Source organism: Enterococcus sp. AZ035 (genome assembly GCF_050548325.1).
Lineage (GTDB): Bacteria > Bacillota > Bacilli > Lactobacillales > Enterococcaceae > Enterococcus > Enterococcus faecalis.
The window spans coordinates 57,672-115,342 of record NZ_CP172958.1; the positions used below are offsets into that span (position 1 = coordinate 57,672).

Below are 57,671 nucleotides of genomic sequence, written 5' to 3' on the forward strand. Positions count from 1 at the left end.
GATAGAATGAAAAGGAGTGACGAATTTGAAAATTCGGAGAAGTGAACGATTAATCGATATGACCCAATATCTTTTAGATCATCCCCATACATTGGTTTCTTTGACATATTTTGCTGACCGATACCAATCTGCCAAGTCTTCCATTAGTGAAGATTTAGCAATTGTTAAAAAAACATTTAAAGAACGTGGAACAGGTATTTTAGAAACGATTCCAGGCGCTGCAGGCGGTGTCCGCTTTATCCCTGAAATTCCTTATGAGGAAGCGGAGCAGTTGATTATGGATTTATGTGATCGTTTGTCAGAACAAGATCGCTTATTACCTGGGGGCTATGTTTATCTTTCAGATTTACTTGGGGAACCGAATTTATTAAGACAAGTGGGCCGGATTATTGCTTCTAAATATTTAGGCAAACAAATTGATGCGGTAATGACCGTTGCGACCAAAGGAGTGCCAATTGCGCAAGCTGTGTCTTATTACTTAAATGTTCCGTTTGTGATTGTTCGTCGCGATTCTAAGATTACTGAAGGTTCAACGGTGAGCGTGAACTATGTATCAGGGTCTTCAGAACGTATCGAAAAAATGGAACTTTCAAAACGCAGCTTAAAACGCGGCTCAAAAGTTTTAGTCGTGGATGACTTCATGAAAGGCGGCGGCACCGTCAATGGTATGAAGAGTATGATTGAAGAATTTGAAGCAGAACTTGTGGGCATTACCGTTTTTGCTGAGTCAAAATTCAATGGCCGTCGTGCAATCGATGACTACACTTCGCTATTGTACGTGGAAGATGTGGATACACAAACAAAAACGATTAGCGTAGTCCCAGGAAACTATTTCACAGAGAAATAATTTGAAAAAGAGCGTGGAAATGGTCCATTCCATTTTCAGGTTCTTTTTTTCTGTTTTATTCCTTTAAAAAAAGATGAGAAAATAAATTGGTCTACCTTTTAAATGCCTTATTTTGTTGAAAAAGACAAAAGAGTAAGATAAACTAGAAAAGGTATAATGAGGATGATTTAGAAGAAAATCAAACAATTTAGTTAATTTGAGGTGGCAAACGTGGAAAATAGATACGCAATTATTTTAGCAGCTGGTAAAGGAACACGCATGAAATCTAAACTTTATAAAGTATTGCATCCAGTTGCTGGTAAACCAATGGTCGAACATATTTTAGATCAAGTAGAACAAACAGAACCAACAGAAATCGTGACAATCGTTGGACATGGGGCGGAAATGATTAAAAGCCATTTAGGCGAACGTAGTCAATATGCCTTACAAGCTGAACAATTGGGAACTGGGCATGCAGTCATGCAAGCACAAGAGTTATTAGGTGGTAAACAAGGAACAACATTAGTTATTACAGGGGATACGCCGTTATTAACTGCAGAAACCTTGAAAAATTTATTCGATTACCATCAAGGTAAGAATGCAAGTGCGACTATTTTAACAGCGCATGCGGAAGACCCAACAGGCTATGGTCGAATTATTCGTGACCATGTGGGCATTGTTGAACGAATCGTGGAACAAAAAGATGCCAGTGAAGAAGAAGCACGTGTTCAAGAAATTAATACGGGAACCTTCTGTTTTGATAATGAATCATTGTTTGAAGCGTTAGCGAAAACAGATACAAACAACACACAAGGGGAATACTATTTAACAGATATCATTGAAATTTTGAAAAAAGAAGGCAAAGCTGTCGCTGCTTACCAAATGGCAGACTTTGACGAAGCAATGGGTGTAAATGATCGTGTCGCTTTATCCACTGCTAATAAAATTATGCATCGTCGTTTAAATGAAATGCATATGCGAAATGGTGTTACATTTATTGATCCAGACACAACGTATATTGATGAAGGCGTGGTAATTGGTTCAGACACAGTCATTGAAGCGGGAGTCACTATCAAAGGAAAAACAGTGATTGGCGAAGATTGCTTGATTGGCGCACATTCAGAAATCGTTGATAGTCACATCGGCAATCAAGTGGTTGTTAAACAGTCTGTGATTGAAGAAAGTGTGGTTCACGAGGGGGCCGATGTAGGTCCGTATGCACATTTACGTCCTAAAGCAGATGTGGGGGCAAACGTACACATTGGTAACTTCGTGGAAGTAAAAAATGCAACAATCGATGAAGGCACAAAAGTGGGCCATTTAACATACGTTGGTGATGCAACATTAGGCAAAGATATTAATGTCGGTTGCGGCGTTGTTTTTGTTAATTATGATGGCAAAAATAAACACCAAACAGTCGTGGGTGATCACGCGTTTATTGGCTCTGCAACGAACATTGTTGCGCCAGTCACGATTGGTGATCATGCGGTGACTGCTGCTGGTTCAACCATCACAGAAGATGTCCCTTCAGAAGATTTGGCGATTGCCCGGGCACGTCAAGTGAATAAAGAAGGCTATGCTAAAAAGTTACCTTATATGAAGGATTAACCTCAAATAAAAAAGAACGCTCTTTTGCTTAAGCAAAAGAGCGTTCTTTTTCCTCCTTAAAGACTAGACCAATTGCTGCTAGTATTTGTTTAGAGACATTCAAGGGCTAGACCAATGCTGTTTATTCGGTATTTTTAGTTATTTTTTTCAAAAAAATAGTTTTTGTTCCGCTTTTCCAATATAAAAAGACTTTCTTTTTTATAAAGTTCGTGTTTTGGTCAAAATGACTATTTTTTTCACAAACAAATTCGCTATATTGTCCAAAAATAAAAACAATTTACAGGAAAAACATCTTATTTTAACGGAATTTACTGTTTTTTATTTAACGGATATATTATGATAGGAAAAGAAGAGCAGCGTGATGGGGGAAGGCTCTTTTTGTTGTTTGTTACTTTGACAATTGTTTGTTGCAAATGGGTTGAAACACAAGGAGGAAATTTGTGAAAAAGTTGAGCTTTAAAAAAGTGAAGTGGGGCATGCATTTTTTAATGGCTGTTGCGTTGATAGCGCCAAGCGTTACTAGTACGGCATATGCAGTAGAAACAACGAGTCAACAAAGTTCAGAAGCAGTAACAAGTACCACCGATTCAAGTAGAAAACAAGAACCAATCATCACACAGGAAACAACAGACATCAAACAAGAAGCACCAAATCAGGCTACGAGTGACAGTGTCAAGCAGTTACAAGAAACCACGGCACCAACAGAGACGACGAATTTAGAAACGTCAACCGCTGAAAAAGAAGAAACGAGCACACCACAAAAAATAACAATTTTAGGTACGTCAGATGTTCATGGTCAATTATGGAATTGGTCTTATGAAGATGATAAAGAATTACCAGTTGGTTTGTCCCAAGTAAGTACAGTCGTCAACCAAGTCCGGGCGCAAAACCCAGCAGGCACCGTTTTAATTGATAATGGCGACAATATTCAAGGCACTATTTTAACAGATGACTTGTATAATAAAGCGCCTTTAGTGAATGAAAAGACCCATCCAATGATTACCGCCATGAATGTGATGAAGTATGATGCAATGGTTTTGGGAAATCATGAGTTTAATTTTGGTTTACCGTTAATCCAAAAAATTCAACAAGAAGCCACTTTTCCAATCTTGTCTGCGAATACCTACAATAAGGAAGATGGTCGTCGTTTTGTTGAAGGGACTACCACGAAGGAACTTGATTTTAATCAAGATGGGCAGCCAGATTTAAAAGTTGGGATTATTGGCTTAACAATCCCGCACATTCCTTTGTGGGATGGCCCTCGTGTTACTTCGCTTAATTTTTTACCTTTGAAAGAAGAAGCAGAAAAAGCAGTTGCTGAGTTGAAAACTAACGATCAGGCTGACATTATTGTTGCTTCGATTCATGCGGGACAACAAAATAGTGATCCGGCTGCCAGTGCCGACCAAGTAATTGAAAATGTCGCGGGGATTGATGCGTATATTCTAGGTCATGACCACCTTTCTTTTACCAAGCAAGGAGCAGCGCCGAATGGAAAAACTGTACCGGTAGGGGGACCGAAAGATACGGGGACAGAAGTTGTCAAAATTGATCTTTCAGTTGCTAAAAATGCCGATAAGTGGGAAGTGCAAGAAGGTACAGCAACGATTGTACCAACAACGAATGTTCCAGCAGATGAAGCAGTTAAGGCAGCGACAAAAGAATACCATGAGCAAACGCGAGCGTTTATTCAGGAGGAGATCGGCACAGCAACAGCTGATTTTTTACCAAAACAAGAAATTAAAGGAATTCCCGAAGCGCAATTACAACCAACAGCGATGATTTCTTTAATTAATAACGTTCAAAAAGAAGTAACAGGCGCACAATTAAGTGCGGCAGCGCTGTTTAAATACGACAGTAAATTACCTGCGGGGAAGATTTCCTATGCCACGATTTTTGATATCTACAAATACCCGAATACCTTAGTGAGTGTTCCCATTAACGGTGAAAACTTACTGAAGTATTTAGAAAAACAAGGGGCGTACTATAACCAAACACAGCCAGATGATTTGACCATTAGTTTTAATCCAAACATTCGTGTATATAACTATGACATGATTTCTGGAGTGGACTACAAGATTGACATTTCAAAACCAGTGGGTGAACGAATTGTAGATGCGAAAATTGACGGCCAACCGTTGGATCCTGCCAAAGAATATACGATTGCCATGAATAATTATCGTTACGGCGGTTTAGCTAGCCAAGGGATTCAAGTAGGGGAACCTATTGAAAATTCTGATCCAGAAACCTTACGAGGAATGATTGTTGATTATATTAAGAAAAAAGGAACGCTTGATCCAGAACAAGAAATCGAACGAAATTGGTCAATTATTGGGACAAATTTTGATGAAAAATGGCGTACCAAAGCAATCGAATTAGTGAATGACGGCACTCTTCAAATTCCGACTTCTCCTGATGGACGTACACCAAACGCCGCCGCTATTACGAAACAAGATGTCCGTAATGCGGGCTTTGATTTAGATAATGCATATACCATTATGCACACAAATGACGTTCATGGCCGACTAGAAGCAGGGAAAGGCGAATTAGGTATGGCGCGTCTAAAAACCTTTAAAGACCAAGAAAACCCAACCTTGATGGTGGATGCAGGGGATGTTTTCCAAGGATTACCAATCTCCAATTTCTCCAAAGGCGCGGATATGGCCAAAGCCATGAATGAAGTTGGTTATGATGCCATGGCGGTGGGAAATCACGAGTTTGATTTTGGTTTAGAGATTGCACTAGGTTATAAAGACCAACTGAATTTTCCGATTTTATCTAGTAATACGTATTACAAAGATGGCAGTGGACGGGTTTTTGATCCGTATACAATCGTAGAAAAAGCCGGGAAAAAGTTTGCCATTGTAGGTGTGACGACCCCAGAAACAGCAACGAAAACACACCCGAAAAACGTAGAGAAGGTGACATTTAAAGACCCGATTCCAGAAGTAGAAGCGGTGATTAATGAAATTAAAGAGAAGTACGCGGATATTCAAGCTTTCGTGGTTACTGGGCATTTAGGCGTAGATGAAACGACGCCGCATATCTGGCGTGGTGATACGCTAGCAGAAACCCTTAGTCAAACATATCCTGAGTTAGATATCACTGTGATTGATGGACATTCGCATACAGCCGTCGAAAGCGGCAAACGTTATGGCAAAGTGATCTATGCTCAAACAGGTAATTATTTAAATAATGTTGGGATCGTCACAGCACCAGAGAGTGAACCAACTAAGAAAACAGCAAAATTGATTTCAGCAGAAGAGTTGCTAGGATTGCCAGAAAACCCGGCAGTTAAAGCCATCGTTGATGAAGCACGAACGAATTTTAACGCTGAAAATGAAAAAGTAATTGTCGATTATATTCCATTCACATTGGATGGACAACGAGAAAATGTGCGCACACGAGAGACCAACTTAGGGAATTTGATTGGTGATGCGATTATGTCATATGGCCAAGACGCGTTTAGCCAACCTGCTGATTTTGCAGTAACTAATGGTGGCGGCATTCGCGCTGATATTAAACAAGGGCCAATTAAAGTTGGGGATGTCATTGCTGTGTTACCTTTTGGCAATAGCATTGCGCAAATTCAAGTAACCGGCGCTCAAGTTAAAGAAATGTTTGAAATGTCTGTTCGTTCGATTCCACAAAAAGATGAGAATGGCACAATTTTACTAGATGATGCTGGCCAACCAAAACTTGGCGCAAATGGTGGTTTCCTACATGTTTCAAGCTCCATTCGTATCCACTATGATTCCACAAAACCAGGTACTCGCTTGGCTAGTGACGAAGGCAATGAAACAGGACAAACGATTGTCGGTAGTCGCGTATTAGGAATAGAAATTAAAAATCGGCAAACGCAAAAGTTTGAACCATTGGATGAGAAGAAACAATACCGGATGGCTACCAATGATTTCTTAGCTGCTGGTGGTGATGGTTACGATATGCTAGGTGGTGAACGAGAAGAAGGGATTTCACTAGATGCTGTCTTAATTGAATACTTGAAAAGTGCAACCAGCTTGCGGTTGTATCGTGCAGCAACGACGATTGATTTAGCACAATATAAAGAACCATTCCCAGGCGAACGAATTGTTTCTATTTCGGAAGAAGCTTACAAAGAGTTAATCGGTGGAGGAGAGACGCCAACACCAGATCCAACACCAGAAACACCAGTAGCAACCAATAAACAAAACCAAGCGGGAGCAAGACAGAGCAATCCATCCGTAACAGAGAAGAAAAAGTATGGCGGCTTTTTACCTAAAACGGGTACAGAAACAGAAACGCTTGCGTTATATGGTTTACTGTTCGTTGGACTTTCTTCTTCTGGCTGGTATATTTATAAACGACGTAACAAAGCTAGTTAGTCATTTTTTAAGAACCGTCCTTCGGGATTGGTTCTTTTTTTATTTTAACGCTTGCCATTTGTTTTTAATTTTAGTATTATAAGAATATTCTAAAAATTAAAAAATGAAGAGTTTTTTCTGTGAAGGGAGAAAGGCATGAAAAGTAAACGTATAAAAGGACTTATCGGGTTAAGTTTAACAACGCTGTTAGTTTTAGCTGCTTGTGGTGGCGATGGGGGAGCTGGCGCCGAAAAAGCAAAGGGCGGATCAGAGAAAACTGCCGCTAAACAAGAATTTAAAGTAGTGGTTCAACAAGAAATGCCTTCTGCAGATTTATCTTTAGGAACAGATACAATTAGTTTTACGGCACTGAATAATGCGTATGAAGGAATTTATCGTTTAGATGATAAAAGCAAGCCGCAACCAGCAGGAGCTAAAGAAAAAGTGCAAGTCAGTGATGATGGTCTGACGTACACAGTGAAACTAAGAGAAGAAGCAAAATGGTCCAATGGTGATCCTGTCACAGCTGCCGATTATGTTTTTAGTTGGCAACGTACAGCAGATCCTCAGACTGGCGCTGAGTATGCTTATTTTCTAGAAATGATTGAAAACGGTGCAGACATTGTAGCTGGTAAGAAACCAGTTTCTGAATTAGGCATTAAAGCAAACGGAGATTACGAGCTAGAAATTAAACTGGCAAAACCAACACCATATTTTGATTATTTACTGGCCTTTCCACTATTTTTCCCGCAACATCAAGCAACCGTAGAGAAATATGGCAAAGATTACGCTGCTTCCAGTGAAAAAGCAGTCTATAATGGTCCGTTTGTCTTAGCTAACTTTGAAGGGGCTGGCTCAGATACCAATTGGACTTTGGAAAAAAATGAAAACTATTGGGATAAAGACAATGTCAAATTAGATAAAATCAATTTTGATGTTGTCAAGGAGGCGCCAACTGCCTTGAACTTATTCCAAGATGGCCAGGCAGACGATGTTATTTTAAGCGGCGAATTGGCCCAGCAAATGGCGAAGGATCCAGAATTGGTTATCGAAAAAGAAGCACGAACCAGCTATTTGGAATTTAATCAGCGAGATAAAAATTCACCGTATAATAATGTGAATTTACGCAAAGCAATTTCAGCAGCGATTGATCGCAACGCATTAGTAGATAAAATTTTAGGCGACGGCTCAGTAGTCGCTACTGGCTTAATTCCAGAAGGGATGTCGTATTCGCCGACAGATGACAAAGATTTTGCTGATGAAAATAAAAAAATTGTTGAATATAGCCCAGAAAAAGCAAAAGAATATTGGGCAAAAGCGAAGAAAGAATTGGGCATAACAACACTCAAAATGGATATTGTTGCCGATGATGTCGATTCTACGAAAAAGTTAGCGGAATATATTCAAGGTACGTTAAAGGATACTTTAGAGGGCATTGATGTAACAGTGAGCCCAGTGCCGTTTTCAGTTCGAATTGATCGAGGTAGTCGCGGCGATTTTGAGACAATCTTAGGTGGTTGGGCTGCGGATTACGCAGATCCAAGTAGTTTCTTAGACCTTTTTGTTACTGGTAATAACTATAATCGCGGGCGTTTTTCAAGTAAAGCCTACGATGAGTTGATTGAGGCTTCAGCTACAAGAGATGCTTCAGATCCTGAAAAACGTTGGGAAGACATGGTTAAGGCTGAGAAGTTATTGATTGGTGAAGAGACCGCTTTAGCCCCACTTTATCAAAAGGCGACTGCCCATCTACGCAGTAAAGAAGTGAAAGGCGTCGTTGCCCATGGTGCTGGCGCACAATATGATTATAAGTGGACATATGTGACAGAAGAGTAGTTAAAAAGAGACACAGAATAGTCAAATCGACTGTTCTGTGTCTCTTTTAATCAAAATATTTCTGCTGTTCTTCTTTTAATTTTTCTGGGGTCACATCTTCACCAGTAGGATCATAAATAGTGACGCCCATTAATGTTTTATTGAATTGTTCACGAATGGTCCGCAAATATTCTTGTCGCAAATCGACACGAAGAGCTTGTTCTTCAGATGTTAAGCCTTGTTCACGCTCTTTTTGTGCAAGCGTATTAATTCTTTTTAAAACCTCTAACATTTCTCATTTCCTTTCTATAATAATTCTTTTGCTAGGCGTTCAAATGATTGAAAGCGCGTTTGTTTGTCATAACCTGGGGTGATTAGCATTGCTTCTGTCAACCCTAGCTCTTCTTGTTGGTGGAAAAACTCCGCAACTTCTTGGCTACTGCCAATGACAAAGCGTTGTTTATTTTGTTCTAAAACCAGTTTGTCCATTTCACTGTAAGGGAAAGCTAGTGCTTCTTCTGGCGATAAAAATTTATTTGGAAGCCCATGTTCGGTGGCAAAGATATAATGCTCGAAACTAGCCGCATGGTATTCTGCTTCTTCTTTCGTGTCGGCGGCAAAAGTGAAATACGCAGCGCTCACTTGCGGCTCTTGTTGTTCAGTTACTGGTCGGAAATGCTTGTAATATGCGGACAATACTTCTTTGGGCAAATGTCCATGAATAAACTGCGCAAAGGAAAAATTAATGCCATATTCACCAGCTGAACGTGCGCTTTCTTTGCTAGCACCTAGTAACCAAGGTTGTGGTAATAGAACTTCCCGCGGAACAGCTGAAATTTTAGAATATAAATGATCTTCAGGAAATTCCTCTCTTAAAAAGAGTAAAATTTCAGGTAATTTATCAAATTGGTCTAGCTGTGGTGGCTGACCATTATTTAACGCCAACGTAGTTAAAGGGCTGCCACCAGGCGAGCGGCCCATGCCTAAATCGATTCGATCAGGATATAAAGCTGCTAACGTTTTAAACGTTTCTGCGACTTTAAATGGCGCATAATGCATGGTCATGATGCCACCCGCGCCAACACGAATTTTTTCGGTGGCACTAGCAATATGTGCAACTAAAATTTCTGGCGTTGCACTGGCAAAGGCGTCTGAGCCGTGATGTTCGGCATACCAAATTCTTGTGTAACCAAGTTTTTCCGCTAATTGAGCGAGCTCTTTGGCTTCTTGTAATGTGTCGCTTGCTGATTGATTTTTAGGAACCGTTAATTGATCTAAGATACTTAATTTCATGTATGTAGTCTCCTTTTTGGTTATTTTTTTGAAGCTACCGCTATTATTACGCAAGCATGTCAAAAAAAACAGTACGCACTTTTTAATTCCCTAGTGAGCGAAAAGTAACAAATAGATGTAGCCAAGGTCGATGATAAAAAATTCTCCGCTATGGCTGTGTGCATTTTGATTTTTTGGACAATGTATAGAAATATATTTAATATTTTTTCTGTTTTTATACAACGTATTGTATTTTTTAGTATAAAAAGCATTTTCTTTAGAAAATTGGGCTATTGACTAGCTACAAAACAAATGATAGCATAGAGATAACCTTAAAGAAGAGCTGCTGTGCGGCTAACCAAGAACGTCTATTAGTTTTTCTAATAGACGTTCTTGTGCTAATTAATAGGAGAACAGTATATGAAGCCTTTTAAAACGTTAGATGAACAATTAGCTATTTTGGAAGCTCGAGGATTGGTTTTCTCGGATAAAGAAAATGCAAAAAAGAAATTATCTTTTTATGGCTATTATGAGATTATCAATGGCTATAAAGACTTCCTTTTGGAAAAAAAGCAAAAAATAACTGACCATCAAGAAGAATGTTTTATAGAAAACAGTACATCTGATCATATTTTTTCTTTATTTATGATGGACAAAACAATAACTTCATCTGTAATTGATGCGACATGTGATGTTGAGATGTATGTAAGAGCAGCTATTTCTTACGTTGTCAGTAAAAATATAGGTGAACAACAAATAAACTATTTGAATAGACGTCATTATCAAAGTGGAAAGAAAAACAAAAACGGACAAGGATATAAAGTTGATCAGCTAATTACAAAGTTTAAAAAGATTATCTACGATGATATAGAACCCATGAAACACTATCGTGGTTATCATGGAAACGTTCCACCTTGGATTATGTTAAAAGGAACAACATTTGGAAACCTGGCTAATTTTTATAAATTACAAAAAAGTGAAAATAAAAAAGAAGTTATAGCGATGATTCTAGGAATACCTAAAGAAATCGTGGATGAAGGGATTACCAATATGTTTACTGACATTATCTTTTTATGTCATAGTTATAGGAATAGAGCTGCACATGGTGGACGAATGTATAACTATCGGTCGGCTAAAGCAGTTATTAGATATAGTGAAAATTTTCATCCCCGAGCAAATATTACTCAGGCAGAGTATAGAAAAGGCAAAGGAATATCCTGTTTAGGTACCCTATTTCATGCATTGACATGGATGGATAATAAAGTAGCTTTAGCAAGGTTACAAGCAGGGGTATCTGTTGCGTTAGATCAGCACTTAAAAGTTTACCCAGAAGATTATGATTTAGTTTTGTCTGAAAGTAATATCAATCCTAAATTTTTACAGCTTTCTAGATAGAATTATTAGATTGAGTTGTACATAAAATTATTGTCTCTACTAGGGAGAGCGTGTTAATCTGTCTTCTGTTAGTTATTAATTATTGTTTGCTTCATCAATAGAAAGCTGTTTTATAAAGAGTGTTTTCAGGCTATTAGTATAGATTGCTCATAGGAATATTTGCAAACGATGAAGATATCGCTTAAAATAAATGAATCAAGTAAAATGGAACATATGTACGCAATCAGCAATTGGAAAGGTGACAACATGTACGAATATATTATTGGAAAAGTAACGTTTGTTAGCCCATACTATATTGTCGTTGAAACAAATGGCATTGGCTATCAGATTTCAGTCGATAACCCGTATCGCTATTCAGGAAAAATGGATACGGATATTAAACTATATCTTCACCAAGTCGTGCGGGAAGATGCACAACTTTTATTTGGTTTTGGCAGTTTAGAAGAAAAACAATTGTTCTTAAAATTAATCAGTGTCTCTGGAATTGGACCTAAAAGTGGCTTAGCTATCATGGCTTCTGTGGCTGATCATGGTGGTTTAATCAATGCAATTGAAGGGGAAGATGTTACATATTTAACGAAGTTCCCAGGTGTTGGCAAGAAAACAGCCCAACAAATGATTTTAGATTTAAAAGGAAAATTAGGCGAATTAGAGTCTTCCGAAGCAGCGGTTGCGGCCATGACCGCAACCGAAGCGGTGACAACAAGCAATCAAGCATTGGCAGAAGCGTTAGAAGCATTAAGTGCCCTAGGCTACAGTGACCGAGAGATTAAGCGTATCACTAAGCAATTGGAAGCGTTAGGTGAGACAACGACAGATGTTTATTTGAGCAATGCGTTAAAATTCATGATGAAACGCTAAGGAGGAATAACGATGACAGAAGAAGAACGGTTGCTTTCAGCTGCAAGTCAAGAAGCAGAAGCTTCAATTGAAAAATCGTTACGTCCACAATTTTTAGCACAATATATTGGTCAAGATAAAGTAAAACAAGAACTAACGATTTATATTGAAGCGGCGAAAAATCGGAATGAAGCGTTGGATCATACCCTTCTTTATGGTCCGCCAGGTTTAGGGAAAACGACAATGGCGATGGTCATCGCCAATGAAATGAATGTGAACATTCGTACCACAAGTGGACCAGCCATCGAACGGGCGGGAGATTTAGTCGCTATTTTGAACGAATTAGAGCCTGGCGATGTGTTATTTATCGATGAAATTCATCGTTTGCCGCGAGTTGTGGAAGAAATGCTGTATTCCGCAATGGAAGATTTTTACATTGATATCATGGTCGGTCAAGGAACCACGGCACATCCCGTTCATTTTCCGTTACCGCCTTTTACTTTAGTGGGCGCTACCACACGGGCAGGGATGCTTTCAGCGCCATTACGAGATCGTTTTGGGATTATTTCTCACATGGAGTATTATCAAGAGCAGGATTTAAAAGAAATCGTTCTTCGTTCCGCGGATATTTTTCAAACGGAGATTTTTGAGGAAGGTGCCTTTGAAATTGCGCGCCGCTCAAGAGGAACTCCCCGAATTGCTAATCGTTTGTTAAAACGTGTCCGTGATTTTGCCCAAGTCCAATCAGATGGCAAAATCGACCGAGCGATTGCAGACAAAGCGTTAACCTTACTGCAAGTGGACCATCAAGGCTTGGATTATGTCGATCAAAAATTGTTGAAAACAATGATTGATTTATACGGCGGCGGTCCAGTTGGTTTAAGTACCTTGTCTGTAAACATCGGTGAAGAAACCGAAACGGTGGAAGATATGTATGAACCCTATCTTATTCAAAAAGGTTTCATTAAACGAACACCGCGAGGACGAATTGCAACGCCATTTGCGTATGCACATTTTGGGTATGATTATTTAGAGGGTCGTAAAAATTAAAAATAAGTCAAAAGAAAGCAAGCCTTAACCGCTTGCTTTCTTTTGTTTCACGTGAAACGTTTGTTCTTATTTAGAAGAGTGGCATATTTCAGCTGTTGTAGGTATACTGTGTTTGTAATCGCTTTTAAATTGGAGGGATCAATGTTGAATAAAGAAATCAAAGGGGCATTAATTGTTTCTTGCCAAGCGTTGGCAGACGAACCGTTGCATAGTTCTTTTATCATGTCCAAGATGGCTTTGGCCGCTAAACAAGGAGGGGCTAAAGGTATTCGAGCAAATTCTGTGGTAGACATTCGAGCAATCCGGAAAGAGGTTGATTTACCAATCATTGGGATTATTAAACGAGATTATCCTGACGCAGAAATATATATTACCGCAACTATGCGTGAGGTAGATGAATTAATGGCTGTTCAGCCAGAAATTATCGCTCTCGATGCAACCCATTCGAAACGACCAAATGGCGAAACGTTAGCCACATTTTTCAAAAAAATAAAAGAAAAGTATCCTAACCAAGAATGGATGGCGGATTGTTCCACGCTGGAAGAGATGATTGAAGCAGCGGAGTTAGGTTTTGATTATATTGGTACAACGTTAGTCGGCTATACGCTGCAAAGTGAAAATCAGCGGATTGAACAAAATGATTTTGAACTGTTAAGAGAAGCAAAGAAGCATTTTACTACACCAATTATTGCAGAAGGAATGATTGATACGCCAGCAAAAGTCCAACGTGTTCTGGAGCTAGGTGCTTATAGCGTGGTGGTGGGATCTGTTATTACACGACCGCAAAAAATTACTGAAAAATTTGTGGAAGCTACGAAAATAAAACAGAATCAAGCATAAACTAAATACACTATCGATACACTCGTTATTTTTTGATCAATACACTTCGATACGGTCGCTTTTTTTCTAGAGAAAGTTGAATCTTTCAATAATAAAAAGGGATACACTCCATTTGGCATAGTCCTTGCTGATAATAAATCAGTGTATAAAGCGCTATCATTTTATAGGAGGGGTTTTATGAAGGGTTTATCAAAAAAGAAACGGGTGTCTACTTGGTTAGCGTTAGGAATCACCGTAGTCAGCTGTTTTCCGTTAAGCGGGGAAGTGCAAGCAAGTGTTGAAAAAACAAAAGTTGATGAATTTGCAAATGTTTTAGATGTGAGTGCATCACCAACCGAACGGACGAATGGCGTATACGATACCAATTATTTTAATAATTTTTCTGATTTAGGTGCATGGCATGGCTACTATTTACCTGAAAAAAGCAATAAAGAGCTACTGGGTGGTTTTGCGGGGCCATTGATTATTGCGGAAGAATATCCAGTAAACTTGGCGGCAAGTTTAAACAAATTAACGGTCAAAAATAAAAAAACGGGAGAAACCTATGATTTAAGCCAAAGCAACCGCATGGACCTGTCTTATTATCCTGGGCGCCTAGAGCAAACCTATGAATTAGACGATCTAACGATTCATTTAGCTTTAATTTTTGTCAGCAATCGAACGGCGCTTATCCAAACGACACTTGAAAACACTGGTGAAGAGCCCTTGTCACTTGAAGCAAGCTGGACAGGTGCGGTCTTTGACAAAATTCAAGAGGGAACGGAAACCTTAGATATTGGCACTCGTTTAACTGCTAAAGACAATGACATTCAAGTGAATTTTGGTGAAGTCAGAGAAACGTGGAATTATTTTGCTACGAAAGACACAAAATATACGATTCATCATGCGGATAAAGTTTCAACAAAAATTGATAATCGGAATTATACAGCAACCGCTGAACCAATTGAATTGAAGCCTAAACAAACGTACAACACCTATACGACAGAAAGCTATACTTTTACAAAAGAAGAAGAGGCAAAGGAACAACAACAAGCACCCGAATATACCAAAAATGCGGCGCGCTATTTCAAAGAGAACAAGCAAAGATGGCAAGGATATCTAGATAAAACGTTTGATCAAAAGAAAACAGCAGAATTTCCTGAATATCAAAATGCGCTAGTCAAATCGATTGAAACGATTAATACCAATTGGCGAAGCGCGGCAGGTGCCTTTAAGCATGACGGGATTGTTCCGTCCATGTCTTATAAATGGTTTATTGGTATGTGGGCTTGGGATTCGTGGAAAGCGGATGTAGCAACGGCTGATTTTAATCCCGAGTTAGCTAAAAATAATATGCGGGCCTTGTTTGATTATCAAATTCAAAAAGATGATACCGTACGTCCACAAGATGCAGGAGCGATCATTGATGCTGTCTTTTACAATCAAGACAGTGCGCGTGGTGGTGAAGGTGGCAACTGGAATGAACGAAATTCTAAACCACCATTGGCTGCATGGGCAGTTTGGCATATTTATCAAGAAACCAAAGATAAGGAATTTTTAAAAGAAATGTATCCCAAACTTGTGGTTTATCATAATTGGTGGTATACCAACAGAGACCACAATAAAAATGGGATAGCAGAATATGGAAGCATGGTCAGTGATGCTCACTGGCAAAAAGACGACAAGGATCAAATCATTAAAGATAAAAATGGCCAACCTAAAGTGGATGATGATGCTGTTATTGAAGCAGCCGCGTGGGAAAGTGGCATGGATAACGCTACACGGTTTGACAAAGAAGGTGTGGGCAAAGGCGACGTGGGAGTTAAAGTTTTTGAAAACAAAAATAAAGGAAAAGTAGTGGGGTATTCGATTAATCAAGAATCAGTGGATTTGAATGCGTATCTCTACGCTGAAAAGGGCTATTTAGCTTCGATAGCAGAAGAACTAGGCAAAAAAGAGGACTATAAGAACTATCAAAAAGAAGCGAAGAAACTAAAAAAATATATTCAAGAAAATATGTTTGATGAAAAAACAGGCTTCTTCTATGACTTACAAATAAATGAAGACGGCTCGAAAACAAAATTGTTAGTCAATCGTGGCAAAGGAACAGAAGGCTGGTTGCCGCTCTGGGCAAAAGTAGCGACCAAAGAACAGGCGGCGGCAGTTAAGAAAAACATGATGAATCAAGAAATGTTCAATACCTTTATGCCATTCCCAACGGCATCCAAAGACAATGAAAAATTTGCTGCAACGAAATATTGGCGGGGACCAGTTTGGCTTGATCAAGCCTTGTTTGGTGTAGAAGCTCTTCAAAACTATGACTATACAAAAGAAGCAAAAGAAATGACACAAAAACTCTTCTTACATGCCGAAGGATTGATGGGAGAAGGACCTATTCATGAAAATTATGATCCACTAACAGGGAAGGGCCTAAGTACGAAAAACTTTAGTTGGTCAGCGGCAGCATACTATTTACTGTATAAAAACACCTTATTAAGTAATAATCCCACAACGCAAACCGCTTTTGAAATAAAATAGAAAAACAGCTCTTGAGAAAATATCTCTCAAGAGCTATTTTTTTCTTCACTTGCTACAATCTGTTTCCCTCTGATTTAATTAAATGTAATTTATTTGTTTAAATAAATATATTTCAAATAATTAAATAAAATATCTAAAAATAAACGATATGTACTTTTATTAAAAATGTTATTTAATAAAAATGAAATAGATATTAAATGGAATTGATTGTACAATGGTTAGTGAAGAGTGGGTTTAACGGAACCGAGTAATAAGAAATAAACTAATATTGAAACCAAACATTGCGACACCTCCTGCTCTAAGTTATGTTGAATTTCATTATAAGACAGATATCTTAGTTTCTTCAAGAACGAATTAGAAAAGTTTTTTTTAATTTGTTGACGTCTAACAATTATAATGTGCAAAAAAATAATTCAAACAAATATATTATTTGATTATTTGGTAATATTAAAGTTCGTAAAAATAATTTTTTATAAAATGTTATATTTTAGTTAATAAAAAAATAATACTTAATATTAACTTATTAATAGAAAGGAGCATATTATGGATGTGTTAGAGGCATTAAAGTATTTTAGAAAAAAGAAAAAAATTGCTCAGAAAGATGTTTTACCAAAAAAAGGGAAACAAACCTATCGAAGAATCGAAATTGGTGAAGCCAAGCTAAGTTACGAGGATTTAATGACAGCATTACAGTCACTGGGGATTACCTTTAATGAATTTTTTCATATGGTCTCTGAAACAAGAAGTACGGCTTCATCTAAAATTATGCATCAAATTGAATGTTGTCAAATGGGGTTGAACAATACAAGTGAAAAAAAGAACCTGATTCATTACTTTTATCAATTAGAGCGCAATCCCCACAAAAACGCAGTAGAGATGTCTATTTATACAGATATTAAGCTAACTTTCAGTAATGATTGGGAGGAAATTCCAGAATTTGATGAAACCGATCGAATGGCAATTCTCGCACTTATCTCTAGCAAAAGCTACTATACATATTACGATTATCAAATGGTGACTAATACAGGGGCGTTATTTTCTGAAAACGAAGTCCTTCAGATTCTTGAGCAGATGTTTCCTGTCAAAGATGCTGAATTACGTGATACCCAAACATTAAATGTCGCCTATGGTTTTTACCTAAATATCATTACAGCGCAACTTTATAAGAAAAATTATGCGAAAGCCCGGGAATATTTAGCGCTAATGAGTGTTACCACGATTCCTGCTGAAATCTACTATATTCATTTTAACTTACGTTACTTAAAAAATCTTACGTATTATCTGTACACTGGCAAAATGAGATATTATAAAGAAGTAATCGCCGTTATTGATATGATTGAAAGTTTTGGGGATGCACGTTTGGCGGAAGGCATGAAAAAAGAAATGCTTCAGCTGACGGCTGGTCGGACATTTAATTTAGATTATGGACAATTTCCTGTGAATATTGTCACTGAAAAATAAAAAGCACCCCCCGCAAGGTCAAACTTGCGGGGGGTGCTGATGTTAAACAATAATGTTATCTCTAATCATATCTAAATCTTTAATCAAAATTTTGCGGTTACGTAGTTCAATTGCCCCTAACTCTTTTAGTTGCTGCATCATCCGGTTAACGCTACTAGCAGAAGTTATCCCACAAAAATGCGCAATTTCTTCATTGGTCACCACGAAATCGATTAAAATACCTTCCTCTGTTTCTACGCCAAATGAATCGTACATTTCATAGATTTGTGTACAAACGGCCCCAAATTTGCCATTCATCAACATTTGCTGCATCTTTTTCATGGAATGCATTAAACGGTCCCGATAGTATTCTTTGACATACATTTGCAAGTCTTTACTATTATTGATATCCCGCCAAAATTGAACACGGTCGATTTGGTAAAGTTCTGCTTGTGGAGATTCGATGCGAATATTAAAAGGTGCATCAATAAATTCTGAATATTCATCACGTAGCAATGAAACAATTTCCAAATTGTTGATATAACGTAAATTAAATTCACGACCGTCTTTGGAGATAACGCTAGTTTTGATGATGCCACTTTTTAAAATATAGGCATAACGATCTTGCAGTCCTTCATAAGTTAAATAATTTTTCTTCTTTTTTACAACGACTCGAAAGGAATGTTCATCTAAGTAGTCTTGTAAAACATTTCTCATTGGCGGTAACTCCTCAATTATCTCTAAATATTTTTGTTTTTGCCTGTTGGGCTTCTTTCTTATTTAAGCGAATTGGACATCATATGTCAATAACAAATGTTGATAAAAAAGGTCAATTAAACGCTATTTTGAAAAATAAAATCAGCTTTTAGATAATTTTGCCAAAAATTTCGCTTAATGAGTATTAAAAATATTTTTTTATTTTATGTGCTCAAATATTTTTCAAAAAGAAAAAATTGTATTAAGGTAATAGTAGAAAGGGAGGAGATTTAATGACAGAACCAAACTTAAAAGACCCAAGAAAGTTATTTTATAGTGATGGATTTCCGCAACAAGATCAAGAAACTCCCGCATTACAGGACAAAATGGTCCCTAAACCAGATTGTGGGGAAGACAGCTATGTCGGAAATCACAAATTAGAAAATCGTCGGGTATTAATTACAGGCGGTGATTCTGGGATTGGACGAGCTGCGGCGATTGCTTTTGCTCGTGAAGGCGCAGATATCGCCTTACATTTTTTCCCAGGTGAAGAAAAAGACGCCGAAGAAGTGGCGCACTATATACGAGAAGCTGGCCGAAAAGTCGTTCTTTTGCCAGCAGATTTAAGAGATAAACAGGCACCTGAAGAATTGGTTGCACAAGCTCATGAAGCATTAGGCGGCTTGGATACCCTCGTTTTAAATGCAGCCCAACAAATTTCCTGTGCCGCTATTGAAGAATTACCAATGGAACAAGTGATAGACACTTTCCATGTCAATATTATTGCGATGTTTGGCATTGTCAAAGCAGCAGTGCCTCACTTGCCTGCCGGAAGTAGTATTGTGACAACGACTTCCGTCCAAGCCTTTAATCCCAGTGAGCATTTGTTGGATTATGCAGCAACGAAGGCATCAATTGCCAACTTTACCGTTGGTTTAGCAAAACAACTGGCACCAAAAGGCATTCGGGTAAATGGCGTGGCTCCAGGACCAATCTGGACACCGTTACAGTTAGATCATGGACAACCAATTGAAGAGTTGCCAGAATTTGGGCAACATTCTTTACTGGAACGTGCGGGTCAGCCTGCTGAATTAGCCCCTGTTTATGTTTTCTTGGCGTCCAATGATGCAAGTTATGTTACGGCTCAAGTTTATGGCGTAACTGGTGGAGAAGCAATTAATCTTTAGGAGGGATGTTCCGTGAATAAAGTTGTTAAAATACTTTTGCTTCTAGGTTCACTGATTTTAATGGCATTATTTGGCGCGGTGGCCATCACCACTTGGTCAGCCGATACAGCTTGGCAACCACCAGATAATGTCCAATGGTTCTTGCAAGACAACGAGTACGCACGTCAAGCAATCTTTTGGGTAGCGCTGGTTTTACTAGGAATTATGCTCTTTCTCTTTTTATTCATTCTTTTATTCCCAAGAAGAAAAGGCACGTTTGAATTAAAAGAAGAGCAAGGAAAGTTAGTGTTACACCGTAAAGCCATCGAAGGATTTGTACGCTCTAGCTTGCAAGACAGTGACTTTCTGGAAGCACCAACCATTCGTGTAAAGGCGACAAAACGGCGCATTAAGGTCAATGTTAAAGGCACACTGAAACGAACGGCAGATTTAATTGGGCAAACAGAAGCTTGGTCAAAAACAATGGAAGAACGGCTTGCTCGTTTGGTGGGAACTGGTCACAAGATTACGATTGATGTTCATTTTGAAGATATTCAATCAATGAAACGACCACAACAACAGCAAACACAAGCACGTGTGGAGTAGGAGGGATGTACAATGGTTGAATGGATAAAACAATATGCCGTTCCGTTAATTGGTGGCCTAGTCGGCTTGGTTTTTGCAATCTTGTTTCTGTCAATCGGCTTCTTTAAAACATTGTTAGTGGTACTCCTGACAGGACTAGGTATTTGGCTAGGTTTGTATTTGGAACAGACAGGCATTGTCAAAAATTATTTTCATCATAAATAGGAGGTTTTGGCTATGGAAAATGCAAATGTATCGATTGTTAAAGGTGAGTTGACGTTTGAGGATAAAGTAATCCAAAAAATTATTGGCATTGCTTTGGAAGAAGTCGACGGTTTGTTAACTGTGGACGGTGGTTTTTTCTCGAATTTACGAGATAAAATGATTAACAGTGAAGATGTTACAACAGGCATTCACACCGAGGTCGGCAAAAAACAAGTCGCAGTGGATATGGACATTGTAGCCGAATACGGGAAAGATATCGAGACCATTTATGATCAAATGAAAGAGGTTATTACTCGCGAAGTCCAACAAATGACTCACTTGGAAGTAATCGAAGTCAATGTCAACGTAGTAGATATCAAAACACAAGCAGAGTACCAAGAAGAAAGTGAAACGGTCCAAGATAAACTTGGCAACGCCGCTGAAGCGACAGGTAGTTTTATGTCAAAACAAACCAACAAAGCCAAACATGCGGTAACTAAAGGCAAGACAAAAGTCAAAGAAAACACGGCACCTCGTGTTCAATAATTGGTTATTATTTTATTAAAAATAAAGCAATAATAGAAGAAACTAGGAGGAATGAACCATGAGTAACGAAAAATTCAATAATGTACCAAAACCAGCAGGAAACGGACCACACACACCAGAAGATCATGCAATCAAAGGTGAATTAACATTTGAAGATAAAGTCGTTCAAAAAATTATCGGTTTAGCCTTAGAAAATGTCGATGGTCTATTAACAGTCGATGGCGGCTTTTTCTCAAATATTGCTGAAAAATTAGTAAACACAGATAACGTCACAGCGGGTATTGATACCGAAGTTGGTAAAAAACAAGTCGCTGTTGATATGGATATCGTGGTAGAATACGGCAAAGATATTCAAGACATTTACGAAAAAATGAAAGAATTAATCAGTTGTGAAGTGAAAAAAATGACCCACTTAGATGTGATTGAAGTGAATGTTAACGTAGTTGATATCAAATCAAAAGAAGAATACGAAGAAGATAGCGAAACGGTTCAAGATAAAGTCACAGGCGCTGCCAAAAGTACCGGTGAATTTGCTTCTGAACAAACAGAAAAAGCAAAAAAAGCTGTGAATAAAGGAACAGAACAAGTCAAAGAAAATATGGAACCACGTGTAGAATAAACAGTTAAAGGGAGGAAACAATCATGGGCTTTATTTGGGCATTAATTGTCGGCGGGGTCATTGGGGCAATCGCTGGAGCAATTACTAAAAAAGGATCATCGATGGGCATTATTGCCAATATCATTGCAGGGTTAGTTGGTTCAACAATTGGTCAAGCCATTTTAGGCACATGGGGACCAAGCTTAGCTGGGATGGCTATTGTGCCATCGATTATCGGGGCAGTGATTTTAGTTGCCATCGTTTCATGGATTTTAGGACGAAAATAGAGAAAGTTTAAAAAAATAGGGCATAAGTCGTTTCGGCTTATGTCCTATTTTTCTTTTTCTATGTATGAGGAAGTTTCGTATGAAAAGTAAATTTTGAGCAATTAGCCAAGAGCTTATTTTAATTAAAATCATTAGTCATTTTGGCTTTTCAACAAAAATCAACAACATTTGTTGAAGTTATTTGTAGATAACGTTTATCATTCACAAATTTACATTTTTTTGTAACGGATATCTCGTATAGTAATAACTGCAAATGAATTTCAGAAAATTTTTTGATAAGTCATCAAAGTGAGGGGATAGCGGTCTTTTATTGAAAAATAGCAACACAAAATAAACAGAACAAAAGAGAGAGGAATTCAAAGAATTATGACAGAACAAACACCAACAAAGCTTTTGAATAAAGGCTTTATCAGTATTACAGTGATTAATTTCATTGTCTATCTTGTTTATTATTTATTAATGGTTATTATTGCGGTGATTGCGCAAGATAGCTTACACGCTACTTTAGGTCAAGCAGGTTTGGCCTCAGGAATTTACATCATCGGGACATTGCTTGCACGACTTTTCATGGGGAAACTCCTTGAACTGATTGGGCGCAAACAAGTCTTACGTTATGGGGCTTTGTTTTATCTTTTAACGACTGTTGCGTATATGTATATGCCAAGTATGGGCATTCTTTATCTGGTCCGTTTTTTAAATGGGTTTGGTTACGGAACCGTTTCGACAGCGACCAACGCAATTGTTACCGCCTATATCCCTAAAAACAAAAAAGGGGAAGGGATCAATTATTATGGTTTGAGTACTAGTTTAGCAGCCGGCATTGGGCCATTTATTGGGATGTTATTGTTAAATGTTTCCAACTTCCATGTCATTATTAACTTTTCAATTATTTTAATTTTGTTAACAACCATTGCTTGCTTCATTTTCCCAGTGAAAAATATTGAGTTAACACCTGAACATCGTGAAGCTTTATCTAAATGGAATTTTGATAGTTTTGTTGAAAAGAAAGTTTTATTTATTACATTTATCGCCTTTTTAATGGGTCTTGCTTATTCAAGTGTCTTGTCTTTCTTATCTTCTTATGTCAAAGTAATCGATTTAGTTGACGTCAGCACTTTCTTCTTTATCGTCTATGCAGTCGTGATTACCTTAACACGTCCATCGACAGGTCGGATTTTCGATGTCAAAGGTGAACGCTACGTCATGTATCCGAGCTACATTTTCTTAACACTAGGCTTATTCTTATTAAGTATGACTACGTCTGGTTGGATGTTATTAATTTCAGGTGGGTTAATTGGCTTAGGTTATGGTACTTTTATGTCAAATGGCCAAGCGGTTTGTCTTCAAGAAAGCCCAAGTCCTCACCGTATCGGGATTGCTTTATCGACTTATTTCATCGGTTTAGACCTTGGATTAGGGGTTGGTCCGTACGTTTTAGGTGAATTACGTAACTTTATGTCATTCCAACAAATGTACTTCTTAGCAGGCTGTATCCCAATCGTTTGTACTATTTTATATATGGTCTTCCACAAAGCTAAAAATGATGCCAAAGATTTGTCTCTTGAAACGATTGAAGAGATTGAACACGGCTCAGAACTATAAATGGACAAGGAGTGATTTCAATGCCTAACGATGAACGGATTTTAAACGTTTTACAACAAACACTAACGGAAATTCAACGCATGAACACGCGTTTAGCTAAAATTGAAACAGAGTTAGCCGATGTCGATCAACATCACGCGACTTTGGATCATTACTTGCAAGAGCTAGAATTGGTGACAGAAAATAACAACGTCATGTAAAGTGAGTAGTTAGTAAATGAATGTTCTACGTTTCGGTATCACTAGAGTGGAACATTGAAAATTTTCGTAAAAAACGCCAAAAGGTAGCAGTTTTTCTGCTGCCTTTTGGCATTTTTTGTAATTTTTATCACTTAAAATGTTTCACGTGAAAACTTTTAAAAGTGGCGTGGACTTTGTTTGGTGACAATTTGTGTATTTAAATTTTCTAAGTTTTGCGCTAGTTCACCAATGCTAGCAGAAAAATCAACATAATAAGTGGGAACCGTTGATTTGACACTAACTTCTGAAAAGATATCTGTAATAATTACATCGAAAGGCTTTTCTGGTGAAGCGACAAAAATTAATTTTTTATCCACGGCTTTACTTAGCTTTTCATAAAGGGTATCTAAAATTAAATTACTTTGATTGGTCCTTACTAAGACACGAATCGGTGGTAAAGATTTCGTTTTCAGTGTACAAAAAAGAATAAACAAGCAGTCAACTAACAATTTTTCATTGCCAATCAATGTCGGAAGCATTTCAATTGTAAGGCGCTTCATATCTTTGTAGAGACTTGGATTTTTTTGAAGTGCTTCTTTTAAAAAGCTTTCTTGCACAAATGGATTGGCAATCGTGACAAAGGTCTTAAAAAAGACACTTAAATTTTGGATAGAAGTATATAGATAAAGATACTCGTGAAATGTCAATTTAATTTGATAAAAAGACGTTAGTTGATAAATGATCTCTTTAATGGGTGAGCCTAATAGCTGGACCATATGCATCCGTGCTGCAGGAATTTCCAAGACATCTTGTGTGGCGTAGCTGACACTAATCGTCAATAAGAAAAAGGCAAAAAGGCCTTCTTTTTGTATAAATTTTGTTGGAACTTGGTGTAAGGCTTCTTCTTTAAAAAACAATTCAAATTCACTCAGATTAACAAAGGGATTAACAATCGCTTCTTCCTCCACGAAAGTTTCTTTGATAAAAAAGCCCTCTTTCCAACGCGCTAAAATCACAGCAGAAAAAATTAAGTCTTTTGTAAAATCTTGTGTTGTATTGAAAGAAACAGAGTGTTTTAAACGTCGAAAGAGACTATGGACTTCTTTTTTAGTAATCGTGTGCAACGGCCAATCCCCTTCAGAGTAATTGTTCCAAAAAAGCATCATAAAGAAAATCCGGATATCTTTTTCTTTGCCCACCAACACATTGGTACGTTTTAAATTGATTTCAATCTGATATTTTTGGAGCCATTGGTTTAATTGTCCAATTTTTCGCGTAAAGGTTGATGAAGAAATTTCTAGGACTTTTTCAAAATGTTTGCTATCAATTGCATTATGGTTAAAGGCATAGGTCAGTACTTGATACGCGAAACTTTTTTTGACAAAGTAGGGCATCAAAAACGACAGTTGGAAATAGGGTGCAAACCAAAATGTGATTTCTTTGGCGTTTGCTGATAAAGAAAATAAGTTCTCCCAGCCGTTTTTTTCAATTTCTGTTTGGAGCAAAGCCACGGATTGTAGAATGGTATTTTGTTGCATTTTTAATTGAGTCGCTAAAGTAGAAATCGCCAATGTTTGTTCTTCTGCTTCACGACGTTCGAGTAACTCTTCTAAAAGAGCAAAACTTTTACGATAAGGTACATCAAGTAACCCTGTTAACATCCGATTCCCTCCAAACTGTTTTCCCCACGCAATTTGGCAAAATAAATTTTGCGAACTACTTGTTTTAGGTTATAGTATTCGTCTAAATAAGGAACGGGATGCCAATAAAAAGTTTTACTGGCGTGAAAAAGCGGATTATTTTTGTCAGTAATGACTAAGTCAGGCACTTCTTGAATATGATTAACAAATTTCAAAGGAACATCGCAATAATTATTGATTTCCTTCGCTAACCAATTTTCTTGTATCTGATTAATAGATGAATGAAGTAAAATTTTAACAGGAATTTGTTTATTTAATAAAACACTCCGAATAATTAAAAAAATGGTTTCTTTAAATAACGCATCTAGTGGATGTTGTTTGTCAAAAGGCAAACGCTTTAAGAAATAGTTGGTTGTTCGTGAAACATTTGGGTATTGTTTTTCATACAGAGAGACATTAGCAACCTCATAGCTCAATTCCTCTTCCACAGGGAAATGAATCAGTCGTTCACTGGCATTGGATAAATTAACCAACAAAAAGACCACTTCTATTGCGCTTAAATCCAACTGTAATTGCGTACATTTTTCAAAAATCCAAGTAGCGTGTGGACTGTTATCCATTCCCATGATCGCTAAGTTGGCAAAGTTGATGGTTTCCATTTGGACCAGAGAGTACATCGTTAATGTGCTGAAGAAATCATAATAAAAATGAATCTCAGCTTGCCAAGTGTCAGGCTCTTTTTGTTCATCAATAAAACAATCATTCACTAATAGTTGGAATTCTGAATAAGGAAAGGCCAAATTAATAGCAGCAACTTCTGGATAATTGGTGATTGTAAAACCGGATTGATAACGGAGTAAACCTATGGACATAATTAATTTTAATTTGCGTAAATCGGTATATGTAAAGTAAGGATAACGGTTTTTGATGATTTCAATAAAATTCTGCAATTGCGCTTGATTGGTTTTAGATAAAAAAGGAACGAGAGAAGTTCCTGAAATGAAAAATAAGGAGTAAAAGAAACTACGAAAATCTTTCTCTTTGCCACAAATTTTTTCGCGCCTTTTTAAATTTAAATAACAATTAAATCTAGCTAAATAATTGTTTAAACGGTCACTGACTTGTTTAAAGATAGAAAAGTTAATGAAATGTTCTTCACAAAAATCTTTGGCTGAAGTGTAGCGTTTTAAAAGTAAATCCAGGGCTAACATATAGGTTAGTGACCCGCGGACAACAGCTTCTTTCATTAACTCAATCGGGATATTTTCATCGGCGACTAATTCTATGGACTGTTGATTATTAATGATGCGAATATGTACATTTTCATGTGTATTGACTCGAGAAATTAACAAAGTTAATTGATTCAATAAATTGTTGATATTGTAATGGGAAAATTCATATTTTCGTCGGAGTACTTGCATGGGGACTTTTTCTTTACTGTCATACAAGTATTCAATTAGGGAAAGTAACTGAATTTCCTGTTTGGTTAATAAGTTATGCATAATAACCACCTTTCTAATTGGTTATGATTGTTTGATTTTTCAGATAATACAGATAGGGCATTCTTTTTTAAATGACATTTGACAATTGCCAGTGAAAGAACTAGTCGTTCTTATGCTACTGTATCTATTCTTAAAAATCAAGAAGAACTGAATGTGTCAAATGGAAGAAAACATGGACAAAAAATGATAGAGCAAAAAATTATTAAGAAAAACAACCAGTTTATATAAAACATTTAAATAACAAAAATGATAATGTGAGTCTGTTGATTTTTTAGCTTAAATAGCTCATACAAATAGGCTTTTTTGTCTGGTTAGTTCTTATGAAAAAAATTTAAAAAAACGGTATAGTGGAAGGAGGAATAGTAAAAATAAGAAAGGATAAGGGCGTGTTTTCATAAAGATGAAAAGGGTTTCTGGGATTTCATCAACTTTTTCTATTTGGAGGAGAAGTTGTTGATAATTTTCGATGAAAAATCCCGTTATACTCTTCTTATTCTTATAGAAGAGTCTATAGGAAAAAGCAGAAAATGAATCCGCATTCGAAGTAAGAGTGCGTTTTGAGGAGATAAAAAGAAAAGGTGTGTTGGCTGTCTGTTTTAGCAAGGAAGAAAGACAACAGAAGAGCACTCACTTATTTGGTTTAAAATAAAAAATTGGTACGAAGTGAACGTTCTCTTCTATGTGTCGTTAGTAGAGGAAGGATGAAAGAAATGAGAAAGAATGGTCCAATGGTAAACCGTTGGCTCTACGGGTTGATGTGTTTGTTACTTGTTCTAAATTATGGCACACCACTCATGGCTTTGGCGGAAGATGTTAACAGCGATGGCCAGTTAACGTTAGGAGAAGTGAAGCAAACCAGCCAACAAGAAATGACCTTAGCGCTTCAAGGAAAAGCACAACCAGTAACACAAGAGGTTGTAGTGCATTATAGTGCCAATGTGTCAATCAAAGCTGCACATTGGGCAGCGCCCAATAATACGCGCAAGATTCAAGTGGATGACCAGAAGAAACAGATTCAAATTGAATTGAATCAGCAAGCGTTAGCAGATACGTTAGTCTTAATGTTGAACCCAACAACTACAGAAGACGTGACGTTTTATTATGGACAACAACAACGAGCGTTGACGTTAAATACTGGTACTGATCCGACAGAATCAACGGCAATCACGAGTTCGCCAGCCGCATCAGCGAATGAAGGTTCAACAGAAGAAGCATCTACAAACTCCTCTGTTTCTCGTTCGTCCGAAGAAACTGTCGCCAGCACGACAAAAGCGATAGAAAGTAAAACAACCGAGTCTACGACTGTCAAACCGCGCGTAGCAGGACCAACAGATATCAGTGACTATTTTACAGGTGATGAAACAACGATTATCGATAATTTTGAAGATCCGATTTATTTAAATCCTGATGGCACACCAGCAACACCGCCGTATAAAGAAGATGTGACCATTCATTGGAACTTTAACTGGTCGATTCCAGAAGATGTGCGAGAACAAATGAAAGCAGGCGATTACTTCGAGTTTCAATTACCTGGCAATTTGAAACCTAATAAACCAGGTTCAGGTGATTTAGTTGATGCAGAAGGCAATGTCTATGGAACCTACACAATTAGTGAAGATGGTACGGTTCGTTTTACCTTTAATGAGCGAATCACGTCTGAAAGTGACATTCACGGGGACTTTTCTTTAGATACTCATTTGAATGATTCAGATGGGCGGGGCCCAGGAGATTGGGTGATTGATATTCCTACACAAGAAGATTTGCCGCCTGTAGTGATTCCAATTGTCCCAGATACCGAACAACAAATTGATAAACAAGGCCATTTTGATCGAACGCCCAATCCTAGTGCGATTACTTGGACGGTAGATATCAATCAAGCGATGAAAGATCAAACAAATCCAACTGTGACGGAAACATGGCCAACAGGGAATACCTTTAAGTCAGTGAAAGTCTATGAGTTAGTGATGAATCTTGATGGAACAATTAAAGAAGTGGGTCGCGAACTTAGTCCAGATGAATATACCGTTGATAAAAATGGTAATGTGACGATTAAAGGTGACACCAACAAAGCGTATCGTCTTGTGTATCAAACGACGATTGATGAGGCGGTTATTCCAGATGGCGGCGGCGATGTGCCTTTTAAAAATCACGCGACGTTAACAAGTGATAATAATCCAAATGGGTTAGATGCTGAAGCAACTGTTACCGCCACATATGGCAAAATATTAGACAAGCGCAATATAGATTACGACGAAGCCAATCAAGAATTCACTTGGGAAATTAACTACAACTATGGTGAACAAACCATTCCAAAAGACCAAGCAGTCATTACAGACACAATGGGCGATAATTTAACGTTTGAACCAGATTCTTTACATTTATATTCAGTGACATTTGATGACAAAGGAAATGAAGTCGTTGGAGCAGAACTTGTGGAAGGAAAAGATTACAAAGTGGTAATCAACGGAGACGGTTCCTTTGCAATTGACTTTTTACATGATGTGAATGGTGCAGTCAAGATTGATTATAAAACCAAAGTTGATGGAATTGTCGAAGGCGATGTTGCCGTGAATAATCGTGTGGATGTTGGCACTGGTCAGCATTCAGAAGGTGATGGCACAGCCAGTCAACAAAATATTATTAAAAACACTGGTGCAGTGGATTATCAAAATTCAACGATTGGTTGGACGTTAGCTGTGAATCAAAATAATTATTTGATGGAAAATGCCGTGATTACGGATACGTACGAACCAGTTCCTGGCTTAACTATGGTACCCAATTCGTTGGTTGTTAAAGATACAACCACTGGTGCTCAGTTGACGTTAGGCAAGGATTTCATGGTAGAAATAACTCGTAATGCAGAAGGTGAAACAGGCTTTAAGTTAAGTTTCATGGGGGCGTATGCCAAAACAAGTGATGCCTTTTACGTAACCTATAATACCTTTTTCGATGTTACCGAGTTAGATGCTAACAATCCTGCATTGGACCATTACCGAAATACCGCTGCCATTGATTGGATGGATGAAGCAGGAAACAATCATCACTCAGAGGATAATAAACCGTTTAAACCTTTACCTGCTTTTGATTTAAATGCGCAAAAAAGCGGTGTTTACAATGCCGTCACCAAAGAAATCACTTGGACGATTGCGGTTAATTTAAGTAATAATCGTTTAGTCGACGCCTTTTTGACGGATCCAATTTTAGCCAATCAAACCTATTTGGCTGGGAGCTTGAAAGTCTATGAAGGCAATACAAAACCAGATGGTTCGGTTGAAAAAGTGAAACCAACGCAACCGTTGACGGATATCACAATGGAAGAACCAAGCGAGAAAAACCAAAATACTTGGCGTGTTGATTTTCCTAATGATAGTCGTACGTATGTGATTGAATTTAAGACGTCTGTTGATGAAAAAGTTATCGAAGGTTCGGCTAGCTATGACAATACCGCATCTTATACAAACCAAGGTTCTTCACGTGATGTGACAGGAAAAGTTTCTATTCAACATGGTGGCGAATCAGTGAAAAAAGGTGGCGAATACCACAAAGATGATCCAGATCATGTGTACTGGCATGTAATGATCAATGGCGCCCAATCGGTTTTAGACGATGTGGTTATTACTGATACACCCTCACCAAACCAAGTATTAGATCCCAAGTCATTGGTGATTTACGGTACCAACGTAACAGAAGACGGAACTATTACCCCAGATAAATCTGTTATTTTAGAAGAAGGAAAAGATTACACATTGGAAGTTACCACCGATAATGAAACAGGACAACAAAAAATTGTCGTTAAAATGGCCCATATTGAAGCACCTTATTATATGGAATATCGTAGTTTAGTGACTTCTTCAGCGGCGGGGAGTACAGACACGGTATCCAACCAAGTGTCAATTACTGGAAATGGTTCAGAAGTCGTTCATGGGGATGACAATGGCGATGTGGTCGTTGACATTGATCACAGTGGCGGGCATGCCACAGGGACTAAAGGCAAAATTCAGCTGAAGAAAACAGCCATGGATGGGACGACTATTTTAGCAGGCGCCCATTTCCAAATTTGGGACCAAGCCAAAACACAAGTCCTACGTGAAGGTACAGTAGATGCCACCGGGGTTATCACATTTGGTGGGTTGCCACAAGGGCAATACATTTTGGTGGAGACGAAAGCACCAGAAGGCTATACAGTTTCGGACGAATTAGCTAAAGGCCGAGTCATTACTATTGATGAAGAAACTTCAGCCGAAGGAGCACAACCAACCATTATTAAAAACGATGTCAATAAAGTAATTTTAGAAAAAACAGATGAGAAGGGCAAAAAGTTAGTCAATGCACGCTTTAAATTAGAGCATGCCGTAACCACGCCGTTTACTCATTGGGAAGAAGTTCCCCTTGCGCCGGATCGAACCAACGCAAATGGCCAGTTAGAGGTGGATAGTTTAAAACCAGGGCTTTATCAGTTCACAGAAATCGAAGCACCGACAGGCTATCTTTTAGACACGACACCCAAACGATTCATTGTGACACAAAACACGAGCGGACAAATTCGTGATGTTCATGTTAAAATGCTTAATTACCAAGGTTCTGCTGAACTAATTAAAAAAGATCAAGCAGGTAATCCATTAGCAGGTGCTGAATTTTCGGTCCTTAATGCCACAGGACAAGTGGTTCGAGAACACTTAGTTTCGGATGCAGACGGAAAAGTCACAGTAACGGATTTAGCCCCAGGCAAATATCAATTTGTGGAAACCAAAGCGCCAGCAGGGTACCTTTTAAACACTGAACCAAGTACTTTCACGATTGCAGCAAGCGATCGGGGCAAACCAGCAACAGTTATAGCAACGGCTAACTTTGTTAACTATCAAGGCGCAGCTAAATTAATCAAAAAAGATGTGAATGGACACTTATTAAGTGGTGCGACATTTAAAGTGCTTGATGCGAAGGGACAAACGATTCAAACAGGCTTGACGACAAATAATCAAGGGGAAATTGTTGCAGAGCACTTAGCCCCAGGAAAATATCGCTTTGTAGAAACCAAAGCGCCAACAGGCTATTTATTAAATACCACGCCAGTCCCATTTGAAATTGCTGAGAAAAATGCTGGTAAACCAGCGGTCGTTGTTGCTAGTGACAACTTTGTGAATTACAAAGGGGCTTTCCAAATCGTGAAAACGAATAGCGCAGACCAACCATTAGCAGGTGCTGTTTTTGAACTATATGATCACAATAAACAATCATTAGGGATTACAGCAACGAGTGGCAAAGATGGCAAAATTATCTTTAGAGACTTGGCGCCAGGTACCTATTATTACAAAGAAATCAAAGCACCAAAATTACCAGATGGCGCAGATTATATTATTTATCCTGAATTAGTAAAAGTAGAAATTCGTGGTGATTTCAAAGGCGATCCGGAGATCTTCCAATTAGGGGCCTTCGCCAATTTCAAAGGACGCGCCGTCTTTAAGAAAATTGATGCCAATGCGAACCCACTTCCAGGAACGATTTTTAAATTGTATCGAATCGAAAACGGGGAAAAAATCTTTGAAAGAGAAGTAACTGCTGAAAAAGATGGTTCATTGGCTATGGAGGATTTAGGCGCTGGTAGTTATGAATTAGATGAAATGGATGCAACGGATGGCTATATCGTCAATAAACAACCCATTTATTTTGTAGTGAAGAAGAATTCAAATGATAAACAACCACTAGATGAGTTAGAGTTTGTAAATTATCAAGCAGAAGTAATGGGACGTAAAGTCAACGAGCAAGGTCAAACCTTAGCGGGTGCAGTTTTTGCAATTTACAATGCCGATGAGCAGAATCAGCCCCAAGGTTCACCAATAACATTCTTGAATCGTGCAGGAGAGAAAGTTTCTGAAATAACAACGGACAAGACTGGCAAAATTTACGCTAAAGGGCTGAATGAAGGGCATTACGTTTTAGTGGAAACGAAAGCACCAACAGGCTATCTGTTAGACACAACGCCACATCCATTTGATGTAACCGCCCAATTAGGAAAAGAGCAGCCAATTGCTTTAGGCGATCTTATCAATTATCAAGGAACTGCTCAATTAACCAAAGAAAACGAAACAGGTGAAGCATTGGCAGGTGCGGTGTTTAAGGTCATTGATGAAACAGGGCAAACCGTAGCTGGACAAACCAATCTGATGTCTGACAAGCAAGGCAAAGTCATTGCGAAAAACTTAGCACCGGGAACGTATCGTTTTGTGGAGACACAAGCGCCAACTGGCTATCTTCTTAATGAAACGCCAAGCGCAAGCTTTACGATTGCCAAAGACAACCAAGGCAAACCAGCCACTGTGGTACTTAAAGCACCTTTTATTAATTACCAAGGTGCTGCCAAGCTGGTGAAAATTGATCAGCAAAAGAATGCCTTAGCAGGTGCTGAATTTAAAGTGACAGATGCAGAGACAGGGCAAACTGTCGCTCGTTCATTACGTTCTGACAACCAAGGGTTAGTTCAAGTGAACCACTTACAACCAGGAAAATATACCTTTGTGGAAACAAAAGCACCGGATGGTTACCAACTGTCTAAGCAAGCTGTCGCATTCACTATTGCGGCAACAGCGAAAGACAAACCTGAACTCGTGGATGCGGGCACGTTTGTTAACGAGAAACAACCTGTATCCAAAAAAACAAAACCAAATCAGCCAACAACGAAACAAGTAGCTAGAGAGACAGGTTGGCTTGGTTTACCGAAAACCAACACACAAGTCAATTACTTCTTTGTCTTTATCGGCCTCCTGTTGGTCGGTTTGGCAAGTTGGCTCTTCTATAAAAAGAGCAAGAAATAAGCAAAAACTATAAAAAAACAGGCCATCCGTCCTTTCGACGGATGGCCTGTTTTTTCATCTTAAGCTAATCAACTGAACAAAAGTAGCTCCTTCTTATTGACATTCTCAGGTAAGCCTTCATCTCAGTTTACCCTTTGAACAGAACTTACTGGGTTCTTGGAGATAACCGCTTTTGCCTCAGCCTTTGTTTTTCGATGCTATCTTTAGGTATTTTGGCTAAAATATTGTACACTTTACATGTGCAAGAAATTTAGTTAGAGATATGAGGATAGAATGATGAAAAAGATGATGGTTTTATACAACGAAACTTCAGGAAGTAGTGAAAGTAAAGAGATTGCAGAACGCTTTAAAAAAGCTGCAGAAGCGAGAGGGGAAGCGGTTATTTTGCAACCTTCCAATCCAGACATTGATCCTGAAGAAATGCGGAAAAATGCCAAAGAAAATCAAGTGGGTGTCTTGGTCGTCATTGGTGGTGACGGGACCATTCATCATGCCGTTCAAAATTTTAAAGACACCATTCGTGACTATCAAATAGGGATTATTCCAGGTGGAACAGTCAATAATTTTGCACGTGTGTTAAGTATTCCTTTGAAAGAAGAAGACGCCTTTGAGACCATTTTGGCAGGACAGACCACACCAGTTGACTTTGGGATGGTAAATCAAGATGTGATGATTTCGACCTTAACGATTGGACTATTAGCAGATACAGCAGCAAATGTGACCCAACAGGAGAAACAAAAATATGGTCCTTTAGCCTTTACAAAGCAATTTTTCCGCTTATTAATGAAAAAGAAAAAATACAAACTAAAAATTGATGGCGATGAAAGACGTTGGCATGGCAAAGCCCAATTATTAACGATGACCATGACGAATTCTGCTGGTGGCTTTACCAATTTCGATGCCAATGCTACGCCAGATGACGGCGAAGTCCACATTATCATTTTACCTAAGTTAGTTTTTTACAAGTTTGTCTATTATTTACCTAAAATTATCAGAGGACAATTAAATGAAATTCCTGGTGTCGTGTATTTCTCTGGGAGTCAATTTAAAATTAGTGGCGAAAAAGACAAGAAAGTCCAAACACGAACAGATGGCGACCCTACTGATGATTTACCGATTAAAGTAACGGTGGAAGCTGGGGGACTCAACGTGTTTGTTCCTGAAACGTCCACATCTACGAAAGAATAAAAGAAACAACTGTTATTTTTTCGTGGAATAGATTTCTCATTTTGTGTACAATAGAACAGAAGAGAGGCAGTTGAGTGAACAGTGAAATGGGATGAATATGTTGATATATTCGATACAGATGTCGTTTCTAAAATTATTATTTTAAGAAACTTGCCAATTAATGAAGGCTGGATTGACATCAATGAGTTAGCAGAAGAATTACAATTAAACAAAAAATCAGTCAAAAAATACGTAGAACTTCTAAAAGATGACATTACGTATTATGCTGTGGATAATGATGCTTCTTTGGCTTTTGAAAAGGGGCATGGCTATCGCTTGAACTTGGCGTCTAGCCAAGCGTTCCAGAAACTTTATACAGCAATTTTTCGGGATAGTTTAACTTATCAAGTAATGGAAGATTTATTCTGGGGTCGATTTAATGGAATTGTGCCAGCGACAGCAAAGTATCATACTAGTGATGCCACGATTCGGCGCTTGCTCAAAGGGTTTACAGAAATTTTAGCACCATTGGGTTTAGTAATTAATAAAAGTACTTGGAAAATTGAAGGCAATGAAGCGTATTTGCGCCATTTTGCTTACACTATTTTTATGGACTTAATCCGTGATACTTGGCCTTTTGACTATATACAAGAAACGGAAGTCGCACAAACCGTCCAAAAAATGATGGCTTTTTTCAACGTAGAAGTTGCGGAAACGGTGACACGCCGAGTTAAATATATGGTCGCTATCTCAAAAGTCCGTAGTGCGCAAGGCGCCGAATATCGACCTTCAGCCGAGCAAGAAACTTATTTAGAAGGTAATAAACATTACCAAGCCTTTATAGAAGAGATGACAGCTACAACCCTTTTCCTTAACAAAAACGATTTAACTTTTGTGTACTTTTTCTTGTTAGCCAATGACCAATTTTATCAAGATGAAGCCACTGCACAAGCAATTTTAGCGCATTTTGATGAGACTGAAGCACCTGTTTACATGTTGACTCATTTAGTCCAACATTTCTTATTAGAAGAAATACACATGACGCCGCAATTGGAGAAAATTCGTCCGCAAATTTTTTATTATTTGTTTGCTACACATTTATTTGCCGAACTTTACTATGTCCAAAATGTGAAAATGTACAATGTCTTTTGGAATAAAGTTAAAGAAAAATATCCGGTTCTTTTAGAAGAATTAAGCCAAGGCTTAAATCAACTTTACGAACAAACAGGCAATGAATTATTTACAAATAAAGAATTTTTGGCTCTGCGTTATTCTAGTGTTTTGGCGCTTTCCGATGATTTAATTCATCGCGAACAAAAAATTGTTTTAGGTTTAAAATCAGGCTTGCCAGTACTGGAAGAAGAACGGGTGAAACTTTCGATTGAAAATAATTTTCGTCGGTTCTATGCATTGGAAGTTTTACGATACAGTGAAGCAAGCAAAGAAGAATGGCAAAATATTGATTTACTATTAGTGACTTCTTTGACAGATGTGGAAACGGGTCATCCAGAGATATTTTTACTTTCAAGTGAGTTAACGTTTGAGCAATATAATCGTTTGAACCAAAAAATAGTAAAAATTAACGAGAAAAGAACCACGTCACTTTAATAAAAAATCAAAAAAATGGGCTTTTTTGATGCATATGTCCGATAAATTGTAAAAAAATTTTTCTAAAAAGTAAAAAAAGACAAGAAGAAAACGTCAATAAGTAGGTGTTGATTACCTACTTATTGACGTTTTCTCGTTGTTTTTTAATAAATACTGCGTCAATTCTTCTGAAAATTATGTCCAAAAGGTACTTTTTTTGCTTTTTTTATCGTAAATAATAGATGGTTAGCTATTGATAGCAAAGGAACTACTACTTTTTTTAACAGTCAGTTAAAAAATATTGAGGGTTCTCACAAGAATTTTTCTATATAATAGAAAGAGCAAGGGAAGGAAGGCGGGATGAGATGAAAAAACGGATGGAACAAATTGAAGAAATTTTAAGTTGTGAAGAAAATAGTGCCGGTGTTCGCTTAAAGGAATTGGTTGAGGCTTTAGAATTAGAAGTCACAAATCAAAACTTGTTAAAGGTAACAAGTATCTTACATATGAATCCAAAATTTAAAAAAATTTATGCATACGAAGACAGTCGTGTTATTACGCTGTATCAACTTTTACAAAATAAGCCGTTGGAAGTAACGGAATGAAAAGTGGGAAACACATGAAGAAAACAATGCTCATTCTTCTATTTGGTTTATTGACAGTGGTGGGTCTACCAATGGTGACTGAAGCGGTTGAACCAGTTAACGTAACAGATACAACGATTTTTGGTGCGCAAGCGATGGTGCCTAATAGCACAGAGGATCAAACAGAGAAGTTACAGACGTTGCTGAGTCAGACAGCAAGGGAAGGACGGGCATTATTTTTACCACAGGGAAGTTATGCTCTGTCAAAAGATATTGTGATTTCTTCAAATTATCAATTAATTGGCGATACAACAGGAGCCACTATTTTACATAACGTTACAGGTACACCGATTCAGCTGACAGACACCACATACGGAACGAAAACCAATGTACGACTTCAGAATATTGCTTTTGACGGCATCAATGTGACCTTGAAATTGACGAATCAATTAACGCTAGCAAACAATATTTTTTATAATCCCTTAAAAGGATTCGTAGTCAATTTAAATGCAGATATTGGCGTTAAAATTTCAGGTAATATTTTTATGCGAGACACAGCACATATGCAGCCAGGAATTGATTTTAACCGAGCGATTTATATTGGTGGCTATTCAACGCCAAGTCGCTTCCAGTATATGTCAGATGTAGACATCGTGGACAATTTATTTGGGTTAAAAGTGACAGAATTAGATGCGATTAAAAGTACCAGTCGTTCAGACTTAGCAGCGACTATTACACGTTTGCAAACAGCCATTGAAGCCGGTGCTATTTCAGTACCTAATGAACAAAACTATCTATCCACCGGGGTTAATTCTTTTAATATGCTGAAGGATGTAACTGTTCAACATAATTTTTTCTATTCACCTTATGATAATGAAGACTTGAATGGTCTGGTGGGAGATCATGCAATTTATTTCCGTGGCGCTCAAAACATCACGGTGGTGGGGAATCATTTACGTGGACTACAAAATGGTCCAGCTGGCGGATTTAAGTTTAAATCAGGTCGTAATATTACGATTATGAATAATTATTTGCGAAATACAGGCCTCATTATGTATGGAACACCAGAGATTGGTTTGGCAGAAACGCAAGCAGAGGGAGCTATTTCAGAATTATCCAACTGGTTAGTGGCTAACAACATTTTTGATTGGAAGTATTGGGACAATCAATATGCAATTGGAATGGAGTACAATCGACATACAGGAAATAACAATGTGTTCAATGGCGTATTTATCAACAATCAGTTTGTTAACTACCATAATATTCCGCAAAATCGACGTCGGGAATTGTTAATCGCTAGTGGCGGTGGTTTCCGACCAGAAACGAGTTTTGTGAAAGACAATACTCGAGATGATGGCCTTAAAAACGGCCAATTATTGGTAGAAAATTGGACAGAGGCGGACTATCACTTAATGCCAGCAACATGGGAATCGTTGGTTTCACCAACACTTTACGAGCAATATAAAAATACGCCAATTCCGGTTAGAAATACTTTAGCAACCCCTGTGGCTACAACGATTGTGCAAGGACAATCAATCGATCCGCAGCAACTGGTTGCTAATACAAATGACGCGGATGAAGCAGTCCCAGCCGCTAAAATCGTCAATCCAGAGGTCTTAAATGAAATCGGCCAACAAAAAGTGACTGTTCAATTAACTTATGAAACAGGTTCATTGGTAACAGTGAACGTACCGGTGACGGTAGAGGCTCCGGCAAAAAAGCTTGATTTGTCCCAGCTACAAACCGTTTATGCTTCGATTGGTGAAGCAAACCAATATACAGTTTACTCTTGGCAGCTATTCACTGCCATTGGGCCTAAAACAATTGTTCCTTCCTATTATCAGCAGGCGACACAATTGTTAGCAGAAGGTCAGGAGAGTCAGGACAAAACCCAAGAGCAAGTGGATCAGTTAACAAGTAATTTGCAATCTGCAATGAAAGTATTAGTCAAAAAAGCCGATATCACGCTAGAGCGTACAGAAGCAGAAAATGAACTTGCAAGCGTTCATAAATTAGACGAATCTGTATATACCAAAGACTCTTGGCAAGCCATGCAAGAAGCCTTAATAGATACAACAACTGGCGAAGGAAGCTATAAGCAGTTACAACAACTGCTTGCTTGGTCAGATGAAGAATTATTAGAGCCAACACTTGGTGGCTTTAAAACGCCTGCAGATGCACAAAAGCGTATTAACCAATTAACACAAACCATAAAAACGGCGTTACTTCTGTTAGTTGAAAAATCAACAGAGACAACTAGTAACACAAGCGAAAGCAGCACTTCAAGCACAACCAGTGAAACCAGTAATACCAGCGAAAGCAGCACCTCAAGCACGACAAGTGAAACCAGTAATACCAGCGAAAGCAGCACTTCAAGCACAACCAGTGAAACCAGTAATACCAGCGAAAGCAGCACCTCAAGCACGACAAGTGAAACCAGTAATACCAGCGAAGGCAGCACGCCAAGCACGACAAGTGAGAGCAGTAGTACGAGTGAAAGCAACACGCCAAGCACAACCAGCGAAACCAGTAGTACCAGCGAAAGTAGTGCTTCAAGTACGACCAGCGCAACCAACAGTACAAGTGAGAGTAGCACCCCAAGAACTGTAAACGAAAACAGTCAAAGCAAAGGCCAGAATTCTGTCATTTACGCGGTAGAGTCTAATCAAGATCCTAATGACGCTCAAAGTAATTCAAAGCCCTCTGCCAAGGCTAGTCAAACAAAGGAATCAGTAGCAGAAAACCAAGCAACTAAACAGATACAGACAAATAAAGAATCGTCAGGAACAGTCAAAAAAGCGGATAATACGACCAAAATTGCCAAGAAAAAATTCCCCAAAACAGGGGAACAATCTTCAGCAGTTGGGAGCTTCCTAGGCCTGAGCTTTTTATCGTTAGCCATAGCAACCTATTGTTTTAAAGTGAAAAGATAACTCTTTAAAAACGGATAAGTAAACATCCTGAAACAAGAAATAGGACTTGTTTCAGGATGTTTTCATATAAAATTAAAAGAACTACAGTTTTTAGTGAAAAAATACACAAAAGTACTTGAATTTCTGTGATATAAGGGTAAAGTAAAGGAGGACAAAAAACAAAGGAAGTGAAATGTTTGTATACACCAGATGAAATTTTAGGTATTAGTATTGAAAATGGTCAGAAAAAAATTCAAAAGCCTTTGGTAGCAAAACTCATTTTAGGATTTATCGGCGGGGCTATGATTTCCCTCGGCTATTTGGCTTATGTGCGTGTTTCCGCCTCTATTCCAGCAGATTTAGCCAGTGTTCAAGCTTTAGTGGGAGCTGCGGTTTTCCCAATTGGTCTAATTGTTATTTTAATGGCTGGTGGTGAGTTAATCACAGGAAATATGATGGCGGTGAGTACGGCTTGGTTTGCTAAAAAGGTCTCTTTCAGAGAATTACTCGTGAACTGGGTCACAATTACATTGGCAAATATGGTTGGCGCCCTATTTGTTGCCTATTTTTTTGGCCATTATTTAGGTTTAACCAGTAGCGGCGCCTATTTAAATCAGGTTCTTTCTCTTGCAGAACATAAAGTTGCAGCAACTTGGCTTCAAGCAATTATTTCAGGTATTGGCTGTAACTGGTTCGTAGGTCTGGCCTTATGGCTTTGTTATGGTGCGAAAGATGCAGCGGGGAAACTATTAGGCATCTGGTTTCCAGTAATGATTTTTGTTGCAATTGGCTTTCAGCATAGTGTGGCGAATGCATTCATCATTCCAGCCGCAATTTTTGAAGGCGGCGTTCAGTGGGGGGATTTTTTCCGTAATTTTGTTTTTGTTTATTTAGGTAATATCATTGGTGGCGCCATTTTTGTTTCTGGCTTTTACTATTTAAGCTATCGCAAACATTAAATCCATTTAGCAGATAAAAACCTACATAAAGGCTAAATGCCTTTGTGCAGGTTTTTTCTTTTTAAACAAAAAGGAAAACGGTTGAAAAATTATTGCTAGATTTTTAAAACAATGTTACATTAATGTTACAAAAAGATTTCTGGAGGTAACGAAAAATGAAAAAAATTGTTTTGTTCAGTATGTTAACGTTCAGTGTATTGTCTTTAAGTTTAGCAGGATGTGGAAACAAAAAAACAGCAAGCACAAATGATTCTAAGCCAAAGCAAGAAACAAAGAAAGCCACGCAGAAATCCTCTAGCCAACAAGAAATGAAAAATAGTCATTCGTCTGTCGCGGGTCAAAATTCTAATGTGACAGGGGAAAATCCGTCAGAAAATACCACGCAGCCTTCTGCAGCAACTGATGGAACGAATGAAGTCCCTCAAAACCAAGCACCTGATACAAACATTACAATTACCAATGTTGTTTTCAATCCTGAAAGAAATGAAATTAATGGTACTACATTACCTAATGCAACCATTACAGCAACGGTAGTCGGTGATGCTTCTGCACAAGCAGGTGTTTTTTATGCGGATGCCAATGGCAATTTTACAGTAATTAGTCCCAGAGCGGGAGCGACTACTCAATTAATCGCAACCGTTGATCAACGGAATAGTGCACCTGTCCAAATTGACATTCCAAGTTCAGGACAAGAAGCAGCGCTTTCTTTTAGCAATATTACGATTGATCCGAAACAAGGAACAATTTCTGGTAAAACAGCACCGAATGCAACTATTTTAGTGTCACGTGCAGATGATGCGCGGGTGATTTTAGCAAGTTTTACTGCGGATGCCCGAGGGAATTTCACAGCCAGTAATTTAGTTCCCGGCACAAAAAATCGCTTAGATGTTACGTTAAATGGAGAAATAGGGACACCTTACTTGTTTGATTTACCAAATTAAAATAGAAGAGAAGTGATCAAAGCCACCAACGCTAGTTAGCGTTGGTGGCTTTGATGGTTTAAGCTTCTTCTTTTTTATGATTGCGGATATGTAAATAGATGGTATTTTTTGAAATACCTAATCGATCGGCAATCTTTATGACAGAATCTTTGAGATTAAAAATTCCTTGATCATATAAACGAATAACAATTTCTTTATTTTGATTCAAATGTGATACATTTGGATCGCTTTCTACTGCTTGTTTTACTTTTGTCAGTGAAGTAGTGATTAATTCGTCAATATTGTCAGAAAAATGTTCAGAATTTTTAAGCTCTTGGGACATATCATTTTGTTGTCCTGAAGGTAATAAGTCTTGCAAGTAATCAATTAATGGCATTTCTAAATGCATATTGATACAGATCAATCCAATAATACGATCATTTTCACCGATAACTGGAATGGTGGAAGATTTTAAAATAACCCCTTTTTGATTTTTATTGTAGTAGGGTTTCACAGCGTAATCATGTTCCGACTCTACTTGACTTAACATTTTTAACGCCATATCAGTAATGGGGGCACCTTCCTTGCGGTTACTGAAATGGCCATTGATGACTTTGATAGCTGAACTTTCCAAATTTTCTAAACTATGAAGAATGACTTCATGGGTACTACCAAAGAAGTTCCCTAATCCATCAAGCATTAAGGCATGTGAATGTAAGATTTGTTTATCTACTTCACTTAAACGTAAATATGACTCCAAGTGATATCCTCCCCTACACTGAAATTAATTTTAGTGTAATACTTTTTTAATGGAAAAGCAATAAGATTCTTTACGTTAAAAAAATACATTGACTAAACTTTTGTTTAGTCGTATACTCTGAATGTGGAATGAAATTTTTGTTACTCATTGTACTTTAGTTCATCGGAATGTTCGCTCATTCTTTCACTTGTTGAGCAATAAAAATTTTATTCAGGAGTACCATCCGTTATAAAAAAATATAGTTGGAGGCAAAGAAATGAAAACGTTATCAGGAATCTTGATGTTAGTCTTAGTTTTATGTGGCATGTCCCTATTCTCTTTTAAAGCACCGCGAGGGAAAAAATCTTTAAGTGCTTTGTCTGGTGCAGCTTGTGCCACCTTTCTACCAGAGGCATTTTTGCGGTATGCAGTAGGCGGCGTTTTTCATTTAGATTATGTGTCGCAAATTGGTGAAACTATGGGTAGTCTAGGTGGTTTAGCAGCTGGAGCTCTTGTGCCGCTGGCTTTCGGGATTAGTCCAGTTTTTTCAATTATTTTAGGTCTGTCATTGATTAAAGTCAGCTTGTTACCAGCTTTTATTACCGCGTATCTTTTATCTTTTGTTGTTGAGCAGATGCAAAAACGTATTCCAGAAGGGATTGACTTATTAGTCGTTATTTTAGTCATTCCAGTCGCTGCTTCGTTAGTTGCTGGTTTTATTCAACCCGTTGTATTAGGTGTCCTAGAAGTTATTGGGGGCACGATTTTAAGTGCAGTAGATGGCAATCCATATGTGATGGGCGCAATTTTAGGTGCTATTATCCCGATTGTTGGTATGACACCGTTAAGTTCAATGGTTTTAACTGCCTTGATTGGTTTGACTGGTGTACCAATGGCTGTCGGTGCGTTGACTTGTTACGGCAGTTCCATTGTCAATGCGGCGCTATTTAAAAAGTTAAAACTAGGCACAGCTTCAACCCCGTTAGCTGTGGCAATTGAGCCATTAACACAAGTCGATATCATCAGCTCCAATCCAATACCTATTTACGCAACGAATTTATTTTCAGGAATGGTTAGTGGTATTGTAGTGACTTTCTTTGGCTTAAAAGTACCTGTGACAGGAATGGCAACACCGTGGGCTGGTTTACTTGTGACATTAGGTAACAATGCCATTCAAACGACTTTACTAGCAGTAGCGATTATCACAGTGGTCAGTCTGATGTTTGGATTTTTAGGTGCGCTGGTCTTTAAACGTTACAGAATTGAAGCGGTGGATAATACACCAGAATTTGAAGGAACGACGGAAGTAACCAGTGAGAAAGAAAAAGAAGCAGTAAAAACCAAAGGAGGAGTTACGTATGAACACAGCTATGGCCATCAATAAACCTAAAAAAGTGAACAAAGTAATGAACTACAAAAGTTGTTTTGACATTATCGGTCCTATTATGATTGGTCCTTCTAGTTCGCATACAGCTGGGGCCTTAGCAATTGGCTTAGCGGCAAGAAAGTTATTCGGCGGAACGCCAGAAAAAATTGTGATTAAATACTATGAATCTTTTGCAGACACGCATAAAGGACATGGGACTGATTTTGCAATTATTGGTGGAATTCTTGGACTAGCAGCAGATGATGCCAACGTAACACAATCCATTGAACTTGCGGAAGAACAAGGAATCGAGATTCAATTTTTAGAAATGAGTGAAGAAAGTCCAGTGAAGCATGCTAATACAGCATGTGTGACACTCAGTGATGCAACGCACGAAATCCATTTAACAGGAATTTCTGTAGGTGGCGGCACTATCGAGGTGAAATACATTGAATTAGACGGTTTCAATGTCCAACTACATGGTCCTTTACCTATTTTGTTAGTCATTAATCAAGACGAGCAGGCGATGCAAGCTTTTAAAGATACGTTACAAAAAAATAATATTCAAGTGAATGCTGTGTCTCGTTATGTGGAAGGGAATCAAATTTTATTCATCTTTGACTTAGATTCGGCACCAATTTCCTCGGTGAAAGAACAATTGTTTTCACTAGATGACACATCGAAAATAATCTTATTATGATAGGAGTTTGACATATGTACCTTTCGATTGAAGAATTTATCGATAAAGCTGAAAAAACAGGAAAAAAAATCTCTGATTTGATGATTGAGCAAGAAATGGAGCGTAGCCAAAAAAGCTATGAAGAAATTTGGACACAGATGGGTCAAAATTTGGATGTCATGGATGCTGCTGTCAAACGCTCGCAAGAAGGAGCAGGCGTTTTTTCTCCTACTGGGTTAACGGGCGGTGATGCGGCACGTTTAAAAAAATACCGCGCAGCTGGCAAAACGTTATCAGGTGATTTAATGATGTCTGCAGTTCAAGCCGCACTAGGTACTAATGAAGTCAATGCAGCAATGGGCGTTGTTTGCGCAACGCCAACCGCTGGTGCAAGTGGCACCTTACCAGGGGTTTTAACAGCGATTAAAAATACCTTGAATTTAACGCGTGATCAACAAATTCGTTTCTTATTTACCAGTTCTTTATTTGGAATGGTCACAGCCAACAATGCGATGATTGCTGGTGCTGTTGGTGGATGTCAAGCCGAAGTAGGCAGTGCTTCAGCGATGGCCGCCGCTGCAGCTGTTGAAGCGGCTGGCGGAACACCACGCCAATCTTCTGAAGCTTTTGCTATGGCTTTAGGGAATTTATTAGGTTTAGTTTGTGACCCAGTGGCTGGGTTAGTCGAAATTCCTTGTGTCAAACGAAATACAGTAGGTGCAGGCAATGCGTTAATCGCTGCAGATATGGCTTTAGCTGGAATTGTAAATAAAATACCAGCAGATGAAGTGGTGGAAGCCATGAATAAAGTCGGCCGTCAATTACCACGAGAATTGAGAGAAACGGGTTTAGGTGGCTTAGCTGGCACAGCGACTGGCCAACGAATGAAGAATGAAATTTTTGAAAAAGTAAAATTCACCATTGTTTAAAATTTAATCATGAAGAGGGAAATAAGATGCTGGATATGAAAAAAATTCGCCAAAATGTAGAAGTGGTACAGAAAAAGTTAAAAACACGTGGTGTGGACGAGGAAGTTTTATTACGCTTTTTGGCTTTAGATGAAGAACGGAGAGCGTTACTTGTTAAAGTTGAAGAACTGAAAAAACACCGTAATCAGGTATCAGGAGAAATTGCACAATTAAAGCGTGCACAAAAAGATGCTTCACAACAATTGCTAAATATGCAAGAAGTTAGCGAGCAAATTAAAGTTTTAGACCAAGAAGTTGTTCATTTGCAAGAACAATGCACAGCCATTGCAGAACGTCTGCCTAACTTACCTCATGGGAGCGTGCCTGTTGGCGCAGATGAAGCCGCCAACGTAGAAGTTCGGCGGTGGAGTACGCCGAAAACTTTTTCATTTGAACCGAAACCACATTGGGAAATCGGTGAAGCCTTAGGAATTTTAGATTTTGAAAGAGGCGCGAAAGTATCTGGTAGCCGTTTTCTTTATTACAAAGGCTTAGGGGCTCGTTTAGAACGAGCGGTCTATAATTTTATGTTAGATCAACATGTTAATGAACATGGTTATACCGAGGTGATTCCTCCTTATTTGGTCAATAGCAAAGCAATGTTTGGCACCGGTCAGTTTCCTAAGTTCAAAGAAGATGTTTTCCAAGTTGCAGAAAGTGATTTGACGCTGATCCCCACAGCGGAAGTCCCATTAACTAACTACTATAATAATGAAATTTTAGAGGCGCAAGAGTTACCGATTTATTTTACTGCTTTAAGTCCTTCTTTTCGCTCGGAAGCGGGTAGCGCAGGCCGTGATACCCGAGGATTAATTCGTTTACACCAGTTCCATAAAGTAGAAATGGTTAAATTTAGTGATGCAGAACACTCATATGAAGAATTAGAAAAAATGACCAACAATGCTGGAGACATTTTAGAAAAATTGGGCCTCCCTTATCGAGTGATTACTCTTTCGACAGGTGATATGGGCTTCTCGGCAGCGAAAACCTATGATTTAGAAGTTTGGATTCCGGCACAGAAAACGTATCGAGAAATTAGTTCTTGTTCAAACTGTGAAGACTTCCAAGCACGTCGGGCGTTGATTCGTTATCGTGATAAAATGGGTCATGTTCAGTATGCCCATACACTTAATGGGTCAGGACTTGCTGTTGGTCGAACAGTGGCTGCTATTTTGGAAAATTATCAAAATGAAGATGGCACCGTAACGATTCCAGAAGTTCTACGTCCTTATATGGGCGGTTTAACGAAAATAGATTAAAAAAGAAGGTTGATGTCACAACATCAACCTTCTTTTTTAATTCGTTAAATCCGTTAACCAATGCCCAATTTCTTGAAAAACTGTAGCTTTTTCCGTTTCTAATAAAATTTCATGACGCAATGTGGGAAATAGTCGTAACGTCACATGCTGAAAACCTGCATGCTTTAATTGCTTTTGAATTTTCGCTGGCCCCTTGCTGAAATCACCAACTGGGTCTTCAGCGCCACTAATGATTAAAATAGGCAATTCTTTTGGGATCGCTTGGTACCAATTCCTTTGATTTGCTCGTTTAACAAGTGAAAAAAGGGTAGCAAAACCATTATTGGTAAATACGAAGCCCATTAATGGGTCATTTTCATAGTCAGCGACATTGGCTTGATTTTTAGAAAGCCAATTAAAGGAACTTGCTTCAGGAAATTTTTTGCTAAAAGAACCAAATGCCAGCTTATCAATGAACGGAGCTGGTTTTTTCGGCTGTTTCTCGGCCATTTTTTTAATAAAAGGCAATGCTGCGGTTAAAGGTAACGGACTTGTTCCAGTGCCCATGAAAATGACTCCTTGCATAGTCACAGGATAGTCTTGCAGATAGTTGCGCAAGGCGAAAGACCCCATGCTGTGACCCATCATAAAATAGGGCAATTGTGGATAGTGATTCATAGCCCATTGTTTCACTTGATGAATATCTGTAACGACATTTTCAGGCCCTTGTTCTCCAAAAAAACCATAGATCGGTGCGCTTGGTTGTACAGATTCGCCATGACCTAGATGATCATGCCCAATTACGGCAAACCCTAATTGATTTAAAAAACGAGCAAATTCATCATAACGTTGGATATGCTCTGCCATGCCGTGAATCAATTGAACTACGGCTTTGGGTGAAGGGCAGGGCCAATGACGTACATTGAGCTGAGTTTGTTGATCGTTTGAAGTGAGTATGAATTGTTCAGTCATAAGAAACCCTTTCTTTGCTTTTTGATTATTATACAAAAAAAAGACGGTGTTCAAAAGAAAAACTCATGAGAAAACGCCTCAGCTTTCACTGAGACGCCTTTTTTTATTTATCTTTAATAAAAATAGCAATGATGTCAAAAAATAGTCGATTTTACTAAGTGATGAATTATGGGTGGTACAAATACTGCTGGAAATAGTTGTTAACTTCAAGGGCATCTTCTTTATTTTTTGAAAGAATTAAGATGGTATCATCCCCAGCGATGCAGCCCAAGATATGAGGGTTGTGGATACGTATGCGATCAATTAAAACCCCAATGGCTTGCCCGTTGCCAGGTAAGACGGTTAAAAGATTTGTGAACTCTATTTGTGTTAAAGAAACACCAGTTTCAATAATAATGTCAACAAGACGTTCTTCATCTGTTTTATATTTTGGACGAAGGGCAGAATTATTCAAGATACGATAATAGGCTTCTCCTTGACCATTGTCTACTTTGTTTAAATTCAGCTCACGAATGTCACGAGAAATAGTTGCTTGTGTGGTGTGAATATTTTCTTTTTCCAATAATGCTAGTAATTCACTTTGTGTATGGATTTCATTTTCTGTGACCAATCGCTTAATCATCGTTTGGCGTTTTAATCGGTTCATTACTTTCCTCCAGTTCAGTTAATCATGCAAAAAAACATCATTGCTGTTATTTAAAACGGTGCCAGTAATTCCCTAAAATCACTGTACAACGTTTTACTAAATTGTGCAAGTCTCACTTTTTTGAATGCGAAATATCCGACAAAATCAATGAGAACCTTTTAGCTAAACGACCCTTTTTCTATTCTAATTAGAGAGATTCTGCTAGTATTGCTTTGTAAATGTCTGGAGGAAGGGTGTTATTTGTGAATAAGCAAACACGCCAAAGTTTGATTAAAAAAATCATTCAAACAACCGTAATTCATAGTCAAAATGAGTTGTTAAGAGAATTAAAAAAGCGCGAGATAAATGTCGCACAAGCAACGATTTCACGGGATTTATGGGAATTAAAAGTCGTCAAAGCATTGGATGAGTCTGGCGAGATGCGGTTAACGATTTTTGAACAATTCACTTCTTTAGAAGAACGAAAAAAAGAACAGTTGATACAAGCAATTCGTGAGGTAGTGACCAAAGTTGAACGTGTCGCCTTTTTACTAGTGGTTCATACATTACCAGACAACGCAACATTGTTTTCAGCTGTACTTGATGAAGTGTCTTTGTGTGAAAAGAAATGTTCTGTCGCTGGCTTCGACACTGTTATTATTGTTTCATCATCCGAGGAAAAAGCACAAGAACTAGAGCAGTATTTTCAACAATTTATTCAGCCAACACCTTTGTCAAAAAGTAACGCATAAAAGGAAGGGAGCCAGAAGTCGTTTTGACTTCTGGCTCCCTTCCTTTTACCTCTATAAGATTATAACTTTATTATGTGTATGGAGAAATAATTTTTTTTGAATAAATGCATTTTTTTTTATTTAATTATGCATTATTTTTTTAGAATATCTATGAAAGCGCATTCTTTTAGGTTGAAAATATGCATAAGAAAGAATACCGTTGTATATTTGGTATTTTGTTTGGCAAATGGCTCACGTCCTAGGTTAATCAGGTCTGTTATTCTGTGTTTGTAATTAAGTTGAGGAGGTTATTTCACATGAGTCATCCAATTAATGTATTTTCTGAAATCGGGAAATTGAAAACAGTGATGTTACATCGTCCAGGTAAGGAATTAGAAAATTTAATGCCAGATTATCTGGAGAGATTGTTGTTTGATGATATTCCGTTTTTAGAAAAAGCACAAGCAGAACATGATGCATTTGCAGAGTTGTTACGATCAAAAGATATCGAAGTGGTCTATTTAGAGGACTTAGCTGCTGAAGCGTTGATTAATGAAGAGGTCCGCCGACAATTTATTGACCAATTCTTAGAAGAAGCCAATATTCGCAGTGAATCAGCAAAAGAAAAAGTTAGAGAGTTAATGTTAGAAATTGACGACAACGAAGAACTGATTCAAAAAGCGATTGCTGGCATTCAAAAACAAGAATTACCTAAATATGAGCAAGAATTTTTAACAGATATGGTTGAAGCGGATTATCCATTCATTATTGATCCAATGCCTAACTTATACTTCACGCGTGATAACTTTGCGACAATGGGGCACGGGATTTCTTTAAATCATATGTATTCAGTAACTCGACAACGGGAAACCATTTTTGGGCAATACATTTTTGATTATCATCCTCGTTTTGCTGGAAAAGAGGTTCCTAGAGTCTATGATCGTTCAGAATCAACCAGAATTGAAGGTGGCGATGAATTAATTCTTTCAAAAGAAGTGGTGGCCATTGGGATTTCTCAAAGAACGGATGCCGCGTCAATTGAAAAAATTGCGAGAAATATTTTTGAACAAAAATTAGGATTCAAAAATATCTTGGCTTTTGATATCGGTGAACATCGTAAATTCATGCATTTAGATACCGTTTTTACCATGATTGACTATGATAAATTTACGATTCATCCAGAAATCGAAGGTGGTTTGGTTGTTTACTCGATCACTGAAAAAGCAGATGGAGACATCCAAATTACAAAAGAAAAAGATACATTAGATAACATTTTATGCAAATACTTGCATTTAGACAATGTTCAATTAATCCGTTGCGGTGCTGGAAATTTAACCGCAGCAGCCCGTGAACAATGGAACGACGGTTCAAATACATTAGCAATTGCCCCTGGGGAAGTTGTTGTTTATGATCGGAATACGATTACGAATAAAGCGCTAGAAGAAGCAGGCGTGAAATTGAATTACATTCCAGGAAGTGAACTAGTACGTGGCCGTGGTGGCCCTCGTTGTATGAGTATGCCACTTTACCGTGAAGATCTTTAAAAAACACCCAAAAATAGGAGGAATCATCATGAATTCAGTATTTCAAGGACGTAGTTTATTAGCAGAAAAAGATTTTACAAGAGCAGAATTAGAGTATTTGGTAGACTTCAGTATTCACTTAAAAGAATTGAAGAAAAAAGGGATTCCACATCACTATTTAGAAGGAAAAAATATCGCTCTTTTATTTGAAAAAACTTCGACACGGACACGCTCTGCATTTACTACAGCAGCGATTGATTTAGGGGCACATCCTGAGTATTTAGGCGCCAACGATATTCAATTAGGTAAAAAAGAATCTGTTGAAGATACAGCGATTGTTTTAGGTAGTATGTTTGACGGGATTGAGTTCCGTGGGTTTAGTCAAGAAGTAGTGGAAGATTTAGCGAAATATTCTGGTGTTCCTGTTTGGAATGGTTTAACGGATCAATGGCATCCAACACAAATGATTGCGGACTTTATGACAGTGAAAGAAAACTTTGGTCGTTTAGAAGGAATCACTTTAGTATATGTCGGCGATGGCCGTAACAACATGGCAAACAGCTTGTTAGTGACAGGTGCTATTTTAGGCGTAAATGTTCGCATTTGTGCACCAAAAGAATTGTTCCCTTCTGATGAAGTCGTTAATTACGCAAAAGAATTTGCGAAAGAATCTGGTGCAGAATTAATGATTACAGACGACGTTGCTAAAGGTGTTAAAGGAGCCAACGTGTTATATACAGACGTTTGGGTGTCCATGGGTGAAGAAGATAAATTTGAAGAACGTGTCAATCTGTTGAAACCTTATCAAATTAATATGGCTATGTTAGAAAAAACCGAAAATATGGATGGCGATTTAATCGTATTACACTGTTTGCCAGCCTTTCATGATACGAAAACACAATACGGAGAAATGGTTGCTGAAAAATTCGGCATTACTGAAATGGAAATCACGGATGAAGTCTTCCGCAGTAAATATGGTCGTCAATTTGAAGAAGCAGAAAACAGAATGCATTCTATTAAAGCGATCATGGCAGCTACTTTAGGCAACTTATTCATTCCTCGTGTGTAGGAAGCAACTGAAAAAACATTGAAAAAAGAATAGTCGTTTCGCCCTTTAAGAGATTCTTTTGAAGGGCGGCCTATTCTTTATTATGATAGGAAAGAAGGATTTGTAATGGGGAAAAAAATGGTCGTTGCACTAGGCGGAAATGCCATCCTTTCAAATGATGCTAGCGCACATGCACAACAGCAAGCATTAGTTCAAACATCTGCCTATTTAGTTCATTTAATTAAACAAGGGCATCGGTTGATTGTTTCACATGGCAATGGTCCACAAGTCGGAAATCTATTATTGCAACAACAAGCAGCTGATTCTGAAAAAAATCCAGCGATGCCGCTAGATACGTGTGTTGCTATGACACAAGGAAGTATCGGCTACTGGTTGTCCAATGCGCTTAATCAAGAATTAAACAAAGCAGGAATCAAGAAACAAGTGGCTACTGTTTTAACACAGGTGGTCGTAGATCCAGCAGATGAGGCATTCAAAAATCCAACAAAACCGATTGGTCCATTTTTAACAGAAGCTGAAGCCAAAGAAGCAATGCAAGCAGGTGCTATTTTTAAAGAAGATGCAGGACGTGGCTGGCGCAAAGTCGTTCCAAGTCCTAAGCCAATTGACATCCACGAGGCTGAGACTATTAATACCTTAATAAAAAATGATATAATTACCATTTCATGTGGTGGTGGTGGCATCCCTGTCGTAGGACAAGAATTAAAAGGTGTCGAAGCAGTAATCGATAAAGATTTTGCTTCTGAAAAACTGGCAGAATTAGTGGATGCGGATGCACTAGTTATTTTAACTGGCGTGGATTATGTGTGTATTAATTATGGCAAACCAGATGAAAAACAATTAACCAATGTCACTGTAGCAGAGTTGGAAGAATACAAACAAGCGGGTCATTTTGCACCAGGTAGTATGTTACCGAAAATTGAAGCCGCCATTCAGTTTGTAGAAAGCCAACCCAATAAACAAGCAATTATCACTTCTTTGGAAAACTTAGGAAGTATGAGCGGCGATGAAATCGTAGGAACGGTTGTGACAAAATAAAGTATAGTATTTAGGAGAATTAAGATGATGATAGAGAAAATAATCACTAAAAATAATCAAGATTTTCAATACTTTTCTGAATCAGAACTAACAGAATTGCGCAACGAGAGTTTCGTTCGCTCCTATAAAAAAGGCCAAGTCCTTTTTTATCCAGGTGATCCGAGAAATCATTTGATTTTATTGGTTTCGGGTGTCATTAAAATTGAAAAAAATGATCGCAGTGGTAATTTTTCCTATCTGCATTTTATGAAAAAGCAGGCTCTTTTTCCGAGAATCGGACTGTTTCAAGATGAGGTTCATTACGACTCCGCGATTGCCTATACGGATATTGAGGTTGTGTTTGTGCCAGTTAAACTGTTTGAGCGTTTTCTCCAAAATAATCCCCAGCAATTGATTCATTGGATTCAAGAACAATCGGTCCTTTTAAAAGAAAGTATGATCAAAATCCAAAAAGGAACAACCAATGATGCATGTGAACGGATTGTGACATCACTGGCGATGTTATTAAATGATTTAGGAGAACGAATTGACAACAGAGAACGCGTTGCAATTGCTTGTCCAATTACCATTAATGACATTGCACGAATGAGTGGAACCACGCGGGAAACAGCAAGCAGTGTTATGAAAAAATTAGTCCAAATGAACCGTATTAGCTACAGTCATAAATTCTTAACTTTTCTAGATACGCCATTCTTTATTGATCGATTGAGTAATTAATCATAGAGAAGGGAGATACAGGAAAGTAGGTTCCTGTATAAAAGGATATGGCAGAAAAAAAGAAGAAAAACAAAAAACAGCTTTCGTCTTTTAGTATTTTATTTATTATTTTAATTGTTTTAGGTATCGTAACGGTCTTGCTAAATGGCCAGCCATTTACCCCAAGAGAAATTGATGGCAAAATGGTTGACCACGTGGTAGGGGCCAAATTATCGGATATTATCATGGCTCCATTCAATGGGTTTAAAGATGCCATTGAAATTAATATTTTTATTTTAGTACTCGGTGGCTTTTTAAATATTGTGACGCAAACTGGGGCTCTTGAAGCAGGGATTCAATCAGTCGTTAAAAAGTTAAAAGGGAACGAATTGAAAATCATTCCGATTTTAATGATTTTATTTTCTATTGGTGGGTCGACTTATGGAATGGCAGAAGAAACAATTCCTTTTTATGGTTTATTGAGTGCCACCATGGTCGCCGCTGGTTTTGATACGTTTGTCGCAGTGGGGACTGTGCTATTGGGTGCAGGATCAGGTGTTATCGGTTCAACGGTTAACCCTTTCTCCACAGGGGTAGCGATGGATGCGTTGCGAGGTATTGGCATTCAGCCGAATACAGGAATTATTTTAATTGTCGGTGCTATTTTGTGGGCGGCCTCTACCAGCTATTCTATTTTCATTGTGATGCGTTATGCGAAAAAAGTGAAGGCGGACAAAGGTTCAACAATTTTATCTTTACAAGAACAAGAGGATATGGAAAAAACGTATGGACAAGCAGCGTCGAAAGAAATGCCATTTACGAATCGTCATAAAAAAATCTTAATGGTATTCGCTTTCTGTTTTGTCGTTATGATTGTTTCCTTAATTCCATGGAACGACTTTGGAGTGACGATTTTCAAAGGCTGGACGTCTGTTTTAACAGGCAACAGTTTCGGTGACTGGTACTTTGGCGACTTAGCGATGTGGTTCTTCCTTTTAGGGATCATTGCTGCCTTGATTGGTCGCTTTACTGAAAAAGAAACCATTGAAGCATTTATCGACGGTGCCAAAGATATGTTATCCGTTGTTTTAATTATCGTAGTTGCTCGCGGGGCATCTGTTTTGATGTCTAAAACGTATTTAGATTCATTTATCCTTGATAAAGCGGCAGGCTTATTACAAGGACTCTCCCCAGTCTTATTTGTCATCGGTGCCTTTGTTTTATACTTAGGTTTATCTTTCCTAATTCCTTCAACTTCTGGTTTAGCGTACGTTTCTATTCCTGTAATGGGTGCGTTAGCTAAAAACATTGGTTTAAGTCCAGAAGTGATGGTTATGATTTTTGCTTCAGGTTGTGGCTTGATTAATTTGATCACGCCAACATCTGGTGTCGTAATGGGTGGTTTGGAAATTTCCAAAGTTCAATATGCCACTTGGACAAAATTCATGGCCAAACCAATGATTGTCTTAGGCTTAATTAACCTAATTATCTTAATTGGCGCGATGTTACTCTTTAGCTAATCAAAAATTTTTTATGTTAGGGCTTCGGCTTTCGGAAAAAAGAAGAAGCAATGAAACAACAGCGACTACCTAAAAGTAGTCGCTGTTGTTTCATTTTGATAGTTGTTGAATTAACAATCTTGCGACAGCGCGGACAGAAAAAGGATTTTGCCCAGTGATTATACGGCCATCTTGATACGCAAATTCTTTATAGGGACGCTTTTTCGCAAAAGTAGCACCATGTTCTTTGGCAATTGTTTCGTTTAAGAAAGGAACAACTGCTTTTTTCATGGCTAAAATTTCTTCTGCAGTAGTGAAGCCAGTAATGGTTTTATCTGCAATCAAATAATTTCCTGACGCATCTTTGACATTTAAAAGACCAGCAATTCCGTGACAAACAGAAGTTAGGTACTTGCCCTGTTCGTAAAGGCTACGAGTGATTGCTTGCAACTGAGGATTATCAGGAAAGTCCCACATAACGCCATGGCCTCCTGTAAAGTAAATCGCTGCGTATTCATCTGGCTCAATTTCTTCAAGAGAGAGGGAATGCGCTAGCGCTCGTTCTTGAAAATCGGCACTTTCATAAACCGCCATAATGGATGAATCTACATATTTCATACTCCGGGGATCCAAAGGGACATAGCCTCCTTGGGGACTAATATAGTCAACTGAAAATCCTGCTTTGGTTACTTCTTCCACGAACTCCGTGGCTTCACCTAGCCAGAGGCCCGTTGGTTCTTCGGTGCCGTGATAACGGGAGACGTTTGTGAGGACCACGAGAATTTTTTTCATGCTTGCTTCCTCCCTGGCATAATCGACGTAATGTGGGTCAATAGTTGTTGGAGTTGCTCAATTTTGGTGGTATCGTGAGAAAGTGAGTAATAATTTTTAGTTCCTTCACTGCGACAATCAATTAATTTGGCTTGTTTCAAAATTTTTAAGTGGTGAGAAACAGCGGGGCGTGAGAGTTGTGTCGCCTCTGTTAACTCAGTGACACGACGGCCAACACAGGCTTGGTCTTCTAGCAGTGCAATAATAATTGCTTGGCGTTTTTCATCACCCAATGCGATTAAAAAATCACTAAGCGCAGTAAATTCTGTTTGAATTCCTTCTAATTCTTTCATAATCTTTCGCCTCTTTGGTTCGTATTTTTAAACGATTAAACCATTTTTCGTGTTTTTTGTCAATAAAATACGCTGAGGGCTGAAACTTGACGTGGATCCCATTTTTCGTTAAGATACTAATTGATTAAAGGTTTAAACTTTTAAACCGATAAAAAGGATAGTAAAGAGAGGAAAGATTCAATGATGAAAGCCGCTTTAATTCATAAATACGGACAAAAAGAATTAGCAATCGAGGAGGTGCCCTTACCCACCATTCATGACAACGATGTTTTGGTCAAAATTATCGCTGCCAGTATCAACCCGATTGATTTAAAAACAAAAGATGGCAAAGTAAAGATGCTTTTAAATTATCAAATGCCACTGATTTTAGGCAGTGATTTTGCTGGGATTGTTGTCTCTGTTGGAAAAAAAGTTCAAAATTTTAGGCTGGGCGATGCAGTTTACGGGCGAGTACCCAAAAATCGCGTGGGAACTTTTGCTGAATATATTGCAGTGGATCAAGCGGCTGTAGCTATGAAGCCGAAAAATTTAACGTTTGAAGAAGCTGCGGCCATTCCGTTAGTCGGTTTGACAAGTTATCAAGCGCTACATGATATTATGAATGTGCAGCCAGGCCAGAAAGTCCTGATTCAAGCAGGTTCAGGAGGGATTGGAACCATTGCGATTCAATTAGCAAAACTAGCAGGCGCTTACGTTGCCACCACAACGAGTAGTAGAAATAAAGAATGGGTTCAAGCGTTGGGAGCAGATGAAGTGATTGACTATCGGACACAAAATTTTGAAGAAGTTTTATCCGACTACGATTATGTGTTTGATACAATGGGGGGGACAATCTTAGAAAAAGCTTTCTCAGTGGTTAAACCTCAGGGAAAAGTCGTTACATTGTCAGGCATTCCCAACGAACGTTTTGCTAAAGAGTATGGCTTGCCGCTTTGGAAACAATGGGCTTTTAAAATAGCTACTCGCAAGATTCATCGCTTGGAGCAAGCCACAGATGTTAGTTATCATTTTTTGTTTATGCGTCCCGATGGCGAGCAATTAGCTTTACTCACTGAGTTCATTGAACAGGGAAAATTACAGCCGATAATTGACCGAGTCGTTCCTTTTAGCCAAATTCAAGAAGCGGTGGATTATTCACTGACAGGACGAGCACAAGGGAAAATTGTTGTGAAAATCGCCGAATTAATAAACATGGATGGTTAACCAAAATGTTATTTTAATGTGTGTTTGGTGTTATATTGATTAAAAAAGAATTGCATTTCTTTTTTTTAGACGATATTATAAAATATATAAATTAAAAATATATTTTATAAGGAGTGAAGAATATGGGAAAGTTGATTGGTAAATTGTATGAAACTAAGGATTATTCAAAATTTAAATTTTTAAAGGGAAACAGAGCAATTAAAGAAAAGCGTAGTTTAATAGAATCTATAGAAAAATCAGGTATTTTAGTTCCTATAGATGTAAATGAGAAATTTGAAATTATTGATGGACAAACTCGTTTTTTGATAGCCA

General features: G+C 38.1%; 47 protein-coding genes (1 of these 47 only partly in view). 37 read left to right on the forward strand and 10 right to left on the reverse strand.

The window, feature by feature from the left end; all coding sequences use genetic code 11:
• Positions 1–25 precede the first annotated feature (25 nt).
• The 4 genes from purR to IGL32_RS00270 all read left to right on the forward strand — a co-directional run bounded on the left by purR (position 26) and on the right by IGL32_RS00270 (position 8,613).
• Positions 26–847, forward strand: a complete 822-nt coding sequence (purR, locus tag IGL32_RS00255) for a pur operon repressor (protein WP_002381336.1) — start codon at positions 26–28, stop codon at positions 845–847.
• Between the two features lie 201 nt (positions 848–1,048).
• Entirely contained in the window at positions 1,049–2,434 is a 1,386-nt protein-coding gene (glmU, locus tag IGL32_RS00260) for a bifunctional UDP-N-acetylglucosamine diphosphorylase/glucosamine-1-phosphate N-acetyltransferase GlmU (RefSeq protein WP_016618502.1), read from the forward strand.
• A gap of 440 nt (positions 2,435–2,874) precedes the next feature.
• A complete protein-coding gene (locus IGL32_RS00265) occupies positions 2,875–6,798 on the forward strand; it encodes a 5'-nucleotidase C-terminal domain-containing protein (RefSeq protein WP_167591376.1) in 3,924 nt (1,307 codons plus the stop codon).
• A gap of 135 nt (positions 6,799–6,933) precedes the next feature.
• Positions 6,934–8,613, forward strand: coding sequence for a peptide ABC transporter substrate-binding protein (locus IGL32_RS00270; protein WP_002361487.1), 1,680 nt, complete (start codon positions 6,934–6,936; stop codon positions 8,611–8,613).
• A 46-nt stretch (positions 8,614–8,659) separates the two neighbouring features.
• Here the strand turns inward: IGL32_RS00270 and IGL32_RS00275 are convergent, their stop codons facing one another.
• A complete protein-coding gene (locus tag IGL32_RS00275) occupies positions 8,660–8,884 on the reverse strand; it encodes a DUF896 domain-containing protein (protein ID WP_002356070.1) in 225 nt (74 codons plus the stop codon).
• Positions 8,885–8,898: 14 nt separating this feature from the next.
• Complete coding sequence (locus IGL32_RS00280) at positions 8,899–9,885, reverse strand: LLM class flavin-dependent oxidoreductase (RefSeq protein ID WP_002356071.1); 987 nt, start codon at positions 9,883–9,885, stop codon at positions 8,899–8,901.
• A 399-nt stretch (positions 9,886–10,284) separates the two neighbouring features.
• On the opposite strand from IGL32_RS00280, the gene IGL32_RS00285 reads away from it, so the two are divergent.
• The 6 genes from IGL32_RS00285 (at position 10,285) to IGL32_RS00310 (ending at position 17,967) form a co-directional block, all read left to right on the forward strand.
• Positions 10,285–11,259, forward strand: a complete 975-nt coding sequence (locus tag IGL32_RS00285) for an Abi family protein (RefSeq protein WP_002379265.1) — start codon at positions 10,285–10,287, stop codon at positions 11,257–11,259.
• Positions 11,260–11,505: 246 nt separating this feature from the next.
• On the forward strand, positions 11,506–12,120 hold the full coding sequence (gene ruvA / locus IGL32_RS00290) for a Holliday junction branch migration protein RuvA (RefSeq protein WP_002359241.1): 615 nt from the start codon (positions 11,506–11,508) through the stop codon (positions 12,118–12,120).
• Positions 12,121–12,132: 12 nt separating this feature from the next.
• Positions 12,133–13,149 (forward strand): Holliday junction branch migration DNA helicase RuvB, encoded by a 1,017-nt coding sequence (ruvB, locus tag IGL32_RS00295; protein ID WP_002381340.1) that lies wholly within the window; start codon positions 12,133–12,135, stop codon positions 13,147–13,149.
• 141 nt (positions 13,150–13,290) lie between these two features.
• Complete coding sequence (locus tag IGL32_RS00300) at positions 13,291–13,989, forward strand: N-acetylmannosamine-6-phosphate 2-epimerase (protein ID WP_002379264.1); 699 nt, start codon at positions 13,291–13,293, stop codon at positions 13,987–13,989.
• Positions 13,990–14,166: 177 nt separating this feature from the next.
• Positions 14,167–16,506 carry an alpha-glucosidase gene (gene ygjK, locus IGL32_RS00305; protein WP_016633755.1) on the forward strand — a complete coding sequence of 780 codons (2,340 nt, stop codon included), beginning with the start codon at positions 14,167–14,169 and terminating at the stop codon, positions 16,504–16,506.
• A gap of 543 nt (positions 16,507–17,049) precedes the next feature.
• Positions 17,050–17,967, forward strand: a complete 918-nt coding sequence (locus IGL32_RS00310) for a helix-turn-helix domain-containing protein (RefSeq protein ID WP_002379261.1) — start codon at positions 17,050–17,052, stop codon at positions 17,965–17,967.
• Positions 17,968–18,009: 42 nt separating this feature from the next.
• Here IGL32_RS00310 and IGL32_RS00315 read toward each other — a convergent pair whose 3' ends face one another.
• Complete coding sequence (locus IGL32_RS00315; protein ID WP_002356081.1) at positions 18,010–18,663, reverse strand: Crp/Fnr family transcriptional regulator; 654 nt, start codon at positions 18,661–18,663, stop codon at positions 18,010–18,012.
• Positions 18,664–18,935: 272 nt separating this feature from the next.
• On the opposite strand from IGL32_RS00315, the gene IGL32_RS00320 reads away from it, so the two are divergent.
• The 8 genes from IGL32_RS00320 (at position 18,936) to IGL32_RS00355 (ending at position 23,830) form a co-directional block, all read left to right on the forward strand.
• Positions 18,936–19,829, forward strand: coding sequence for an SDR family oxidoreductase (locus IGL32_RS00320; RefSeq protein WP_002361496.1), 894 nt, complete (start codon positions 18,936–18,938; stop codon positions 19,827–19,829).
• 12 nt (positions 19,830–19,841) lie between these two features.
• Positions 19,842–20,414, forward strand: a complete 573-nt coding sequence (amaP, locus tag IGL32_RS00325) for an alkaline shock response membrane anchor protein AmaP (protein ID WP_002381343.1) — start codon at positions 19,842–19,844, stop codon at positions 20,412–20,414.
• A 12-nt stretch (positions 20,415–20,426) separates the two neighbouring features.
• Positions 20,427–20,618, forward strand: a complete 192-nt coding sequence (locus tag IGL32_RS00330) for a DUF2273 domain-containing protein (RefSeq protein WP_002356087.1) — start codon at positions 20,427–20,429, stop codon at positions 20,616–20,618.
• A 12-nt stretch (positions 20,619–20,630) separates the two neighbouring features.
• On the forward strand, positions 20,631–21,143 hold the full coding sequence (locus IGL32_RS00335) for an Asp23/Gls24 family envelope stress response protein (protein ID WP_002383483.1): 513 nt from the start codon (positions 20,631–20,633) through the stop codon (positions 21,141–21,143).
• Positions 21,144–21,201: 58 nt separating this feature from the next.
• Entirely contained in the window at positions 21,202–21,762 is a 561-nt protein-coding gene (locus IGL32_RS00340; protein ID WP_002379260.1) for an Asp23/Gls24 family envelope stress response protein, read from the forward strand.
• A gap of 23 nt (positions 21,763–21,785) precedes the next feature.
• Entirely contained in the window at positions 21,786–22,028 is a 243-nt protein-coding gene (locus IGL32_RS00345) for a GlsB/YeaQ/YmgE family stress response membrane protein (RefSeq protein ID WP_002356092.1), read from the forward strand.
• A gap of 366 nt (positions 22,029–22,394) precedes the next feature.
• Positions 22,395–23,630: an MFS transporter gene (locus IGL32_RS00350; protein WP_016626249.1), complete on the forward strand. Its 1,236-nt coding sequence runs from the start codon at positions 22,395–22,397 to the stop codon at positions 23,628–23,630.
• Between the two features lie 20 nt (positions 23,631–23,650).
• Positions 23,651–23,830 (forward strand): hypothetical protein, encoded by a 180-nt coding sequence (locus tag IGL32_RS00355; RefSeq protein WP_002381345.1) that lies wholly within the window; start codon positions 23,651–23,653, stop codon positions 23,828–23,830.
• 155 nt (positions 23,831–23,985) lie between these two features.
• Here IGL32_RS00355 and IGL32_RS00360 read toward each other — a convergent pair whose 3' ends face one another.
• Positions 23,986–25,470: a helix-turn-helix domain-containing protein gene (locus IGL32_RS00360; RefSeq protein WP_156210217.1), complete on the reverse strand. Its 1,485-nt coding sequence runs from the start codon at positions 25,468–25,470 to the stop codon at positions 23,986–23,988.
• A complete protein-coding gene (locus IGL32_RS00365) occupies positions 25,464–26,951 on the reverse strand; it encodes a helix-turn-helix domain-containing protein (protein ID WP_156210218.1) in 1,488 nt (495 codons plus the stop codon). Before IGL32_RS00365 ends, IGL32_RS00360 begins: the two co-directional genes overlap by 7 nt.
• A 710-nt stretch (positions 26,952–27,661) precedes the next feature.
• Here IGL32_RS00365 and fss1 point away from each other — a divergent pair.
• From fss1 to IGL32_RS00400, 7 genes are all read left to right on the forward strand, one after another.
• Complete coding sequence (gene fss1 / locus IGL32_RS00370) at positions 27,662–33,760, forward strand: fibrinogen-binding MSCRAMM adhesin Fss1 (RefSeq protein WP_149808661.1); 6,099 nt, start codon at positions 27,662–27,664, stop codon at positions 33,758–33,760.
• Between the two features lie 273 nt (positions 33,761–34,033).
• A complete protein-coding gene (locus tag IGL32_RS00375; RefSeq protein ID WP_002387466.1) occupies positions 34,034–34,948 on the forward strand; it encodes a diacylglycerol/lipid kinase family protein in 915 nt (304 codons plus the stop codon).
• 81 nt (positions 34,949–35,029) lie between these two features.
• On the forward strand, positions 35,030–36,535 hold the full coding sequence (locus IGL32_RS00380) for a helix-turn-helix domain-containing protein (protein WP_002379255.1): 1,506 nt from the start codon (positions 35,030–35,032) through the stop codon (positions 36,533–36,535).
• Positions 36,536–36,879: 344 nt separating this feature from the next.
• Positions 36,880–37,119 carry a hypothetical protein gene (locus tag IGL32_RS00385; protein WP_002356115.1) on the forward strand — a complete coding sequence of 80 codons (240 nt, stop codon included), beginning with the start codon at positions 36,880–36,882 and terminating at the stop codon, positions 37,117–37,119.
• Positions 37,116–40,031 (forward strand): LPXTG cell wall anchor domain-containing protein, encoded by a 2,916-nt coding sequence (locus IGL32_RS00390; RefSeq protein ID WP_430600062.1) that lies wholly within the window; start codon positions 37,116–37,118, stop codon positions 40,029–40,031. The genes IGL32_RS00385 and IGL32_RS00390 overlap by 4 nt, the downstream gene beginning before the upstream one ends.
• A gap of 176 nt (positions 40,032–40,207) precedes the next feature.
• Positions 40,208–40,969 carry a formate/nitrite transporter family protein gene (locus tag IGL32_RS00395; RefSeq protein ID WP_156210220.1) on the forward strand — a complete coding sequence of 254 codons (762 nt, stop codon included), beginning with the start codon at positions 40,208–40,210 and terminating at the stop codon, positions 40,967–40,969.
• 155 nt (positions 40,970–41,124) lie between these two features.
• Positions 41,125–41,910, forward strand: coding sequence for a hypothetical protein (locus tag IGL32_RS00400; RefSeq protein WP_430600064.1), 786 nt, complete (start codon positions 41,125–41,127; stop codon positions 41,908–41,910).
• Positions 41,911–41,968: 58 nt separating this feature from the next.
• Here the strand turns inward: IGL32_RS00400 and IGL32_RS00405 are convergent, their stop codons facing one another.
• Positions 41,969–42,589, reverse strand: a complete 621-nt coding sequence (locus IGL32_RS00405) for a helix-turn-helix transcriptional regulator (protein ID WP_002383467.1) — start codon at positions 42,587–42,589, stop codon at positions 41,969–41,971.
• A 316-nt stretch (positions 42,590–42,905) separates the two neighbouring features.
• Between IGL32_RS00405 and IGL32_RS00410 the strand changes: the two genes are divergently transcribed.
• From IGL32_RS00410 to serS, 4 genes are read left to right on the forward strand one after another with little or no spacing between them, the layout of a single operon-like run.
• A complete protein-coding gene (locus IGL32_RS00410; protein WP_002383466.1) occupies positions 42,906–44,012 on the forward strand; it encodes a PTS sugar transporter subunit IIC in 1,107 nt (368 codons plus the stop codon).
• A complete protein-coding gene (gene sdaAB / locus IGL32_RS00415; protein ID WP_016616693.1) occupies positions 43,999–44,694 on the forward strand; it encodes an L-serine ammonia-lyase, iron-sulfur-dependent subunit beta in 696 nt (231 codons plus the stop codon). The genes IGL32_RS00410 and sdaAB overlap by 14 nt, the downstream gene beginning before the upstream one ends.
• Positions 44,695–44,708: 14 nt before the next feature.
• On the forward strand, positions 44,709–45,602 hold the full coding sequence (gene sdaAA, locus IGL32_RS00420) for an L-serine ammonia-lyase, iron-sulfur-dependent, subunit alpha (RefSeq protein WP_002356122.1): 894 nt from the start codon (positions 44,709–44,711) through the stop codon (positions 45,600–45,602).
• A gap of 26 nt (positions 45,603–45,628) precedes the next feature.
• Positions 45,629–46,900 (forward strand): serine--tRNA ligase, encoded by a 1,272-nt coding sequence (gene serS, locus IGL32_RS00425; protein ID WP_010713638.1) that lies wholly within the window; start codon positions 45,629–45,631, stop codon positions 46,898–46,900.
• Positions 46,901–46,936: 36 nt separating this feature from the next.
• Here the strand turns inward: serS and IGL32_RS00430 are convergent, their stop codons facing one another.
• Together IGL32_RS00430 and IGL32_RS00435 are read right to left on the reverse strand one after the other, a co-directional pair.
• Positions 46,937–47,887 (reverse strand): alpha/beta hydrolase, encoded by a 951-nt coding sequence (locus IGL32_RS00430; protein ID WP_016614437.1) that lies wholly within the window; start codon positions 47,885–47,887, stop codon positions 46,937–46,939.
• Positions 47,888–48,017: 130 nt separating this feature from the next.
• Positions 48,018–48,497: an arginine repressor gene (locus tag IGL32_RS00435; protein ID WP_002356125.1), complete on the reverse strand. Its 480-nt coding sequence runs from the start codon at positions 48,495–48,497 to the stop codon at positions 48,018–48,020.
• A 218-nt stretch (positions 48,498–48,715) separates the two neighbouring features.
• On the opposite strand from IGL32_RS00435, the gene IGL32_RS00440 reads away from it, so the two are divergent.
• From IGL32_RS00440 to IGL32_RS00465, 6 genes are all read left to right on the forward strand, one after another.
• Positions 48,716–49,228 (forward strand): arginine repressor, encoded by a 513-nt coding sequence (locus tag IGL32_RS00440; protein WP_002383454.1) that lies wholly within the window; start codon positions 48,716–48,718, stop codon positions 49,226–49,228.
• Positions 49,229–49,524: 296 nt separating this feature from the next.
• Positions 49,525–50,751: an arginine deiminase gene (gene arcA / locus IGL32_RS00445; protein WP_002356129.1), complete on the forward strand. Its 1,227-nt coding sequence runs from the start codon at positions 49,525–49,527 to the stop codon at positions 50,749–50,751.
• A gap of 25 nt (positions 50,752–50,776) precedes the next feature.
• Positions 50,777–51,799, forward strand: coding sequence for an ornithine carbamoyltransferase (gene argF / locus IGL32_RS00450; RefSeq protein WP_160747730.1), 1,023 nt, complete (start codon positions 50,777–50,779; stop codon positions 51,797–51,799).
• Between the two features lie 105 nt (positions 51,800–51,904).
• Positions 51,905–52,837: a carbamate kinase gene (gene arcC, locus IGL32_RS00455; RefSeq protein ID WP_002356132.1), complete on the forward strand. Its 933-nt coding sequence runs from the start codon at positions 51,905–51,907 to the stop codon at positions 52,835–52,837.
• Between the two features lie 24 nt (positions 52,838–52,861).
• On the forward strand, positions 52,862–53,554 hold the full coding sequence (locus tag IGL32_RS00460; RefSeq protein ID WP_002363490.1) for a Crp/Fnr family transcriptional regulator: 693 nt from the start codon (positions 52,862–52,864) through the stop codon (positions 53,552–53,554).
• Positions 53,555–53,601: 47 nt separating this feature from the next.
• Positions 53,602–55,053 carry a YfcC family protein gene (locus tag IGL32_RS00465; RefSeq protein WP_002383451.1) on the forward strand — a complete coding sequence of 484 codons (1,452 nt, stop codon included), beginning with the start codon at positions 53,602–53,604 and terminating at the stop codon, positions 55,051–55,053.
• 90 nt (positions 55,054–55,143) lie between these two features.
• Here the strand turns inward: IGL32_RS00465 and IGL32_RS00470 are convergent, their stop codons facing one another.
• Positions 55,144–55,824: a type 1 glutamine amidotransferase domain-containing protein gene (locus IGL32_RS00470; protein ID WP_010707958.1), complete on the reverse strand. Its 681-nt coding sequence runs from the start codon at positions 55,822–55,824 to the stop codon at positions 55,144–55,146.
• Positions 55,821–56,156 carry an ArsR/SmtB family transcription factor gene (locus IGL32_RS00475; RefSeq protein WP_002359261.1) on the reverse strand — a complete coding sequence of 112 codons (336 nt, stop codon included), beginning with the start codon at positions 56,154–56,156 and terminating at the stop codon, positions 55,821–55,823. Before IGL32_RS00475 ends, IGL32_RS00470 begins: the two co-directional genes overlap by 4 nt.
• A gap of 180 nt (positions 56,157–56,336) precedes the next feature.
• Here IGL32_RS00475 and IGL32_RS00480 point away from each other — a divergent pair, with 180 nt between their 5' ends.
• On the forward strand, positions 56,337–57,359 hold the full coding sequence (locus tag IGL32_RS00480; RefSeq protein WP_167591373.1) for an NADP-dependent oxidoreductase: 1,023 nt from the start codon (positions 56,337–56,339) through the stop codon (positions 57,357–57,359).
• A gap of 122 nt (positions 57,360–57,481) precedes the next feature.
• Positions 57,482–57,671, forward strand: the start of a protein-coding gene (locus IGL32_RS00485) for a ParB N-terminal domain-containing protein (RefSeq protein ID WP_002387475.1). It continues 614 nt past the right edge of the window; only the first 190 of its 804 coding nucleotides appear in the window; its start codon is at positions 57,482–57,484; its stop codon lies off the right edge, out of view.

What these genes read in the sequence shown, in the direction of transcription:
- IGL32_RS00270 (WP_002361487.1), top strand. Translation starts at nt 6,934, where the DNA reads ATGAAAAGTAAACGTATAAAAGGACTTATCGGGTTAAGTTTAACAACG.
- IGL32_RS00275 (WP_002356070.1), bottom strand. Translation starts at nt 8,884, where the DNA reads ATGTTAGAGGTTTTAAAAAGAATTAATACGCTTGCACAAAAAGAGCGT.
- IGL32_RS00280 (WP_002356071.1), bottom strand. Translation starts at nt 9,885, where the DNA reads ATGAAATTAAGTATCTTAGATCAATTAACGGTTCCTAAAAATCAATCA.
- IGL32_RS00285 (WP_002379265.1), top strand. Translation starts at nt 10,285, where the DNA reads ATGAAGCCTTTTAAAACGTTAGATGAACAATTAGCTATTTTGGAAGCT.
- ruvA (WP_002359241.1), top strand. Translation starts at nt 11,506, where the DNA reads ATGTACGAATATATTATTGGAAAAGTAACGTTTGTTAGCCCATACTAT.
- ruvB (WP_002381340.1), top strand. Translation starts at nt 12,133, where the DNA reads ATGACAGAAGAAGAACGGTTGCTTTCAGCTGCAAGTCAAGAAGCAGAA.
- IGL32_RS00300 (WP_002379264.1), top strand. Translation starts at nt 13,291, where the DNA reads ATGTTGAATAAAGAAATCAAAGGGGCATTAATTGTTTCTTGCCAAGCG.
- ygjK (WP_016633755.1), top strand. Translation starts at nt 14,167, where the DNA reads ATGAAGGGTTTATCAAAAAAGAAACGGGTGTCTACTTGGTTAGCGTTA.
- IGL32_RS00310 (WP_002379261.1), top strand. Translation starts at nt 17,050, where the DNA reads ATGGATGTGTTAGAGGCATTAAAGTATTTTAGAAAAAAGAAAAAAATT.
- IGL32_RS00315 (WP_002356081.1), bottom strand. Translation starts at nt 18,663, where the DNA reads ATGAGAAATGTTTTACAAGACTACTTAGATGAACATTCCTTTCGAGTC.
- IGL32_RS00320 (WP_002361496.1), top strand. Translation starts at nt 18,936, where the DNA reads ATGACAGAACCAAACTTAAAAGACCCAAGAAAGTTATTTTATAGTGAT.
- IGL32_RS00330 (WP_002356087.1), top strand. Translation starts at nt 20,427, where the DNA reads ATGGTTGAATGGATAAAACAATATGCCGTTCCGTTAATTGGTGGCCTA.
- IGL32_RS00335 (WP_002383483.1), top strand. Translation starts at nt 20,631, where the DNA reads ATGGAAAATGCAAATGTATCGATTGTTAAAGGTGAGTTGACGTTTGAG.
- IGL32_RS00340 (WP_002379260.1), top strand. Translation starts at nt 21,202, where the DNA reads ATGAGTAACGAAAAATTCAATAATGTACCAAAACCAGCAGGAAACGGA.
- IGL32_RS00345 (WP_002356092.1), top strand. Translation starts at nt 21,786, where the DNA reads ATGGGCTTTATTTGGGCATTAATTGTCGGCGGGGTCATTGGGGCAATC.
- IGL32_RS00350 (WP_016626249.1), top strand. Translation starts at nt 22,395, where the DNA reads ATGACAGAACAAACACCAACAAAGCTTTTGAATAAAGGCTTTATCAGT.
- IGL32_RS00355 (WP_002381345.1), top strand. Translation starts at nt 23,651, where the DNA reads ATGCCTAACGATGAACGGATTTTAAACGTTTTACAACAAACACTAACG.
- IGL32_RS00360 (WP_156210217.1), bottom strand. Translation starts at nt 25,470, where the DNA reads ATGTTAACAGGGTTACTTGATGTACCTTATCGTAAAAGTTTTGCTCTT.
- IGL32_RS00365 (WP_156210218.1), bottom strand. Translation starts at nt 26,951, where the DNA reads ATGCATAACTTATTAACCAAACAGGAAATTCAGTTACTTTCCCTAATT.
- fss1 (WP_149808661.1), top strand. Translation starts at nt 27,662, where the DNA reads ATGAGAAAGAATGGTCCAATGGTAAACCGTTGGCTCTACGGGTTGATG.
- IGL32_RS00375 (WP_002387466.1), top strand. Translation starts at nt 34,034, where the DNA reads ATGATGAAAAAGATGATGGTTTTATACAACGAAACTTCAGGAAGTAGT.
- IGL32_RS00385 (WP_002356115.1), top strand. Translation starts at nt 36,880, where the DNA reads ATGAAAAAACGGATGGAACAAATTGAAGAAATTTTAAGTTGTGAAGAA.
- IGL32_RS00390 (WP_430600062.1), top strand. Translation starts at nt 37,116, where the DNA reads ATGAAAAGTGGGAAACACATGAAGAAAACAATGCTCATTCTTCTATTT.
- IGL32_RS00400 (WP_430600064.1), top strand. Translation starts at nt 41,125, where the DNA reads ATGAAAAAAATTGTTTTGTTCAGTATGTTAACGTTCAGTGTATTGTCT.
- IGL32_RS00405 (WP_002383467.1), bottom strand. Translation starts at nt 42,589, where the DNA reads ATGCTTGATGGATTAGGGAACTTCTTTGGTAGTACCCATGAAGTCATT.
- IGL32_RS00410 (WP_002383466.1), top strand. Translation starts at nt 42,906, where the DNA reads ATGAAAACGTTATCAGGAATCTTGATGTTAGTCTTAGTTTTATGTGGC.
- sdaAB (WP_016616693.1), top strand. Translation starts at nt 43,999, where the DNA reads ATGGCCATCAATAAACCTAAAAAAGTGAACAAAGTAATGAACTACAAA.
- sdaAA (WP_002356122.1), top strand. Translation starts at nt 44,709, where the DNA reads ATGTACCTTTCGATTGAAGAATTTATCGATAAAGCTGAAAAAACAGGA.
- serS (WP_010713638.1), top strand. Translation starts at nt 45,629, where the DNA reads ATGCTGGATATGAAAAAAATTCGCCAAAATGTAGAAGTGGTACAGAAA.
- IGL32_RS00435 (WP_002356125.1), bottom strand. Translation starts at nt 48,497, where the DNA reads ATGAACCGATTAAAACGCCAAACGATGATTAAGCGATTGGTCACAGAA.
- IGL32_RS00440 (WP_002383454.1), top strand. Translation starts at nt 48,716, where the DNA reads ATGTCTGGAGGAAGGGTGTTATTTGTGAATAAGCAAACACGCCAAAGT.
- arcA (WP_002356129.1), top strand. Translation starts at nt 49,525, where the DNA reads ATGAGTCATCCAATTAATGTATTTTCTGAAATCGGGAAATTGAAAACA.
- arcC (WP_002356132.1), top strand. Translation starts at nt 51,905, where the DNA reads ATGGGGAAAAAAATGGTCGTTGCACTAGGCGGAAATGCCATCCTTTCA.
- IGL32_RS00460 (WP_002363490.1), top strand. Translation starts at nt 52,862, where the DNA reads ATGATGATAGAGAAAATAATCACTAAAAATAATCAAGATTTTCAATAC.
- IGL32_RS00465 (WP_002383451.1), top strand. Translation starts at nt 53,602, where the DNA reads ATGGCAGAAAAAAAGAAGAAAAACAAAAAACAGCTTTCGTCTTTTAGT.
- IGL32_RS00470 (WP_010707958.1), bottom strand. Translation starts at nt 55,824, where the DNA reads ATGAAAAAAATTCTCGTGGTCCTCACAAACGTCTCCCGTTATCACGGC.
- IGL32_RS00475 (WP_002359261.1), bottom strand. Translation starts at nt 56,156, where the DNA reads ATGAAAGAATTAGAAGGAATTCAAACAGAATTTACTGCGCTTAGTGAT.
- IGL32_RS00480 (WP_167591373.1), top strand. Translation starts at nt 56,337, where the DNA reads ATGATGAAAGCCGCTTTAATTCATAAATACGGACAAAAAGAATTAGCA.